Origin of the sequence: Rubrivirga sp. SAORIC476 (assembly GCF_002283555.1) — a bacterium.
Classification (GTDB): Bacteria; Bacteroidota; Rhodothermia; order Rhodothermales; family Rubricoccaceae; genus Rubrivirga.
Genome location: NZ_MVOI01000002.1, coordinates 55,517 through 110,399, shown reverse-complemented (window position 1 = coordinate 110,399; position 54,883 = coordinate 55,517). Strand labels below are relative to the sequence as shown.

General features: G+C 70.1%; 55 protein-coding genes. 25 read left to right on the top strand and 30 right to left on the bottom strand.

The features are described 5' to 3' along the window. Positions 1–101 precede the first annotated feature (101 nt). Complete coding sequence (locus B1759_RS00565) at positions 102–1,397, top strand: HAMP domain-containing sensor histidine kinase (RefSeq protein ID WP_095513085.1); 1,296 nt, start codon at positions 102–104, stop codon at positions 1,395–1,397. A gap of 84 nt (positions 1,398–1,481) precedes the next feature. Here B1759_RS00565 and B1759_RS00560 read toward each other — a convergent pair whose 3' ends face one another. Both B1759_RS00560 and B1759_RS00555 read right to left on the bottom strand, forming a co-directional pair. Then, positions 1,482–3,131 carry an ATP-binding protein gene (locus B1759_RS00560; RefSeq protein ID WP_095513084.1) on the bottom strand — a complete coding sequence of 550 codons (1,650 nt, stop codon included), beginning with the start codon at positions 3,129–3,131 and terminating at the stop codon, positions 1,482–1,484. A gap of 71 nt (positions 3,132–3,202) precedes the next feature. Then, positions 3,203–3,466, bottom strand: a complete 264-nt coding sequence (locus B1759_RS00555) for a hypothetical protein (RefSeq protein WP_095513083.1) — start codon at positions 3,464–3,466, stop codon at positions 3,203–3,205. A 114-nt stretch (positions 3,467–3,580) separates the two neighbouring features. On the opposite strand from B1759_RS00555, the gene B1759_RS00550 reads away from it, so the two are divergent. Further along, positions 3,581–4,234 (top strand): phasin family protein, encoded by a 654-nt coding sequence (locus B1759_RS00550; RefSeq protein WP_095513082.1) that lies wholly within the window; start codon positions 3,581–3,583, stop codon positions 4,232–4,234. 13 nt (positions 4,235–4,247) lie between these two features. Beyond that, a complete protein-coding gene (locus B1759_RS00545) occupies positions 4,248–4,739 on the top strand; it encodes a hypothetical protein (protein WP_095513081.1) in 492 nt (163 codons plus the stop codon). Between the two features lie 261 nt (positions 4,740–5,000). Here B1759_RS00545 and B1759_RS00540 read toward each other — a convergent pair whose 3' ends face one another. Together B1759_RS00540 and rlmN are read right to left on the bottom strand one after the other, a co-directional pair. After that, positions 5,001–6,335 (bottom strand): wax ester/triacylglycerol synthase family O-acyltransferase, encoded by a 1,335-nt coding sequence (locus B1759_RS00540; protein WP_158225040.1) that lies wholly within the window; start codon positions 6,333–6,335, stop codon positions 5,001–5,003. A 130-nt stretch (positions 6,336–6,465) separates the two neighbouring features. Then, positions 6,466–7,545: a 23S rRNA (adenine(2503)-C(2))-methyltransferase RlmN gene (gene rlmN / locus B1759_RS00535; RefSeq protein WP_095513079.1), complete on the bottom strand. Its 1,080-nt coding sequence runs from the start codon at positions 7,543–7,545 to the stop codon at positions 6,466–6,468. A gap of 114 nt (positions 7,546–7,659) precedes the next feature. Here rlmN and B1759_RS00530 point away from each other — a divergent pair, with 114 nt between their 5' ends. Beyond that, the gene (locus B1759_RS00530) at positions 7,660–8,229 is read left to right on the top strand and encodes a hypothetical protein (RefSeq protein ID WP_095513078.1); all 570 of its coding nucleotides are present in this window, start codon (positions 7,660–7,662) and stop codon (positions 8,227–8,229) included. Between the two features lie 2 nt (positions 8,230–8,231). Here B1759_RS00530 and B1759_RS00525 read toward each other — a convergent pair whose 3' ends face one another. From B1759_RS00525 to cyoE, 4 genes are read right to left on the bottom strand one after another with little or no spacing between them, the layout of a single operon-like run. Next, complete coding sequence (locus B1759_RS00525) at positions 8,232–8,669, bottom strand: YqaA family protein (protein WP_095513077.1); 438 nt, start codon at positions 8,667–8,669, stop codon at positions 8,232–8,234. 4 nt (positions 8,670–8,673) lie between these two features. Next, complete coding sequence (locus B1759_RS00520; RefSeq protein ID WP_095513076.1) at positions 8,674–9,438, bottom strand: ABC transporter permease; 765 nt, start codon at positions 9,436–9,438, stop codon at positions 8,674–8,676. Next, complete coding sequence (locus B1759_RS00515) at positions 9,435–10,352, bottom strand: ABC transporter ATP-binding protein (RefSeq protein ID WP_095513075.1); 918 nt, start codon at positions 10,350–10,352, stop codon at positions 9,435–9,437. The genes B1759_RS00520 and B1759_RS00515 overlap by 4 nt, the downstream gene beginning before the upstream one ends. Continuing rightward, positions 10,352–11,266 (bottom strand): heme o synthase, encoded by a 915-nt coding sequence (gene cyoE, locus B1759_RS00510; RefSeq protein ID WP_095513074.1) that lies wholly within the window; start codon positions 11,264–11,266, stop codon positions 10,352–10,354. Before cyoE ends, B1759_RS00515 begins: the two co-directional genes overlap by 1 nt. Positions 11,267–11,520: 254 nt before the next feature. On the opposite strand from cyoE, the gene glmM reads away from it, so the two are divergent. Beyond that, a complete protein-coding gene (gene glmM / locus B1759_RS00505; protein WP_095513073.1) occupies positions 11,521–12,885 on the top strand; it encodes a phosphoglucosamine mutase in 1,365 nt (454 codons plus the stop codon). On the opposite strand, the gene B1759_RS00500 is transcribed toward glmM, so the two are convergent. The 6 genes from B1759_RS00500 to groES form a co-directional block, all read right to left on the bottom strand. Then, positions 12,860–13,636, bottom strand: coding sequence for an NRDE family protein (locus B1759_RS00500; protein ID WP_095513072.1), 777 nt, complete (start codon positions 13,634–13,636; stop codon positions 12,860–12,862). The genes glmM and B1759_RS00500 overlap by 26 nt on opposite strands. Next, positions 13,636–14,559: a COX15/CtaA family protein gene (locus B1759_RS00495; RefSeq protein WP_198948704.1), complete on the bottom strand. Its 924-nt coding sequence runs from the start codon at positions 14,557–14,559 to the stop codon at positions 13,636–13,638. The genes B1759_RS00500 and B1759_RS00495 overlap by 1 nt, the downstream gene beginning before the upstream one ends. Continuing rightward, positions 14,553–15,143 (bottom strand): CAP domain-containing protein, encoded by a 591-nt coding sequence (locus tag B1759_RS00490; RefSeq protein WP_095513071.1) that lies wholly within the window; start codon positions 15,141–15,143, stop codon positions 14,553–14,555. Before B1759_RS00490 ends, B1759_RS00495 begins: the two co-directional genes overlap by 7 nt. Positions 15,144–15,207: 64 nt before the next feature. Beyond that, positions 15,208–15,648 carry a hypothetical protein gene (locus B1759_RS00485; RefSeq protein ID WP_095513070.1) on the bottom strand — a complete coding sequence of 147 codons (441 nt, stop codon included), beginning with the start codon at positions 15,646–15,648 and terminating at the stop codon, positions 15,208–15,210. A 336-nt stretch (positions 15,649–15,984) separates the two neighbouring features. Beyond that, positions 15,985–17,622 (bottom strand): chaperonin GroEL, encoded by a 1,638-nt coding sequence (groL, locus tag B1759_RS00480; protein ID WP_095513069.1) that lies wholly within the window; start codon positions 17,620–17,622, stop codon positions 15,985–15,987. A gap of 87 nt (positions 17,623–17,709) precedes the next feature. Next, positions 17,710–18,003: a co-chaperone GroES gene (groES, locus tag B1759_RS00475; protein ID WP_095513068.1), complete on the bottom strand. Its 294-nt coding sequence runs from the start codon at positions 18,001–18,003 to the stop codon at positions 17,710–17,712. Positions 18,004–18,186: 183 nt separating this feature from the next. Here groES and B1759_RS00470 point away from each other — a divergent pair, with 183 nt between their 5' ends. Continuing rightward, complete coding sequence (locus tag B1759_RS00470; protein ID WP_095513067.1) at positions 18,187–18,675, top strand: DUF2085 domain-containing protein; 489 nt, start codon at positions 18,187–18,189, stop codon at positions 18,673–18,675. Next, on the top strand, positions 18,675–19,187 hold the full coding sequence (locus B1759_RS00465; protein ID WP_095513066.1) for a hypothetical protein: 513 nt from the start codon (positions 18,675–18,677) through the stop codon (positions 19,185–19,187). Before B1759_RS00470 ends, B1759_RS00465 begins: the two co-directional genes overlap by 1 nt. On the opposite strand, the gene B1759_RS00460 is transcribed toward B1759_RS00465, so the two are convergent. Continuing rightward, positions 19,184–19,666: a DUF192 domain-containing protein gene (locus tag B1759_RS00460; protein ID WP_095513065.1), complete on the bottom strand. Its 483-nt coding sequence runs from the start codon at positions 19,664–19,666 to the stop codon at positions 19,184–19,186. The two genes, B1759_RS00465 and B1759_RS00460, sit on opposite strands and share 4 nt — an antisense overlap. 25 nt (positions 19,667–19,691) lie before the next feature. Continuing rightward, positions 19,692–20,849, bottom strand: coding sequence for a radical SAM family heme chaperone HemW (hemW, locus tag B1759_RS00455; RefSeq protein ID WP_158225039.1), 1,158 nt, complete (start codon positions 20,847–20,849; stop codon positions 19,692–19,694). Positions 20,850–20,892: 43 nt separating this feature from the next. On the opposite strand from hemW, the gene B1759_RS00450 reads away from it, so the two are divergent. Genes B1759_RS00450 through B1759_RS00440 form a run of 3 tightly spaced genes read left to right on the top strand, consistent with a single transcriptional unit; the run spans position 20,893 to position 23,283 of the window. Next, on the top strand, positions 20,893–21,405 hold the full coding sequence (locus tag B1759_RS00450; protein WP_143537215.1) for a hypothetical protein: 513 nt from the start codon (positions 20,893–20,895) through the stop codon (positions 21,403–21,405). Between the two features lie 39 nt (positions 21,406–21,444). Next, positions 21,445–22,602: a DNA double-strand break repair nuclease NurA gene (locus B1759_RS00445; RefSeq protein WP_095513062.1), complete on the top strand. Its 1,158-nt coding sequence runs from the start codon at positions 21,445–21,447 to the stop codon at positions 22,600–22,602. A 54-nt stretch (positions 22,603–22,656) separates the two neighbouring features. Further along, positions 22,657–23,283, top strand: a complete 627-nt coding sequence (locus B1759_RS00440; protein WP_198948703.1) for a hypothetical protein — start codon at positions 22,657–22,659, stop codon at positions 23,281–23,283. Between the two features lie 15 nt (positions 23,284–23,298). On the opposite strand, the gene B1759_RS00435 is transcribed toward B1759_RS00440, so the two are convergent. Then, on the bottom strand, positions 23,299–23,802 hold the full coding sequence (locus B1759_RS00435) for a hypothetical protein (RefSeq protein WP_095513060.1): 504 nt from the start codon (positions 23,800–23,802) through the stop codon (positions 23,299–23,301). Positions 23,803–23,880: 78 nt separating this feature from the next. Between B1759_RS00435 and B1759_RS00430 the strand changes: the two genes are divergently transcribed. The 5 genes from B1759_RS00430 (at position 23,881) to B1759_RS00410 (ending at position 28,935) form a co-directional block, all read left to right on the top strand. Further along, positions 23,881–25,212: an acyl-CoA dehydrogenase family protein gene (locus B1759_RS00430; RefSeq protein ID WP_095513059.1), complete on the top strand. Its 1,332-nt coding sequence runs from the start codon at positions 23,881–23,883 to the stop codon at positions 25,210–25,212. 65 nt (positions 25,213–25,277) lie between these two features. After that, positions 25,278–25,610, top strand: a complete 333-nt coding sequence (locus B1759_RS00425; protein WP_233134376.1) for a hypothetical protein — start codon at positions 25,278–25,280, stop codon at positions 25,608–25,610. A 131-nt stretch (positions 25,611–25,741) separates the two neighbouring features. Continuing rightward, positions 25,742–28,294, top strand: a complete 2,553-nt coding sequence (locus B1759_RS00420; protein WP_095513057.1) for a caspase family protein — start codon at positions 25,742–25,744, stop codon at positions 28,292–28,294. 48 nt (positions 28,295–28,342) lie between these two features. Further along, positions 28,343–28,657, top strand: a complete 315-nt coding sequence (locus tag B1759_RS00415) for a hypothetical protein (protein ID WP_095513056.1) — start codon at positions 28,343–28,345, stop codon at positions 28,655–28,657. 2 nt (positions 28,658–28,659) lie between these two features. Further along, the gene (locus B1759_RS00410) at positions 28,660–28,935 is read left to right on the top strand and encodes a hypothetical protein (RefSeq protein ID WP_095513055.1); all 276 of its coding nucleotides are present in this window, start codon (positions 28,660–28,662) and stop codon (positions 28,933–28,935) included. 7 nt (positions 28,936–28,942) lie between these two features. Here the strand turns inward: B1759_RS00410 and B1759_RS00405 are convergent, their stop codons facing one another. The 5 genes from B1759_RS00405 to B1759_RS00385 form a co-directional block, all read right to left on the bottom strand. After that, the gene (locus B1759_RS00405) at positions 28,943–29,971 is read right to left on the bottom strand and encodes a tartrate-resistant acid phosphatase type 5 family protein (protein WP_158225037.1); all 1,029 of its coding nucleotides are present in this window, start codon (positions 29,969–29,971) and stop codon (positions 28,943–28,945) included. Between the two features lie 47 nt (positions 29,972–30,018). Then, complete coding sequence (locus B1759_RS00400) at positions 30,019–32,370, bottom strand: TIM-barrel domain-containing protein (RefSeq protein WP_095513053.1); 2,352 nt, start codon at positions 32,368–32,370, stop codon at positions 30,019–30,021. A gap of 11 nt (positions 32,371–32,381) precedes the next feature. Next, complete coding sequence (locus B1759_RS00395) at positions 32,382–34,889, bottom strand: glycoside hydrolase family 31 protein (protein WP_095513052.1); 2,508 nt, start codon at positions 34,887–34,889, stop codon at positions 32,382–32,384. A 92-nt stretch (positions 34,890–34,981) separates the two neighbouring features. Beyond that, positions 34,982–35,659: a hypothetical protein gene (locus tag B1759_RS00390; protein ID WP_095513051.1), complete on the bottom strand. Its 678-nt coding sequence runs from the start codon at positions 35,657–35,659 to the stop codon at positions 34,982–34,984. Next, a complete protein-coding gene (locus B1759_RS00385) occupies positions 35,659–36,489 on the bottom strand; it encodes an S-adenosyl-l-methionine hydroxide adenosyltransferase family protein (protein WP_095513050.1) in 831 nt (276 codons plus the stop codon). Before B1759_RS00385 ends, B1759_RS00390 begins: the two co-directional genes overlap by 1 nt. Positions 36,490–36,573: 84 nt before the next feature. Here B1759_RS00385 and B1759_RS00380 point away from each other — a divergent pair, with 84 nt between their 5' ends. From B1759_RS00380 to B1759_RS00370, 3 genes are read left to right on the top strand one after another with little or no spacing between them, the layout of a single operon-like run. Next, positions 36,574–37,167, top strand: a complete 594-nt coding sequence (locus B1759_RS00380) for a GbsR/MarR family transcriptional regulator (protein WP_198948702.1) — start codon at positions 36,574–36,576, stop codon at positions 37,165–37,167. Continuing rightward, positions 37,167–37,550 carry a YraN family protein gene (locus B1759_RS00375; RefSeq protein ID WP_095513049.1) on the top strand — a complete coding sequence of 128 codons (384 nt, stop codon included), beginning with the start codon at positions 37,167–37,169 and terminating at the stop codon, positions 37,548–37,550. Before B1759_RS00380 ends, B1759_RS00375 begins: the two co-directional genes overlap by 1 nt. After that, positions 37,534–38,532, top strand: coding sequence for an isoaspartyl peptidase/L-asparaginase (locus B1759_RS00370; RefSeq protein ID WP_095513048.1), 999 nt, complete (start codon positions 37,534–37,536; stop codon positions 38,530–38,532). Before B1759_RS00375 ends, B1759_RS00370 begins: the two co-directional genes overlap by 17 nt. Here the strand turns inward: B1759_RS00370 and B1759_RS00365 are convergent. The 3 genes from B1759_RS00365 to B1759_RS00355 form a co-directional block, all read right to left on the bottom strand. Continuing rightward, positions 38,504–39,940 carry a SpoIID/LytB domain-containing protein gene (locus B1759_RS00365; RefSeq protein ID WP_095513047.1) on the bottom strand — a complete coding sequence of 479 codons (1,437 nt, stop codon included), beginning with the start codon at positions 39,938–39,940 and terminating at the stop codon, positions 38,504–38,506. The genes B1759_RS00370 and B1759_RS00365 overlap by 29 nt on opposite strands. Before the next feature lie 79 nt (positions 39,941–40,019). Further along, the gene (locus B1759_RS00360; protein ID WP_095513046.1) at positions 40,020–40,823 is read right to left on the bottom strand and encodes a LytTR family DNA-binding domain-containing protein; all 804 of its coding nucleotides are present in this window, start codon (positions 40,821–40,823) and stop codon (positions 40,020–40,022) included. Next, entirely contained in the window at positions 40,820–43,267 is a 2,448-nt protein-coding gene (locus tag B1759_RS00355; protein ID WP_158225036.1) for a histidine kinase, read from the bottom strand. Before B1759_RS00355 ends, B1759_RS00360 begins: the two co-directional genes overlap by 4 nt. Positions 43,268–43,304: 37 nt before the next feature. On the opposite strand from B1759_RS00355, the gene B1759_RS00350 reads away from it, so the two are divergent. Continuing rightward, a complete protein-coding gene (locus B1759_RS00350; protein WP_095513044.1) occupies positions 43,305–44,111 on the top strand; it encodes a TatD family hydrolase in 807 nt (268 codons plus the stop codon). Positions 44,112–44,329: 218 nt separating this feature from the next. On the opposite strand, the gene B1759_RS00345 is transcribed toward B1759_RS00350, so the two are convergent. Further along, entirely contained in the window at positions 44,330–44,794 is a 465-nt protein-coding gene (locus B1759_RS00345) for a hypothetical protein (protein ID WP_095513043.1), read from the bottom strand. Between the two features lie 33 nt (positions 44,795–44,827). Continuing rightward, positions 44,828–46,468: an L-glutamate gamma-semialdehyde dehydrogenase gene (gene pruA / locus B1759_RS00340; RefSeq protein WP_095513042.1), complete on the bottom strand. Its 1,641-nt coding sequence runs from the start codon at positions 46,466–46,468 to the stop codon at positions 44,828–44,830. Positions 46,469–46,568: 100 nt separating this feature from the next. Here pruA and B1759_RS00335 point away from each other — a divergent pair, with 100 nt between their 5' ends. The 5 genes from B1759_RS00335 (at position 46,569) to B1759_RS00315 (ending at position 50,610) form a co-directional block, all read left to right on the top strand. Then, positions 46,569–47,825 carry an ABC transporter permease gene (locus B1759_RS00335; protein ID WP_158225035.1) on the top strand — a complete coding sequence of 419 codons (1,257 nt, stop codon included), beginning with the start codon at positions 46,569–46,571 and terminating at the stop codon, positions 47,823–47,825. Between the two features lie 96 nt (positions 47,826–47,921). After that, the gene (locus B1759_RS00330) at positions 47,922–48,395 is read left to right on the top strand and encodes a redoxin domain-containing protein (RefSeq protein ID WP_095513040.1); all 474 of its coding nucleotides are present in this window, start codon (positions 47,922–47,924) and stop codon (positions 48,393–48,395) included. Further along, a complete protein-coding gene (locus B1759_RS00325; RefSeq protein ID WP_095513039.1) occupies positions 48,382–48,795 on the top strand; it encodes a molybdenum cofactor biosynthesis protein MoaE in 414 nt (137 codons plus the stop codon). The genes B1759_RS00330 and B1759_RS00325 overlap by 14 nt, the downstream gene beginning before the upstream one ends. A 1-nt stretch (position 48,796) precedes the next feature. Continuing rightward, positions 48,797–49,789: a phosphate acetyltransferase gene (pta, locus tag B1759_RS00320; protein ID WP_095513038.1), complete on the top strand. Its 993-nt coding sequence runs from the start codon at positions 48,797–48,799 to the stop codon at positions 49,787–49,789. 17 nt (positions 49,790–49,806) lie between these two features. Continuing rightward, positions 49,807–50,610, top strand: a complete 804-nt coding sequence (locus tag B1759_RS00315; RefSeq protein WP_095513037.1) for a nitrilase-related carbon-nitrogen hydrolase — start codon at positions 49,807–49,809, stop codon at positions 50,608–50,610. On the opposite strand, the gene B1759_RS00310 is transcribed toward B1759_RS00315, so the two are convergent. The 3 genes from B1759_RS00310 to B1759_RS00300 are packed head-to-tail and all read right to left on the bottom strand — an operon-like array spanning position 50,607 to position 53,458. Continuing rightward, entirely contained in the window at positions 50,607–51,542 is a 936-nt protein-coding gene (locus B1759_RS00310; RefSeq protein ID WP_198948701.1) for a phosphoribosylaminoimidazolesuccinocarboxamide synthase, read from the bottom strand. The two genes, B1759_RS00315 and B1759_RS00310, sit on opposite strands and share 4 nt — an antisense overlap. Beyond that, the gene (locus B1759_RS00305) at positions 51,539–52,576 is read right to left on the bottom strand and encodes a LacI family DNA-binding transcriptional regulator (RefSeq protein WP_095513035.1); all 1,038 of its coding nucleotides are present in this window, start codon (positions 52,574–52,576) and stop codon (positions 51,539–51,541) included. The genes B1759_RS00310 and B1759_RS00305 overlap by 4 nt, the downstream gene beginning before the upstream one ends. A gap of 51 nt (positions 52,577–52,627) precedes the next feature. Then, positions 52,628–53,458, bottom strand: a complete 831-nt coding sequence (locus B1759_RS00300) for a bifunctional hydroxymethylpyrimidine kinase/phosphomethylpyrimidine kinase (protein WP_158225034.1) — start codon at positions 53,456–53,458, stop codon at positions 52,628–52,630. Between the two features lie 327 nt (positions 53,459–53,785). On the opposite strand from B1759_RS00300, the gene B1759_RS00295 reads away from it, so the two are divergent. Continuing rightward, positions 53,786–54,874 carry an ABC transporter ATP-binding protein gene (locus tag B1759_RS00295; protein ID WP_095513033.1) on the top strand — a complete coding sequence of 363 codons (1,089 nt, stop codon included), beginning with the start codon at positions 53,786–53,788 and terminating at the stop codon, positions 54,872–54,874. The last annotated feature ends 9 nt before the right edge of the window (positions 54,875–54,883 follow it).

The following is a 54,883-nucleotide window of genomic DNA, read 5'->3' as shown; positions in this document are numbered from 1 at the left end:
AGGGGGCAGGGCTCGGCGTTCGGAGTGTGTGGCATCCCCGACCCTCCGGCTCTGAACCCTGAACGCTGAGCCGAAGGCCGGCGAAGCCAACCCCGCCCTCGTTGACCGCCTACACCACCAGCACCAAGATCAAGCTGGGGCTGATCCTCGCGGCCGTCGCCATCGGCCTCGGCTCGCTCGTGTTCACGCAACGGCTGGCAGATCGCCTGGAGTCGCAGGACGAACTGGCCGTCGAGCTCTGGGCGCGGGCCATCGAGTTTCAGTACCGCGTCTCGGCGCAGTCAGTCGGGCCGGATCCGGAGGTGTGGGACGACCTCGCCCGGGCGACCGGCGCCTCGGCGCTGGAGCCGGAGCGCCGGGCGGCGCTGTTGGCCGCCATCGACAGCCTGCGCGACGGGCCGCCGTCCGACGGGCTGGACTTCGTGTTCTCCCAGATCATCGAACCCAACCGGTTCAGCATCCCGGCCGTCATCACGGACACGGCCATGACGACGGCCATGCTGTCGCGCAACGTCGGGGAGGACGAGGACCTGCTGGCGCTCGCGGCCGAGATGGACGCGGTCCACGTCCCGATCCAGATCCAGGGGTTCGGACAGCTCGTCCACTACGGCGAGAGCCCGCTGGCGCGGATGATCCGCCTGTTTCCGTACGTCCAGCTGGCCGTCGTCGCGCTGTTCGTGCTGGTCGGCTACCTGGGCTTCTCGTACGTCCGGCGGAGCGAGCAGTCGAACCTGTGGGTCGGGATGGCGAAGGAGGCCGCGCACCAGCTCGGCACGCCGCTCTCGTCCATGATCGGTTGGGTCGAGCTGCTCCGCCTCGGCGACGCCGTGGACCCAGAGATGGTGGCCGACGAGTTGGAGCAGGACGTGGACCGCCTCCGCCGCGTGGCCGACCGCTTCGAGAAGATCGGCTCCATGCCGGCACTCACACCTACGCCCGTCCGCCCCGTCCTCGACGCCGTGGCCGACTACATCCGCCGCCGCGTGCCCACCAGCGGCCCGCCCGTCGCCATCACCGTGGACGTACCCGACTGGCTGACGGCGCGGCTCAACGTGGACCTGTACGAGTGGGTCATCGAGAACCTGCTCAAGAACGCCCTCGACGCGATGGAGGGGATGCCGGGGCCGCACGAGATCGCGATCACCGGGACGGAGATGGGGGGCGACGTGCTCGTCTTCGTGCGCGACACGGGCAAGGGCATGGACCGGGCGACCGCGCGCCACGTCTTCCGGCCGGGCTTCTCCACGAAGCGCCGCGGCTGGGGGCTGGGCCTCAGCCTCGCCCGCCGCATCATCGAGGTCTACCACGGCGGCCAGATCGTGGTGGAGGCGACGGCGCCAGGGGAGGGGACGACCTTCCGGATTACGCTGGACGCCGCGGACACTGCTTCCTCGTAGCCCTCGCCGCGTTCAATCGGGTGCGTGTGCCGTGCCGCGTGCTCCAGCGGGGCCTCGTGGGCGGACCGCGACGCACGCGTCCGGTTAGAACAACGACCCCATCTCCGCCTGCAGCGCCTCCGGCGTCGCGCCGACGGGGCCACCGAGGCGGGCCTTGACGTCGTCGAACAGGTCCTGCGCGTAGTCCCGCGTGCGGATCGTGATCGGCATCGGGACGGCGTGGCCGAGGAGAAGGGCCTGCTGCTTGGAGTCGAGCGACGCGAGGATCTGGCGGAGGCCCGTCGCGCCGGGCGTGCCGACCAGCGCGGCGGCGATGTCCTTCTCGTCGTTGAGCTGGGCGACCAGCTTGGTACCGATCTGGCTCAGCACCTCTTCGTCGATCCCGCTCGGCCGCTGGTCCACGATGAGGAGCGACACGAAGAACTTCCGCATCTCGCGGGCGATCTTGCCGAACGGCGTCTCACGGGCCGTCTCGGGGCCGAGGAAATTGTGTGCCTCCTCGATGGTCACCAGCAACTGGCGGGGCTTGTCGGCCTCATCCTTGGACGCCTCATAGCGCTCCATCTTCTTCTCATAGCGCTCCCGCAGCCTCCGCGTGATCACGTTGGCGACGAGCAGGTAGACGAGCAGCGACCGGTACCGGCCGAACTGGAGGACGACCGACTTGCCCTGGTCGAGCGATTCGAACAGCTCCTCGACGGCGTCCCGCTTGCCTGCCGACGCCTCGGTGTGGAAGAACGCGTAGCCGTCCAGCCGGTCGAGCTTGCGGCGCAGAGCGGACAGCGAGCCTGAGTGCGCCCCGGTGACCTCGGCCATCTCCTCCAGTTCGGAGGGTTGAGCCTGGAGCAGACGCGTCAGCCAGTTCTTGCCGTACTGCTTCTTGAGGCTGTACGTGCTCTCGGTCGCGGTCGCGTTCAGGTTGAGCGTCTCCCGCAGCGGCAGCACGTCCTCGGGCTCGATCTGGTCGGCGTAGACGTGCAGTTCCACGTCGGCCGACTGGTTGCGGCGTCTCGCGGACTCCGGGTCGAGCGTGAACAGCTGGACGCGGGTCGGGAAGAGATCTTTCAGGCCGGGCACGAACGAGCCCTCGCCGTCGGCGGCCTCCTGGCGGACGGCGTACCCGTACTCGCCGTGCATGTCGAACACGAGCGAGACGGCGCGATTCGTCGAGATCGTTCCCGCCAACAGGAGCCGAGTCAAAAAACTCTTGCCGGTGCCCGTCTTGCCGAACACCGCATTGGAGCGCTCCACGAACCGCGCGAGGTCGAGGCACACCGGCGAGTCCATCCCCAGCGGCGTGCCGACGAAGAAGAAGCGGTCACCGCCCTCGGCGGCCTCGCTCCCGAACACGCGCGCCACGTCGTCGTCGGTAGCCTCGCCGACGGCCGAGAAGTGGGCCGGGATCGTCTTGACGGGAGAGGGCGCAGCGTCGCCGATGCCCTGGGTCACCATCAACTGTGGCCGCAGGGACACGGTCGCGTAGGTCCCCGAGCCTTGCAGGACCTGCCGCAGCAACTCCTCGTCTTCGCCCGGCGGGTGGAGCAGGATGCCCTCGTTCGCGGCGTCGATCCGCAGGTCCGTGATGAGTGAGAAGAAGTCCACCGTCTCGCCTTCTACGACGACGAAGGTCCCGGCGCGGACCGTCTCGACCGAGCGCGACGGCGTCAGCTTCATCTCGACGCCCTGCGCCAGAGAGCCGTGGGTGAGGACGCCGACGCGGGTTCGCTTGGACATGCGGGGGGATCAGGGGGGCGGAGCACGAGTCGAGGAGGGCAACCAGGCGGACGTGCCTGCTGGCCGTCTGCCTACTCGACCGGCGGCTTCAACAGGCCGTCTCCCGTCTGGCCCTTCCGACCGAAGAGCTTGTCCAGCACGTCCTCGCGCGTGAGGAGCGCCGTCAGCCCCGCGATCACCACGTCGCCGATGATGCGCTTGGTCGTGCCCAGTCGGAAGATGCCGCGGACGAGCGACGAGGCCGTCTTAAAGAGGAGGGGGACGATCAGCAGCGCGCCCAGGAAGCCCAGGATGACTTCGAGGAGGGAGCGGGTGGTGGAGGTCGAGCGGGCCATCGGTGCGGGGAGAGAGGACGGGTCGTACTCGGCACTGGAGGGGTCCGTTTCCGCGACGCGGCGGAACGTTCGGGGGGGCGTAGGGGGTAGGAGCGGCACTCCACCTCCGATCCCATGGCGAAGTCCAAGAAGTCCACCAAGAAGGCGTCCGTCCCCAAGTCGCTGCGGAAGGGCTCGCTGCCGCGCCCCGTGGACGAGGTGTGGGCGGCGGGCATCGGCGCGCTCGTGCAGGCGCGCAAGACCGGCAGCGACTCCTTCGATTCGCTCGTGGCGCTCGGTTCGACGGTGGTCGACAAGGGCAGCGGGGCGGCGAAGAGCGCCGTCGACCAGGTCGGCGCCGCGGCCTCCTCGCTCGTGGGCACCGCCAAGGGCGTGGCCGGGGGCGCAGTCGAGACCGTGTCGGACGGTGTGGAAGGCGTGGTCGAGGGCATCCTCGGCCGCCTCGGCGTGCCCGGGCGCGACGAAGTGCTCGCGCTGCGTCGGCAGGTGGACGCCCTGCAGGCCCGTGTCACAACCCTGCTCGCGGACGCCGACAGCCCGGCCGATGACGCGCCCGAGGCGGAGGTCTCGGTCTACGAGGTGCGGACGCACGAGCGCGGCTGGGCCGTCCAGCGCGTCGGCGCGGAGCGGGCCTCGGCGGTCCACCCGACCAAGAAGGCGGCCCTCGTGGACGCCCGGCAGACGGCGCGGGCCCACGCGCCGAGCGTGCTCCGGGTGTTCAAGACGGACGGCGAGATGGGGGAGGAGACGACGTATGACGTAGCCTGACCCGGCGAGTCCTTTGGGCTTCGGCGTCTACGTCGCCTTCTCCACCGTTCGCAGTCGCTGCCCGTTGCGGCTGAGCCGCGATCTGTCAGACGGCCTACAACTGATCGCAGATCGCACCTCGCTCTTCGTTTTGTCGAATCCCCGCCACCGGTTCCTCAGGATGTTCGACGCGACCTCTGTCTACCCGGCTTGGATGAAACCCGCATGTGCCGCTGCGCTCCTCGGCGTTGTTCTCGGGTTTACGGTCTTTGCATTCTTCCTCCCCGGCTACGCAGGCCTTGCTGTGTCCATTGCTTCGATGGGAGGGCTGATGACGGCGGTCGCTGTCGCGGCGCTCCAGACGGGTCGCGTCAAAGTCGACTCGAGCGCGTCCGACTATGGTGGCGGCACCACCACGGTCGCCTATCGTGAACGTGATCCGTTCGGCTTCTGGTCGAGCGTCGTGCTCTATGGGGTGTTGGCGGCCCTATGCTATGGGGTCGCGGTCTTCGTCTTGCTGGCCTGAACGCAGTGCTTCAGGGCCGAGGTAGCCAGAGTTCCGTTCCACCCCCAGCGCCAGCACGTTCGGGGTCACCAGCCGTCGGCGTACCCTGAGCGGCACCCCTGCGTGACCTCTATTCGGGGCGGCTAGGTGGCTACACGTTCCCGCAGTGTCGTCTGCTGAATCGTCTGTCGCTGTACACCGAGCCCGCACCGCCTTGAGCCACGTGTCCCCACCTCGGGGACGCACTGCAGACACTCGACAGCCCTCCCGAGGCAGGCGACGTCACGCCGCCTCCGGAGCGAACGCCGCCGCCAGCGCGCTGAACTCGGCCTCGAACGCCCGCGCCAGCACCGCCGGGTCCTTCACCAGCGTCACGTCCGCCGCGATGCCCACGCGGATGCTCCCGTTCTGGCTCAGGATGCTGATGCCGAGCCCGATCTCGCCCGCCTGCGGGACCCAGAACATCAGCGTCGTGATGGGCGCGCCCTCGATGTGGAGCAGCTCCCGCGGCCCCGGCACGTTGGTCAGCACGCCCGAGGCCTTCTTTTCGAACAGGTTGACCACGAATCGGTGCGCCCACATCGGCGTCCGCCCGATGGTCTGCAAGATCGCGTAGACCACCGCGGGCTCCTCGGTCTGCTTGACCGCGTCCATCCGCTCCTTCGTCACTCGGAGGCGGTCCTCGGCGGTCGCCTCGCCGACCGGCAGCGCGACGAACACGAGCCCGAACGAGTTGCCCAGTTCGTGGGCCCGCTCCAGGGGGCGCACGTTGAACGGCGTCGCCATGCGGACCGTCACGCCGTCGACCGGCTCGCCCTGGTCGATCAGGTAGCGTCGGATCGCGCCTGCGGCCGACGACATCAGCACGTCGTTGATCTTGCCGCCCATCGCCACGCCCACCTGTCGGACGGTCTCTAGCGAAATCGGATCGGTCCAGGCGGCCTGCTTCTGAGGCGAGGCGCCCTGGCGGAAGACCGTCTGCGAGTCGGCCCGCATCGTCAGCAGGTGGCCGAGGCTAGCGACCCCGCCACCTGCGCGCCGGAGCAGGCTCTTCGACGGCCGCGGCGCCTTCGCCAGCGGCGAGTCGGAGGGCGCGGCATCCGCCTCGGATTTGCCGTCCAGGCGCTCGGCGTCGAAGTACTCGTCGACCGCGTGGATCAGGACGTGCATCAGCGCGATCCCGTCTCCGATGACGTGGTGGACGCGGACCACGATGGCGCTCCCGCTCGTCCCGTCGCCGTGGTCCACGTCGTGGACGAGGTGGAACGTCCACGGCGAGTGCGCGAACGAGAGCGGCGTGCTCATCAGGTCGCTCACCAGCGCCTCCAGCCCCACCTTGCCGCCCGGTGCCGGCAGGTCGACTTCGTAGACGTGGTGGTCGAGGTCGAACCGGTCGTCCGGGATCCACCGCGGCCGCGACGTGCCGACGCCCTCGATCCGCATCCGGAACCGGTCGAACCGCACCAGCCGCTCACCCACGAACCGTCGCAGCGCATTCAGCGACAGCGCCGACCCGAAGCCGACGACCCCCGTGATGGTCATCGGGTTGCTGGGGTTCTCCATCCGCAGCCACGCCGAGTCCGGCGGGGAGACGGGAAAGGGGCGCGGCGTGTCCATCGGCTCGGGGTTGGGGGCCTCAACGTAGCGCCGAGGGACACCGAGTGCCGTCCTCAGCCATCGGGGCGGCGTGTGCTCCAGGGGAGCGCGTTTCCGCACCGTCGCAGAGCGTCCCCGGTCCATTCGACCGCTATGCTCCTTCCGCCACTGCCAGTTGACCGCAGGCCGCGTCGATGTCCTGCCCGCGGCTCCGGCGGACCGTCACTCGCACCCGCCGACGCACCAACTCCCCGATGAACGCGTCCAGCGTCGGCTCGTCGGACGAGCGGAAGTCGGTGCCCTCCACCGGGTTGTACATGATCAGGTTGACCTTGCACGGCGCCCAGCTCGCGATCCGGGCGAGGTTGCGAGCGTCCTCGACGGTGTCGTTGACGCCCGAGAACAGGCAGTACTCGTAGGTGACCGGCTTTCCCGTCGTCGCGTAGTAGTGGCGGACGGCCTGTCCGAGCGCCTTCAGGTCCGTCTTCTCCGACCGGTTGACCGGCATGATCGCGCTCCGCTGCGGGTCCGTCGGCGCGTGGAGGCTGATCGCGAGCCCGGCTGGCCGCACGGTGCCCGCCGCCTGATCGTCCGCGAACTGGCGGATGCGGCGTGCGAGGCCGACCGTCGACACCGTGATCCGTTTGGGCGAGAGGCCCAGGCCGTCGCACAGCAGGTCGAGGCTGGCCGTGACCGCGGCGTAGTTCTGCATCGGCTCGCCCATGCCCATGTAGACCACGTTCGTCACCCCGCGCCCGAACGTCTCCTGCGCCATCCGGTCCATGACGTGGACCTGCTCCGCGATCTGTCCGGCCGTCAGGTTCTCTAGGAAGCCCATCAGCCCCGTCGCGCAGAACGAGCACCCCATCGCGCAGCCGACCTGCGACGACACGCACACCGTCAGCCGCTTCGCCTTGTCCTCGTCGTCGAAGTCCGGGATCAGCACCGCCTCGATGTGTCGGCCGGAGGGGAGGCGGAAGAGGCTCTTGATGGTCCGGTCGGTCGCCTGCTGGCGGCGCACCTCCGTAAGCGTGCCAAGCTGGGTCGACTCGGCGAGGCGCTCCCGGAAGCCCGCCGGGAGGTCCGTCATGGCCTCGAACGAGGTCGCGCCCTTCTCGTGGATCCACTTGAAGAGTTGCCGCCCACGGAAGCGCGGCTCACCCATCTCGACCGCGAGGGTCTCGAGGGCGTCCGTGTCGAGGGAGCGGAGGTCGGGGCGAAGTGTCTCCATGCTTCAAGAAACGGCGCCGATGGGCCGGATGTGCCTCCGGGCCGGGACCGTGCCGTGAAGACGGACCGGCGGATGCGTGAATCCCCCTACCTTGCGGCGACTCGCCCGACCGCCATGCGCTTCTCGCTGCTGCTCCTCGCCTTCGTCCCGGCGCTCGCCGTCGCCCAGACGCCGCTGCCCGTCACCTTCTTGCCGGGCGGTGCCGGCGCGGAAGGCTGCTACATGCAGTGGTCGACCCGCTCCGCCGTCAAGGCGTACAGCGCTCCGACGCCGGTGAGCTACGAACTCCGCACGGTGGATGCCGAGCGGCGCATCGACGCCAACGACTACTCCGAGTCGCTGACCGCCGTCCTGGAGCCGGGCCTCATCCGGCTCCGCCAGTCTGTGGAGGCAGAGGGCACGCGGCTGGACGGCGTGGGCGACTACGAGACGTTCCGCCTCGGCCCGGGCGACGAGGTCACCCTCCTGGCGTATGGACCCGAGGAGTCGGTCTACTTCGAGCGCAACGGGCTCGTCTACACCGGCTTCGTGCCGGGCAGCTACGGCGGCACCCGCGCCGAGGTGGTCCGCGAGCCCGTCACGGAGCTCTGGGTGCGCCTCATCGCCTACGCCGACGACCGGCCGGCCTCGTGGGTGAACACGGCGCAGGCCGGGATGGCGCCGCGCGAGCCGTTCTGCCAGTAGCGCTACACCAGCCAGAGCAACGCGGCGTAGCGCGCCACGCGGAGGCCTGCCACCAGCGGCACGAACCAGAGCAGCCGGATCCGCCCGACCCCGGCGGCGAGCGTCAGCGGGTCGCCGATGACGGGCAGCCAGGAGAGCAGCAGCGCGGGAAGCCCGTACCGCTCCGTCCACCGGAGCGCGGCCCGGCCCGATCGCGACCCCAGCAGCCGGTCGCCGACGCGCTCCCGCGCCGTCCACCCGATCCCATAGTTGACGAGGCACCCGACTGTGTTGCCGACGCTCGCCCAGAGCAGCGCCGTCGACGGGGCCAGCCCGGCCGCGACCGCCGCCAGGAACGCGGCCTCGGACGACACCGGCACCAGCGTCGCCCCGACGAACGCCGCTGCGCACAGGCCGATGGCACCGTACGCCTGCACCCAGTCGACCAGTTCGGGGCTCACCGGCTCAACCCGGCCGCTGCGCCGTCCGAATGGCCGCGAGCAGCGCGAGCCCGGCCACGGCGACGCTCACGCCCAGACACATGCCGAGGCCGAGGGGCGTGCCGGGGATCTGCTCCGGCAGCCCGCCCATCCCGTATCGCAGCAGGCCGACCCCGTACGTCGCCGGGTTGAGGCGCATCGCCAGCGCCACCGCGCCGGACGCGCCCGTCTCGGGAAAGAAGGCCCCGGAGAGGAGCCAGACCGGAATCAGGACCACGTTCATCACCGCGTGGTACGCGCGCCCGCTCTTCAGCCGCCACGCCATCACGAACCCGAACGCGCAGAACGTGACGGCCAAAAGGACCCCCGCCAGCAACGCGACGCCGGTGCCGATCAGCCCCGGCCACAGGCCGACCGTCGGCCCGAGGGCGCCGATCAGCGTGGCCTGCCCGACGGCGAGCGTCGTCCCACCCAGCACGACCCCCAGTACGAGCGCCGCGCGCGGCTGGGGCGAGACGAGCACAGCCTGCAACACACCCGACTGGCGATCCTCCACGACCGACAGGGTCGAGTAGATCGCCGTGAACAGCACCGTCAGCGCCACCATGCCGGGCAGCAGGTACTGGAGGTAGCCGGCCTCGGAGCCGGGGACCGACACGCTGTCGGCGAACCCGAACCCGAACACGACCCAGAACAGGATCGGCTGCGCGAGCACGCCGATGACGCGCGCGCGGTCGCGGAGGAACACCCGCAGTTCGCGCTGCCAGAGCGCCAGGATGGCGTCGGTCATCGGGCCTCGGGTCGTGCGCTCACGCGGGCTGCGAACACGTCGTCCAGCGTCGGCGGCTGGATGGACACGCCGCGCACGTCGGGACGCGCGTAGAGCGCAGCCACTCGCTCCCGGGCGTCGGGCGTGCGGACGAGCACGCGGCCGTCGATGGCCTGCGCCGGGACCCCCTCTGCCGTGAGCGTGGCGGCGAGCACGTCGGCGTCGTCGGTGTCGAGCCAGAGCGCATCGGCGCCGAGCGCCGCGGTGAGGGCGGTGGGGGTATCGTCGGCGACCACCCGGCCCGCGTCAAGAATCACGACGCGGTCGCACCGCGCGGCCTCGTCCATCAGGTGCGTCGCGACGATCTGCGCGCCGTCGGTCCGGCGGCGGTCGAGGACGGCCCAGAACGCGTCGCGGGCGATGGGGTCGAGGCCGGTCGTCGGCTCGTCGAGCAGTGCCAGCGCGGGCCGGTGCAGCAGGCCACGCGCGAGGTCGAGCCGTCGGGCCATGCCGCCCGAGAACGTGCCGAGGCGGTCGTCGGCGCGGTCGGTGAGCCCCGCGTCGGCGAGCGCGTCGGCGATGCGGGGGGACCGCTCCGAGCGGGGGAGGCGGACCAGCGCGGCCTGGAGGCGCAGCGCCTCCCGAGCCGTCAGTGCCGTGTCGAGCGCGGGGCTCTGAAAGACGACCCCGATCCGCTCGCGGACGCTCGCGGGCGACGAGGCGAGGTCGATGCCGCAGACCGTGACGCGCCCCTCGTCAGGCCGGATCTGCGTCGACGCGATCCGCAGCAGCGTCGTCTTTCCGCTCCCGTTGCGCCCCAGCAGCGCCACCCGCTCTGTCGGTCCGACCGTCAGCGTGATGCCATCCAGCGCGCGGACCTCCCCGAAGTCGTGTGCGACGCCGCGGGTGGTCAGGGCCGCCGCGTGGTCGACCACTAGCGGAGGAGGAAGTCGGCGACGACGAGGACGAAGAACGCCGGGACGTAGAGGATCGAGGCGTACAGCAGGCGCCGCGCCCGCTCGTCGGTCGGCTCGCTGAAGAACGAGAACGCCGGGATCGTGAACGCCGTCCCGAGGCCCGCCATGCCGATCAGGAACAGCATCCCCGCCTGGCCGATGGCCGCCGGGATCACGCCCGCGACCAGCAGCATCAGCGAGGCGACGAGCACCAGCGACGCCAGCGTCCGCTCGCCCTCGTCCGCCGTCGGGAGCATCCGGAAGCCGCCGCGCTGGTAGTCGTCCCGGAACATCCACGCCAGCGCGTAGAAGTGCGGGAGCTGCCAGAGGTACAGGATCGCGAACAGCGCCCAGCCGACGGGGTCCAGCGAGCCCGTCGCCGCTGCGGCCCCGCCGAGAGCCGGGAGCGCACCGGGGACGGCGCCCACGAGCGTGTTGTGGATCGTCCGCCGCTTGAGGGGGGTGTAGACGCCTACATACAGCGCGACCGTCAGCAGTGAGAGGCCGGTCGTGAGGATGTTGGTGGTCACTGCGAGCACCACAGCCCCCGCCACGACACAGGCAGTGGCATAGAGTGTCGCGTGGACGGGTCCCATGCGCCCACCGGGGAGGGGGCGCGACGCGGTCCGCGCCATGCGGGCGTCGTGCTTGCGTTCGATGACGTGATTGAGCGCCGCCGCACCGCCACCCGTCAGCCCGGTGCCCACCATCAGCCCCAGAAGCACCCGCCAGTCGACCGGCCCGGTCGCGCCCAGCAGGTAGCCCGCCGCTGCCATGACCACGACGAACGCGGTGATCCCGGGCTTCAGGAGTTCCTTGTAGTCCGAGAGCAGGGTGGACGCGGTCGGAGCCTCGACGGCGACGGCCACGGCGGACGAGGAGGGGGGCCTCATGCGAGCGTGGGAGGGGGGCGGTCAATCAACGCGCGAGCGGCGTACCGTTCCGTCAAAATATGGGCAGGACCGGGAGAGGGATCCGGGAACGAGGACGGGGGAACTGGGAACTGGGAACTGGGAACTGGGAACTGGGAACTGGGAACTGGGAACTGGGAACGCGCCGTCGTCAAAGTTCCTGCAGGCTCCGCCTGCCCCCGGTGGAACGCCGACGAGGCAGCAAGCATCTTGGCATCCCCCACACCCCGTACCCCATGCCTCTCATCGCATCCGTCTCCGGCATCCGCGGCGTCTTCGGCGACGGCCTCGACCCAGCCGCGCTCGTCCGCTACGCATCCGCCTTCGGCGCGTGGCTCCGTCAGCAGACCGAGGCGCGGCCGGTCGTCGTCGTCGGGCGCGACGGGCGCGTCACGGGCGACGTGTGCGCGCGACTCGTCACGGCGACCCTCCAGAGCGCGGGCTGCGACGTGATCGATGGCGGCATGGCGACGACCCCCAGCGTGGCGATGGGCGTCCTGAAGCACACCGCCGACGGGGCGGTCATCCTCTCGGCGTCCCACAACCCGGCCGAGTGGAACGCGCTCAAGCTGCTCGACCGCAACGGCGAGTTCCTTGGCCCGGACGAGGGCGCCGAGGTGCTGGCGCTCGCCGACGAGGGCGTGTCCGGCCAGACGGTCGGCTACGAGGATCTCGGGACCTACGCCTCCGACGACCTGCTGCCCTACCACATCGAGAAAATCCTCGACCTGCCGTTCATCGACCCCGCCGTCATCGCCGCGGCCGACTTCGAGGTGGTCGTGGACGGCATCAACTCGGTCGGCGCGTTCGCCATCCCAGCCATGCTGCGGGCGCTCGGGGTGGACGACGTCGAGGTCCTCAACGCGGACGTGACCGGCCTCTTCGCCCATAACCCGGAGCCACTGCCGGCCCACATCACGGGCATCACGTCACGCGTGGCGGAGTCGGGCGCCGACCTCGGCATCGTCGTGGACCCGGACGCCGACCGGCTCGCGTTCGTCGAGGACGGCGGGCGCTTCTTCGGGGAGGAACTGACGCAGGTCATCGCGGCCGACTTCGTCCTAGGCAAGACGCCCGGGGCGGTCGGGACCAACCTGTCGTCCAGTCGGGCCATCGAGGACGTCGCGGCGAAGCACGGGCAGACGGTCGTGCGCTCGGCCGTGGGCGAAATCCACGTCGTACGCGCCATGCAGAAGGCCGACGCCGTCATCGGCGGCGAGGGCAACGGAGGCGTCATCCTCCCCGCGCTCCACTACGGCCGCGACGCGCTGGTGGGCGTCGCCATCGTGCTCCAGCACCTCGCCGAGACGGGCCGCTCGCTGAGCGAGATCCGCGACTCGTACCCGGCCTACGCCATCGCCAAGCACAAGGTCACCCTCACCGAGGACCTCGACGCGGACGCGTTGCTCGCCACGCTCGCCGCTCGCTACGAGGGCCGCGTCTCGACGGTCGACGGCGTCAAGGTGGACCTCGACGAGGGCTGGGCGCACGTCCGCAAGTCCAACACCGAGCCCATCCTCCGCGTCTACACCGAGGCAGGGACGCCCGAGGCGGCCGACGCGCTGGCGGAGCGCTTCAAGCGCGAGTTGCTGGCGGGCTGAGTTCGGCCTCGACCATCGCCCCGGCCGTGCCGTCCGGATTCCACGTCCGCTCGGCGACGCGGATCAGGCCGCTCTGGTTGATCACCAGGGCGGTGGAGACGCGGGTCCCATACCCCTCCGTGACGATGCGGACAGGTGAGAGGACGCGCTCCAACTCGATCCCGACGCCCGTGTCGGGCAGTCGCTCGTCCGGGGCCACGTCCCGATTGTCGAGCAGGGCGAACAGGTCGTCGAACCGCACCGGGTCCGACAGGATCGCCTTCCGGAGCCCGGATCGTGCGCGACTGACCTTTGGCCACGGCGTGTCGAGGATGTCGTTGGAGAGCCCGTACACCCCCTGTTCGAGGCGCCAGATGCGGTCGGCGTGGGTCGAGACCACGCGCGCCGTCGCGCCCTGGCCGACGACGAGGTTGAAGCCGTCGTACTGCTCCCGCGAGGCATAGACCGCCTCGGCGAACCCCTGGGGTGAGTCGTCCGCCCGGAGAAAGTCGGTGACGAGGTGGCCGCGGGAGCGCGTCGCCGGGCGCGGGTGGCGCGGGTCGCGGACGTTGGTGAGCGCCGCCCAGCGGCCGTCGTCGCGGACGCCCAGCCACGTGCCCCCCGCGGCCAGGTCCCGTCCGGCCACCACACCCGGCACGTCGTCCCACGCCGCGAGCGGAGCGGCCGGCCGAGCGAACGCCTCGTCGCGGTTCGCCGCCAGCACCAGCGCGTGGCGGGGATGCGCGTCGAGGGCGAAGGCGATGAGACACATCAGGCCGAGACGGAAGCGACGGGCTCGCGAGCGGGCGTCGACAGCACTTCAGAGGCCCACACCACCATCCCGATCCAGATCAGGTCCGTCATCAAGAGGTGGACGATCTGCAACCAGATCGGCGCCAGCAGCGCCACGTTCAGCGCGCCGAGCGCCATCTGGACGAGGAACGCGCCGACGAGGCTCATACCGAGCGTCTTCGTCCGGCCGTCCGTCCGCGTGGCCGCCACGGCGACGCTCAGCACGCCGAGCGTGAGGAAGGCCATCGTCGGGTGGAAGACTCGGGCTCCCAGCAGAGCGGCCACGATGGGGTCGGTGGCCGGGTCAAGGCCTCCGCCGAGCACGAGGGTGTCGCCGAGCGCCGTCACCGCGCCCCCCGCGCCGAGCACCAGGGTCGCGAGGAGCGTCGCGCCGACCCAGCCCACCTCGGCGCGCAGGCCGAGGCGGGGCGGGGCGAAGCCCTCGGACCACCACGCGGTGAGGGTGAGCGCACCCATCAGCAGGAACGTGTTTGTGAGATGCGCCGCCATCCAGATCGCTCGCCCGATGGACGGGTTGTAGGCGACGTACTCAAACAGAACCAGCGCCGCGCCGATGGCGCCCTCCAGCACCATGAACACGAGGCTGGCGACGGCCGCCTTCCGCACGGGCGAGCCATTCGCCGTGCCTCGGAAGGCCACCACGACGAGGCCGATGACCGCGAAACCCGCCAGCGCGCTCGTGATCCGGTGCCCGAACTCGATGATCGTGTTGAGCGTCGGGGCCGTCGGCACCACCTCGCCGTTGCACAGCGGCCAGTGGTCGCCACAGCCTGCGCCGGAGCCGGACGCGCGGACGAAGGCGCCCCAGAGCACCACCAGCACGGTGTAGCCGAGCACGCCCCAGGCGACGCGCGACACGGTTCGGGGGGAGAAGGTCAGCACAGAACCTGGGTGACGTAGACGCGGTCGTCGGCGTCGGGGGCGACCCCGATGCCGTGTTGGGTCGAGAGGGGATCGAGCAGGTTTCGACGGTGGCCTGGGCTGTCCAGCCACCCCTGGACCGTCCGCGCCGCCAGGTCCTCGTCGCTGAACCAGTCGACCGTCCGGACGGCCGTCGGGCCCGCGCCGCGGGTCTGGATGCGGGCGTACCGGGTGGTCTGGTACAGGTTCTCCGACACACCGACGCGCTCGGTCCGGGCGTCAACCTCGATGCGGCAGTCGATGCCGGCCGCCCGTGCGCGGTCCTGAGGTGTGCGCCCTTCGGGCGTGTCGTGAGCGAAGTAGCCTCGTCTCGCCATGTCGGCGCTGTGAGAGCGGGCGACCGTGGCGAGTGCGTCCGACCACTGGAGCGGATCGGGGCCGCTCCGGCGTCGCGCCGCGTTGGTCTCCGTGTGGATCCGTCGTGGAAGATCCGCGAGGTCGGGCGCCTCGGCCGTCTCCTGGGTGGGCTCCGGGCCCGGTTCAGGCGCAGGGGACACGGGAGACGTGCAGCCCGCGAGAGTCAGCAGGAGTAGCCAGACGCGCATGGCCCGCAAACGCCGCGGCGGGAGCCACGGTTGGACCCTCCGACCAGAGTTCACACGACCGCGGTCACCCGCCCGGTGGCGCGTCGCGGGACGTCGGCAGGCACAGCAGGGCGTCGATTCGCTCGGCGGTCGCAGGCTCCATCGAGACGACGTAGGGCCCGTACGCGAGTCCGTCCTCGATGCCGCTCGACACGAACAGGTCCAGCGCCTCACCCTCGACGGGGTCCACGGTCACGCAGGCGGGGCGCTGGCCGGCCTCGCCCGTCGACTGGCCCAGTCGCTTGTCGCCCGAGGCGAGGACGATGAAGGGGTCGTAGGCCTCGGCGGTGACGGTCAGCAGGACGGCAGGGCCCGCGGGCAGACGGAGGCGGTGGTCGTCGACCACGTAGCCGTCCGCAGTCGTCTGGTCGCCCTCGGCGAGCGCGCCGCGGATCTCGTCGCCGGGGGCGAAGGTGGGCGCGCAACCGGTGGCCGCAATCAGGAGGAGCAGAGGGAGGTATCGCATGCCACAAGGAACGACACGCGCGACCGCCGCGGGTCTCTTTCGGTGGAACTCGCCGGTGTCCTACCTCTCCTTCCTCTCCCTGTCGCCTGTCTGCCCCCGCGCGGATGGGCCGGCTTTTGCGGAGAGCCGCCTGTCCTGCAGTGTCCGGCCGTCGCTGCTCGGGCGCCATACCGCCCAGGCGGTGCCCGAGATGGCCAGGGCCCCCGCTGATCGCGCCGGGCACGCAGTCCCTGATGCTGGGCGGAAGCAAAAAAAGGCGGCCCTCCGAAGAGAGCCGCCCCTGGCGGTGTCCGCCTCGGCGCCGGAGCGACCGAGGCGGGAGGAGCCGATGTGAGCTTAGAAGCCCATGCCACCGCCCATGCCGCCCATGTCGCCACCGGCCGGCATCGCCGGGGCGTCCTCCGGCTTGTCGACGATGACCGACTGGGTCGTGAGCAGGAGGCCGGCGACCGAGGCCGCGTTCTCCAGGGCCGTGCGCGTCACCTTGGTCGGGTCCACGACGCCCATCGCGAGCAGGTTGCCGTACTCCTCGGTGCGGGCGTTGAAGCCGTAGTCGGCCTCCCCATCCTTCACCTTCTGGACGACCACCGAGCCCTCGAGGCCAGCGTTGTTCACGATCTGGCGGAGCGGCTCCTCGAGCGCGCGGCGCACGATCCGGACACCGATCTGCTGGTCCTCGTTCTCGACCTCGAAGTTATCGAGTGCGGACAGGGCGCGAACGAGCGCGACGCCGCCACCGGGGACGATGCCCTCCTCGACCGCCGCGCGGGTGGCGTGGAGCGCGTCCTCGACGCGGGCCTTCTTCTCCTTCATCTCAGGCTCCGTGGCCGCGCCGATCTTGAGAACGGCGACGCCGCCGGACAGCTTGGCGAGGCGCTCCTGGAGCTTCTCACGGTCGTAGTCCGAGGTCGTGTTCTCGATCTGGCTGCGGATCTGGCCGATGCGGGCCTTGATGTCGTCCTCCGAACCGGCACCGTCCACGAGGGTCGTGTTGTCCTTCGTGATGACGACGCGGTTGACCTGGCCGAGCGAGTCCAGCGTCGCGTTCTCGAGCTTGTAGCCCATCTCCTCGGAGAGGAGCGTGCCGCCCGTGAGCGTGGCGATGTCGCCCAGCATGGCCTTGCGGCGGTCACCGAAGCCGGGCGCCTTGACGGCCGCGACGCGAAGCGTGCCGCGGAGCTTGTTGACGACCAGCGTGGCGAGCGCCTCGCCGTCGATGTCCTCCGCGACGATCAGGAGCGGCTTGCCCGACTGGGCGACCTTCTCCAGGACCGGCATGAGGTCCTTCATCGCCGAGATCTTCTTGTCGTGGATCAGGACGATCGCGTCCTCCAGCACCACCTCCATCGCGTCCGGGTCGGTCACGAAGTAGGGGGAGAGGTAGCCGCGGTCGAACTGCATGCCCTCGACCGTGTCGAGCGACGTGTCGGTGCCCTTGGCCTCGTCCACCGTGATGACGCCGTCCTTGCCGACCTTCTCCATCGCCTCGGCGATGAGGTCGCCGATCTCGGAGTCGTTGTTGGCCGAGATGGAGCCGACGGAGGCGATCTCCTCCTTGCCGCCGACCTCGCGCGAGAGGGTCTTCAGCTCCGCGACGACCTGGATGACGGCCTTGTCGATGCCGCGCTTGAGGTCCATCGGGTTGGCGCCCGAGTTGACCGAGCGCAGGCCCTGCGTCATGATCGCCTGGGCGAGCACGGTGGCCGTCGTGGTGCCGTCACCGGCGACGTCGGACGTCTTGGAGGCGACCTCCTTGACCATCTGCGCGCCGACGTTGGCGATCCGGTCCTCGAGCTCGATCTCCTTGGCGACAGTGACGCCGTCCTTGGTGACGGTCGGGGCGCCGAACTTCTTCTCGATGATGACGTTGCGGCCCTTCGGGCCGAGGGTCACCTTGACGGCGTTGGCGAGCGCGTCGACGCCCTCCTTGAGCTGGTTGCGGGCGTCCGCGTCGAACGTGATTTGCTTGGACATGTTTTTAGAGTAGGTACTGGGTTCGTGGTGACTGGGGACGGGGAGAGACGAGGCCGGGCGTACCCGATACCTCGTACCCCGTGCCGATTAGCTGTTGACGATCCCGAGGATGTCGGACTCGCGCATGATGAGGACATCCTCACCATCGAGCTGGATCTCGGTGCCGGCGTACTTGCCGTAGAGCACCGTGTCCTCCTCGGAGACGGTCATGTCGACCTTGGTCCCGTTCTCGACCTTGCCGGGGCCGACGGCGAGCACGGTGCCGCGCTGCGGCTTCTCCTTGGCGGTATCGGGGATGTAGAGGCCGCTGGCGGTCTGGGTCTCGGCGGCCTGGGGCTTGACGACGACGCGGTCGCCGAGCGGCTTGATGGATGCTGCCATGGGTGCAGTAGGTTGAAGGAAAGGGGAGGCGGCGGGGCCGCGGAACAGGTGCGTTTGGCACTCTCCCCGCGAGAGTGCTAGCGGTCTAACAGCGCCTGTCCTCCCCGGGTCCCTGCCGGATGATTAAGACGAGGTCAAGGCGGGGGCGCACCTCGGGGGAACCGCGGGCCGTAGGTTTCCGCCATGATTCGCCCTGGCACGCTCACCGTTGGCTGGGCCGTCGCGCTCAGCGCGGTCGGCGCACTCGCGGTACTCGCCGTGATCCCGCCCGCCCTCGGCGGAGACGCGGGCGCGATGCTTCACCATGCCTTCGCGGCCGTCTGCCACCAGATGCCGGAGCGGTCGCTCCACCTCCACGGCGGCCCCATCGCCCTCTGTCACCGGTGCTCGGGCATCCTCGTCGGACTGCTCGTGGGTCTGGCGGCCCTGCCCGGCCTCGGTGTGTCGGCGGCCCGAGGCATCGCCCGAGGCGCGCAGATCCAGTGGCTCGTGCTCGCGGCGCTCCCGACGGCTGCCGACTGGGCCGTCGGCGCCCTCGGGATCTGGGCCAACACCCCTGCCTCGCGACTTCTCACGGGCGCCCTGTTCGGCCTCGTCGCCGGCGCCATTCTGGGCGCCAACCTGCTCGCCCCCACCCGAGCGGTCCCGGTCTCACACCCCACCCCATCCTGATGCCCAGCAAGAGTTCCTCCATCCTCCTCGGCGTCGCCGTTTACGCGGTGTTCAGCCTCATCATCGGCTTCATCGCGGTCAACGGAGGTCAGGCGGCCCAGTACCTCGTGTCCGCGCTCTGCTGCCTCGCGGCTCTCCTCGGCCCTGCGCTGACGGTCTGGCATTACACCTCGACGAACGCGATCACGGTGCCCGCGGGGACGGGCGCTGGGCTCGGCGCCATCACGATCCTCGGCGGCGGGCTCGTGAACTACGTGATCAGTCGGGTGCTGCAGATGCTCGACGTGTACCCGACCGACGCCGAGATGGCCGAGCGGTCGCGCGACCAACTCATCGCCCAGGGCCTGGAGCCCGAGGCCATCGAGTCGGCCATGACGATGACCGAGATGATGCAGGGGCCGATCGGGGTGGCGGCGACCCTGGTGGTGCTGGCCGTCGTCGGCGCCCTCGCGGGAGCCGTCGCGGCGTCGGTCTTCAAGAAGGGGCCGGTGAGCGACTTCGGCTCGGCCTAGTCGGTCGTCCAGGTGATGCGGTCCCCCGGGACGAGCCCGATGCGCCGGGTGACACCCGCGGGGACCTCCACCACGAACTGGGCGGCGCCCTCGGACAGGACGTTGTCCAGCGAGTACGGGACGGTGTTCTCGACCGTGTTCAGCAGCGTCGAGTCGGCGGCGTAGAACTGGATGTCGAGCGGGCGGGGCGTGTTGGCCATGTAGAAGGCCTGCGGCTCGGCGCGCGGGAAGACGAACAGCATCCCGGTGTCGCCGGGGATGACGCTGCGCTGCATCAGGCCGCGAGCGCGCGACGAGTCGTCGTCCGCGATCTCGATGTCGATGGTCCGCAGCGTGTCGGCGCCGCGGACGAAGCTGAGCGAGCCGTCGATGCGGAACGGAATGGACGCCTCCGCCGACGGAGACGAGGCCGGGGCGGGAGCGGACTCTTTGCAGCCGACAGCGAGGACGGCGAGGGCGAGGACGAAAGCGGCGCGCATGGTCGAAGCGGGGGGATGCGGAAAGCTACCCTACGAGCTTCAGCGCGACGGCGTCGGCCACGGCGGCACCGTCGAGCGTCAGCCGAACCCGCCGCGGGGAGACCTCGACCAGGCCGGCGCCTTCGAGCGCCGCCAGTTCGGCGCGCTTGTCGGTCAGCAGGTCGATGCCGTAGTCCATCGCCAGCCGGTCCACGTCCAGGCCGTCGACGAGGCGCCGAAGGCCGAGCAGGATCGCCTCGTCCGCCAACTCGTCCGGGCCGATCTGCTCGCGCCAGTCGACGGGCGTCTCGCCCGCGAGCAGCAGCCCCTGCCAGCGCCCGAGGTGGGCCACGTCGGCCCAGCGCCAGCCGCGGCTGCGCGTCTCCCGCCAGAACGAGTGCGCGCTCGGCCCGAGCCCGATCATCGTCTCGTGCGTCCAGTAGCCCTCGTTGTGGCGGCTCCGGTGCCCCGGTCGCGCGAAGGACGACACCTCGTAGTGTTCGAAGCCCGCCTCGGCGAGGTAGCGGTGCGTGAACTCGTAGCGCTCACGCAGCAGCTCGTCGCCCTCGGGCACCACACGGCCGAGCGCGACCAGCTTGTGGAGCGGCGTTCTCTCCTCGACCGTCAGGCTGTACGTCGAGATGTGGGTGGCGCCCAGGCGGATCGCCTTCTGGAGGTTGGCCCCCCAGTGCTCGAACGGCTGGTCGGGGATGCCGAAGATGAGGTCGATCGACACGTCCCCGATGGTGGCGACGGCGGCCTCGGCACCCGCCTCGGCCTGGGCGGCGTCGTGGGCCCGGTTCATGAACGCGAGGTCGTCGTCGAAGAACGACTGGACGCCGAGCGAGAGGCGCGTCACGCCGAGGTCGCGGGCGGCACGGAGCCACGCGGCGCCGTCGGGTCCGGAGAGGTCCTCCGGGTTGGCCTCGACCGTCACCTCCTCCAGTGCCGCTGTGTCGAAGTGGTCGTGGGCGGCCTGGATCACGTCCGCCAGGGCGTCGGGCGAGAGGAGAGAAGGAGTCCCCCCGCCCAGGTACAGGGTGCGCAAAGGGGCCGTGGCACGGTATTCCTGGCCCATTCGCTCCGCCTCGGCGCGCAGCGCGCGGACGTAGCTGCCCTCGTCGCGGCGGGTCGTGGTGAAGTAGAAGTCGCAGTAGACGCAGCGCTGCGTGCAGAACGGGACGTGGACGTAGAGGCCAGCCAAGGGGAGAGGGTATTCTGAGCGTCCCCAACCCCCGACGGCCGACATGGGTGCCCTCTCCGACCGCATCATCGCCAAAGCCGAACGCCAGACCGGCTGCGAGATGCCCTACCTCCACACCCTGGCCGACACGTCCGGCGCGGCGTTCGCCCGCTGGATGCTGGCCATGCCGGCGACCACATACCGCGACAAGGCGTCGCTCGACGCGTGGCACCTCGCCCGCCTCGGCGCGACGCTCGCCCAGGACTGTGGGACCTGCGTTCAGGTGGTCGTCAGCATGGCGCGGAAGGAGGGACTCGCAGCGAGCACCTTGCAACTCGCGCTCGACGACCCCGCTCAGCTCCACGACGACGCCCAGGCCGCCTTCGCGTTTGGCCAGGCTGTCGCCTCCCAGGCCCCGGACGTGGCGGACCACGTGGCGCGGATGGAGGCGCTCTTCGGCCACGACGTCCACGTCGAGCTGGCGATGGCGGTCGCGACGTGTCTGATGTTTCCGGTCATCAAGCGGGGGCTGGGGCAGTCGCTGTCGTGCTCCATGGTGACCGTCCACATGGACTGAGGACGGGAGGTCGGGCGCGGCGCCCCGTTAGTTTGCGGTATGCTCGACTTCGCCCGCCTCGCTGCCCAGATCGCCGACTTCGCGACGTACCGCGTCGAGGAAGACCGTGCACAGGCGGGCCGACGGGAGCGAGCCCTCGGAGCGCTGGCCGACTGCGCCCCTACCTGGGAGGCCCTCGCCGAACGTGCGGAGGGAGAGACCGGCGGACCGCTCCGCGCCATTCCTCGCTCGCAGCCCGACGGGTGCCACGGCTGCGGCCCTCGGCCTGCGACCGTCACCGTGGTCGCCACGGACGGGTCGCAGATCTTCCCGGACCGCCACGTCGACCCGGCGTGCTACCTCCTCAACATCGGCCGGGTCGCGTTTCACTACGGGACGCTGGACCCGCCGCTCATCCAGGCCGAGCCCACGCTCCGATACCGCCAGCAGGACCTCGCCGAACTCGCCGAGGACGACTCGGATGCGTCGCCGCTCGACGTCACCTCGGAGGTCGTGTCCGCCCTGCGAGACGAGCTGGAACTCCGGTGGCTGTTCGAGACCGCCGCCGAGGAGCAACGCAGCGGACGCGACATCGTCGCGATGGCCGACGGGACGCTCATCCGCTGGATGCTGCGCGGGATGAAGAACCGCCGTCTCGAAGCGACCCTCCTCTCGCGCTACGTCGCCGAATTGGATCGCTTCAAGGAGGCCGGGATTCCAGTCTGCTCGTACGTCTCCCGGCCCGGCAATGCCGAGGTCGTCAACCTGCTTCGCCTGCACCTCGGCGAGCCCGACTGGGAGCCAGGCCCAAACTCGATCCGCGGGGTCCACGACCGCCACCTGTTCGAGGCGCATCTGGAGCCGGGCGAGCGGTCGGCCGTCTTCCTATCCCGGAGTGAGGTCCTGAAGGCCTATGGCGACCACCGCATCGTGGCCTTCTACGTCCACGGTGGCACCGAGGTGGGGCGGGTCGAGATGCCCGAGTGGGTGGCCGACCTGCCGGGCGGGCTGGACCTCGTCCAGTCTGTGGTGCTCGACCAGTGTGAGAAGGGGGGAGGATACCCGATCATCCTGCAAGAGGCGCACGAGCGGGCGGTCGTCCGGGCGCGCGAGACGGAGGTGTTTTATCGGATCCTCGCCCGGCAGGCCCGCGGGGCGGGAGCGGCCGCGCCGACGTACTCGGGGAAGGCGGCGTCGAAGCGGTCGCCGAGGGTGTAGAGGGATCAGGAGTCGGGAATGAGGAGTCAGGTAAGCGCCCTCCCCCGATATCTGTTGTCTGAGTCCTCGCACCCTGTCGCCGAAGTCATCGCCTCCAGCACCCGCGAGATCCTCGCGGAGGTCTACGTCGAGGCGCAGGTCCCTGCATTCGGCTCGTGGGTCGAGATCGAAACCGAGGACGGCATGGTGCTCTACGGGCTGGTGAGCCATGCCGAGACCGGCAGCGTCGAGCCCGGTCGGCAGGCGGTCGCGCTCGGGGCGCACTACGACCGCGACCGCATCCGGCGCGAGATGCCCCAGATCCTGGAGCTGGTCCGCACGACCGTCCGCGCGCAGGTGTTGGCGTACTGGGATGGGCAGAAGAAGGTCGAGGGACGCCCGCTCGTCCGCCAGACGCTGCCGCCCCGTCCGGCTGCGCTGCACGACCGCGTCCGCGTGTGTGGTCCCGATGCCGTCGCCGCGCTCGCGCAGCCATTCGACGTGTTGCGGACGTTGGCCCGGCACCCCGACCCGGCCGTCCCCGCAGACGACCTGCTGGCCGCCGCGCTCCGCAACCTCTACGAGGCGCACGGTGGAGGGGCCGACGGCGAGGCCGTGCTGGTCGACGCCGGACGCGCACTGGCCCGGCTCCTGGATGACGACCACGAACGGCTCCAGTCGATCCTCCGCAGGGTCCGTTGAGCCCGTTATTGCAGTCTAAAAAATGACGCCCGTGCGGACCGCCAGCACCGGGACCACCTCCGTGTCGCCGATGACCAGCGACGGATCCACCTCCGCATACAGCGACGTGTCGGTCAGCGGGATCGCGATGCCGTAGCCGAGGTGGAGGGAGGGGCCGCCGCCGCCGCCGCTGAAGGGCAGGAAGCCTCCGAAGCCGCCCAGCACGTAGCGCGCCGAGCCGTCGGAGGGCAGCATCACGATGACCGACACCTGCGGATTGAGGACGTAGCGCGTGTCGTCCGAGCCCCCGAACAGGTGCGCCCCCAGCCCGAGGCTGCCCGCCACCGACAGGTCTGCGTTGACGGGGATCGCGACGCGCCCGCGGATGCCGATCGAGGGGCCGTCCGGAATGACGTCCTGTCCGAGGACCGCGGTCGCGACGTCGAAGCCCGCCCCGTAGCGTGGGGCGACCGAGCCGCGCTGCGCGTCGGCCGCGGCGGCGGAGAGAACGACGGAGAGGGCGAGGATCAGGAAGCGCATGGGAAGACCGGCGAGGGCTGGGACGTACGTTGGCGGACGCGCGTTCTGCGCTCCCCCCACGCCTCGAAAGTACGGTCCATGTCCGACGCCTCCACCCCCATCCGCACCCCCTCGCTCGTGACCTCCGGAGACGGCGGCCCCAACCTGGATCTTCAGGACGAAGGCCAGTCCGGCGATCCGTCGGCCTTCCGCGGCCTCGGCTACGAGCCGGACGGCGTCGACAACGGCGCCTACGACCCGTCGGCCTTCCAGGGGCTCGACTTCTACCGGATCGACGACCTGCTGACCGACGACGAGAAAGCGCACCGCGACCGGGTCCGCGCCTACGTCACCGAGGCGGTCCTCCCGGTCATCGAGCAGCACGCCCAGGCGCTGACCTTCCCGATGGCCACCGCTCGCGACCTGGCGTCGATGGGCGTGATCGGCCCGACCATCCCGACCGAGTACGGCGGCCTCGGCGCCTCCTCTGTGACCTACGGGCTGATGATGCAGGAGGTCGAGCGTGCCGACAGCGGCCTGCGGTCGTTCTGCTCCGTGATGGGTTCGCTCGTCATGTACCCGATCTACACCTATGGGTCGGAGGAGCAGAAGCGCCACTGGCTGCCCCGGCTGGCGACGGCCGAGGCCATCGGCTGTTTCGCGCTGACGGAGCCCAACGTCGGCTCGAACCCCGGAGCGATGCAGACGCGCGCGGTCCGGGACGGCGACGACTACATCCTGACGGGCCACAAGCGCTGGAGCACGAACGCGTCCATCGCCGACGTGGCGGTCGTCTGGGCGAAGGACGACGAGGGTGAGGTCCGCGGCTTCCTGGTCGAGACCGATCTGCGCGGCGTGTCGACGCCGCGCATCATGGACAAGTGGTCGCTGCGGGCCGCCGTGACCAGCGAGGTTGTCCTCGACGAGGTGCGGGTGCCCGCCTCGGCGATGCTGCCGAACGTGAAGGGGCTCAAGGGGCCGCTCTCGTGCCTCACCCAGGCCCGCTACGGCATCGCCTGGGGCGTGATCGGCGCAGCGCTCTCGTGCTACGACGCGGCGCTCCAGCACACGACCTCGCGCGTCCAGTTCGGCAAGCCCATCGCCGGCTTCCAACTGGTCCAGAACCACATCGCCGACATGCTGGCCGAGATCACGAAGGCCCAGCTCGTCGGCTGGCGTCTCGGCCGGATGAAGGACGAGGGCACGATGCGCCCGGCCCACGTCTCGCTCGCCAAGCGCGACAACGTCCGCACGGCGCTCGCCGTCGCGCGGCAGAGCCGCCAGTTGCTCGGCGGCAACGGCGTCCTCGGCATCTACCCGGTGATGCGCCACATGGCCAACCTCGAGTCCGTCGTCACCTACGAGGGCACCGACGAGGTGCACACGCTGGTGCTCGGCATGGAGGCCACCGGCATCAACGCCTTCTCCTGAGGCGTGGTCGGGCGCAACGTCGGCTTCCGGGCCCCGTAGGGCGGAGGATCACACCCTCCGCCATCATGCCAGCTGCAGAAGTCGTCGCCTTGCTCTCGATCTTTATCGGCCTGCCGTGGGTCGTGTTCTCCGGCATCGCCAAGGTCAAGACCGCGGGGTCCCGTTCGGCCGGAAAGGGGGGCTCCGGAATCCGGAAAAGCGAACTGGAAGCGCTGGTCGCGGTCTCCGTCGAGGAGGCGACCGCGCCGCTGCTCCGCCGCGTCGAAGTGCTGGAGGCCATCCTGACGGACGAAAACGAGGCGCTCGACCGTATCGATCCGGCCGTGCTTGCGGGGGTGATCGACCCGAGCGCCGAGGCAGACGACTGGGCGGACGCGCCGCGACGGGCCCGCGCCTGACGACGGCCGGTCCGCGTGACGCGAGGACAACAAGCGGCGGCAAACAGACCCACGGCCGCCGGTCCTCGCCTCCACAGGGGAGGAGCATGTCGAGCGAGCCCTGTACTTTTGGCTCAGCCACCGCTCCTGCCATGCTCCGTTCGCTCCTCACGCTTACGCTCCTGTTCCTCGCAGCCGGCGCGACTGCCCAGACGTACACCGGATCGCTCGACAGCGGGGACGAGACCCTCGAATCGGGCGAGTACCGGGACGCCTACACCATCGATGTGACGGCGGGCGAGGAGGTCTCGGCGGTCGTCACCTCCTCGGACTTCGACTCCTACGTCATTCTGGTCTCCCCGTCTGGCGAGCAGGAGGACAACGACGACTGCACGGAAGGGGACACCAGTCGGTCCTGCGCGACGCTCGTGGCCGACGTTTCGGGCACCGTGCGCGTGCTCGTTACCAGCTACGCGCCGGGCGAGACCGGCGCCTACACGCTCGTGCTGTCTACGGGCGGCGGACCGGTCTCCATGCCGACCACGGGCGACGTGTCGGAGGGGACGCTGGGGGACGGCGACGAGACCCTCACCTCAGGCGAGTACGTCGACCGGCACGACCTGCAACTCGCTGCCGGGGAGCGGGTGCGCGTCGAGTTGTTCTCCGCCGACCTGGACCCCTACCTGATCGTCAAGGCGCCCGACGGCACACAGGAGGACAACGACGACTGCGACGGCGATTTATCACGCTCCTGCCTCGACGTGGTCGCGGCCGAGGCGGGCACGTGGCAGGTGCTCGTGACGAGCTACCTCCCCGACGAGATGGGCGACTACGTACTGTCCGTCATCCGGGGGAGGGAGGACGCTGTCAGGGATGGTTCGCGACAGGAGGTCGGGGCGCTCGCGGACGGCGACGGGACGCTCACCTCGGGCGAGTACGTCGACCGGTACACCGTCCGCGGGACCGGTGGGCCGTTGGTGGCGGACCTGACCTCGGACGCCTTCGATCCCTACCTGATCGTTCGGCTGCCGAACGGCGAGCAGGTCGACAACGACGACCACGAGGGCTCGCTGACGCGGTCCCTGCTGGTCGTGGACACCGAGCCGGGTGCCGAGTACCTCATCGACGTGACGAGCTACGCCGTCGGCGAAGTCGGCCCGTACCGGCTCACGCTCCAGACCGACGGCCCGGCCGACGGGCTGACGGCCGATGGCATTCGTCGGGAGAGCGGCGCGCTCGCCGCGGGCGACGACCGCCTGGAGGCGGGCGAGTACGTCGACAAGTACACGTTCACCGGCGTGCCTGGCCAGCGGCTCCGCCTGGACCTGACGAGCGATGACTTCGACACCTACCTCGTCCTCGACCCGCCGCGCGGCGAGGGCCTCCAGGACGACGACGGCGGAGGCCGCGTCGGCCACTCGCGCATCGAGGCGGACCTGACCGAGCCGGGGACCTACACCGTCTACGTCACGTCGTACGCGGCCGACGAGACCGGGGCGTACGACCTCGCCATCGACCTCAGCGAGCGCTTCGGCACCCCGCTGCCATCCGAGGACGACGGCCCGGACCCGGTCGTGCGACCCGTCTACAGCCAGCGCAATAGCGCCCTCACGCTCGACGAGACGCTCACCGGCGCGCTTGACCCGTCCGACCAGCGGTTCGACTCCGGCAAGTACCTGGAGGTCCACACGTTCGACGGTGACGCCGGGGAGCCCGTTCGCGTCGAGATGTCGAGCACGGCCTTCGACACGTTCCTGATCGTCGAGACGCCGTCGGGCGAGCGGCTCACCAACGACGACTTCGAGGGCGACCAGTCGCGCTCGGTGGTCGAGTTCGCGATGCCCGAGTCCGGGCGCTACCGAGTGCTCGCGACGAGCTACCGAGGCGGGGAGACGGGGCCGTACACGATCCACGTCTCCCAGCTGGATGCCCTCCTGCCGGATCCGCCGGCGTACGACCGGATGGTGGGCCTCTTCGTCGGCGTCAGCGACTACGACCGGCCCGGCCTGTCGGACCTGCGGTGGACCGCCGAGGACGCCGTCAACGCCCGCGAGGCCATGATCCAGGCGGGTATGAGCCCCGAGGACGGCATCCTGCTGACCGATCGCGACGCGACCGTGGGCAACGTCCGCGAGGCCGTCGACCGGCTCGCAGCGACCAGCGACGACCGGACGCTGTTCGTGTTCTTCTACTCGGGCCACGGCGGCCAGTACACCCGGACCGCATACCAGCGCTCCGACCCCGACAACCTCGACGAGTCGATCGAGTTGTTCGACGCGGAGCTGCTGGACGACGAGGCGGATGTCCTCTTCGCGCGCATCCCCTCGTCCCGCCAGCTGATCGTGATCGACGCCTGCTACTCGGGCGGGTTCTCGAAGGATGTCATCAGCCGGCCGGGGCGGATGGGGCTGTTCTCGTCCGAGGAGGACGTGATCTCGGCCATCGCGGTCAAGTTCGAAGCGGGCGGCTACCTGTCGCGCTTCTTCTCTGACGCCATCGCGGAGCGCCGGGCCGACGAGGATGCCAACGGCGGTGTCACGGCGCTGGAGTTGAGCCACTACCTCTACACGCGGTTCGTGGGGGACATCGGCGACGACGGGCGCACCATCCTCACCGGGCGAGACACTCGGCCGGAGCATCAGAAGCTGGTGGTCGACCGCGGCAGCGTCGGGCTGTACGACACGCTGTTCCTCTTCCAGCCGTAACCGTACGCGGGGTGGGGCGTACCCGCGTTCCCACCCGCCCTTGTACCCGTGGCAGAGATCGTCGCCATCGTTTCCATCTTCGTCATCCTGCCTGCCATCATCGTGCAGGCGGTGACCACTGTGAAGAAGGCCAAGTATGCCGCGATGGACTCGAAGGGAGGGGACGGGCTCCGAGCGAGCGACCTGCAACGCCTGATCCAGGAGGCCGTCGAGGACGCCGTGGCCCCACTCCACGACCGCCTCGACGAACTGACCGAGGCGCGGGCCGAGCCACGGCTGGATCCCGGCGTGCTCGCCGACGCGCTCGAGGACCCGGAGGACGACGACGAGGTCGCCGCGGTGCGCCGGCGGACGCGGTCCTGACCGTGCCGTCGGTCCGCCCCGGCCACGACGAGGCCTACTGGGACGCCCTCGCCGACCGAGCGTGGCGTCGCGTTCGCTGGCGCCGACGCCGGTTGCCGGACGCGCCACCGGAGGGGGCGGTGTGCGTCGCCTACGGGACCCCCATCCACCGTGCCGGGACCTACTACGTCCGCCCGGCCTACACCGACGGCAGCGACTGGCTCTGCCAGCAGGCCTACGACGAGATGATCCGCCGGACCGCCGGGCGTCGCGCCTCCCGCCGCTCCGGGAGCCGCTGAGGCGTGCCTACTCCGACCCGAGGCCGAAGGGGAGGTCCAGGCGGGAGCCTCGCCGGAGTGGAACGTCGGCGGCGTAGACGAGCGCCTCGTCCTCGTCGAAGGCCTGGACTTTCATGGTCGTCGGCGACATCGACACGGCCATGAAGCCGGGCGTCCGCAGGGCGAACAGGGTGTTCGGGGTCTCGACCACCTCGCGCGTGAGGGACCCTGCGCCCGACACGAAGTAGTCCACCGAGGAGCCGTCGGGGCGGTGGTGCTGGAGGTTGTGGTCGTGCCCGGCGAAGTAGGCCTGTACACCATGCCGCTCCATGAGCGGCACGAGGCGTTCGACGAGTCGCTCGTTGTCGGAGTAGCGCACCGAGCCGACGTAGATCGGGTGGTGGCCGACGACGATTTTCCACTGCGCCTCCGAGTTGGCCAGCGTGCGGTCCAGCCAGACCAGTTGGTCGTCGGCGTCCCAATCGCCCGAGTCGGAGAAGCGCGCCTGGTAAGTCTCCGGGTACGCCAGCGGGGAGGTGTCGAGGAAGACGAACAACACCTGGGTGCCGTCGTCCAGCGCCAGCGTCTCGGCGAAGTACTGCGCGGGCATGTACCACCGATCGCTGAGCTCGGTGTACGCGATCTGGGCGGGCACGTCGCCCTGCCAGTCGTGGTTGCCGAGGACCGAGTACCAGCGGCTCTGCAGCGACGCCGCCGTGTAGATCGACTCGAAGGACCGGTCCCACTTCACGTCGTCTACGCCGGTCACGCCCGCGAGGTAGAAGTTGTCGCCGGTCGAGATCGTGAACCGGCTCTCGATGGAGGCGCCCACGCGCCCCATCGCGTCGGCCACCTCCGCCTGATTGAAGAAGCCGTTCCGGCCCCAGTCGCCGACGATCAAGAAGTTGAACGCCTCGGGGTCGAAGGCGCCCGGCGCAGTCCCCTCCGCCTCGGTGAAGTCGGGCACGCGCTGGCCGACCGGGGACGGCGTGCCGCAGCCCCACAGGGCCAGCCCGAGGGCCAGTGCGAGGAGCGAGAAGAGCGGGGATCGGGTCATGACGGAGCCAGAACGCATCTGCGGGGGCCGCGCGTTCCCGACCGCCGTCATCCTCTCTGGATCTCGAAGGACGCGCCCACCGGGACGGTGAACCGGGCCGCGCCGTCCCACGTCGCCTCGACCTCGGCTCCGTCAACGCTCACGAGCGCAGGGGCGCCAGCGAGTCCGTGGATGACGACCTCCCAGGCGACCCATTCGGGCTCGTGACGACCGGTCGCTGCGCAGGTGACGCCGAGGGTCTCGCCGTCATCCGACAGGTCCAGCCGGCCGACCCAGGTGTCGCCGTAGCCGTCGCCCTCGTCCTCGAAGAGCCACGAGGTCGTGCGGCCGACGGCCGGGAACACGTGCAGCGTCAGCCGCTCGACGGGTACGCCGGTGTGAGGGCGGACCGGGGCCAGCGGAAGCACCGCCCCCGCGCGGACGTACAGAGGGATCCGGTCCAGCGGCGTGTCGGTCCAGAGCGTCTGGCGTCCCGCGTGCCATTCCGACGTGTGGAGGTCGAACCAGCCTCCGTCAGCCTCCGGCAGGTAGACCTCCCGCTCGGTCTGGCCTTCCACGAGCACCGGGTGCGCCAGCAGGTGGTCGCCGACGTAGAACCCGAGCGGGCTCGTGCCGCGGATCGTCGCGTCGTCGGGGTGGACGAGCGGGAGCGGCCGCAGCATGGGCGTACCGTGGGCGGCGGCCTGCCAGAGCGCCGTGTACAGCACGGGCAGGAGGCGGTATCGCAGCTCGATGGCCTCCTTGCAGACCCGCTCGACCTCCTCGCCGAAGAGCCACGGCTCCTGCCGCGGCGTGTCGACCGCGGAGTGGTTGCGGAACAGGGGCGTCAGCGCGCCCACCTGGGTCCAGCGCGCGAGCAACTCGCCCGACGGCGTCCCCACGAAGCCGCCCACGTCGGTTCCGGTGAACGTCATGCCGGAGACGCCCAGCGACAGACAGGTCTGGACGGCGAGCGTGAGGTGGTCCCACGTGGCTGTGTTGTCACCGGTCCAACTGGTCCCGAACCGCTGCGCGCCGGCGTACGAGGCGCGCGTGATCGTGAACGGGCGGCGCGTCGGCGCGAGCTCGCGGAGCCCGTCGTAGGTCGCGCGCTGCATCTGCATGCCATAGACGTTGTGCGCCTCGGCGTGCGTCCCGCCGGCGCCCTCCATCGCGTGCCGCGCGTCCAACGGGATCGTGCCCACGCCCTCCTCGGCGTTCATCGAGCCCTCGACGTGGGCGACGCTAAAGAGCGCGGGCTCGTTCATGTCGTTCCAGAAGCCCGCCACGCCGTCACGGACCAGCCCACCGTGCAACGCACCCCACCAGTCGCGGACGTGCGGGGCGGTGAAGTCGGGGAAGGCGCAGCGGCCGGGCCACACTTCGCCGTGCACTTCGCCACCGTCCGGGTAGGTCACGTACGCGTCGATGTCCTGCCCTCGCTGGTAGACGTCGTAGTCCGGATCATCCGCCTTGACGCCGGGGTCGACGATCACGACCGAGCGGAAGCCGTCGGAGGCGAGGTCGCCGATCAGGGCCGGGGGATCCGGGAAGCGCTCACGGTCCCACGTGAACACCCGGTAGCCGTCCATGTAGTGGATGTCGAAGTAGAGCGCGTCGCACGGGATGTCGCGCGACCGGAAGCCCTCCGCGACGCCCCGGATGTCGGCCTCGTCCATGTACGAGTACCGGCACTGGTGGTATCCGAGCGCCCACTTCGGCAGCATCGGGGTCCGGCCGGTCAGGCGGGCGTAGCTCTCCACGACGCCGAGGGCGGTCGGGGCGTGGAGGATGTACAGATCGAGGTCGCCCCCGGCCGACTCGTAGTGGAGCCAGTCGTCCATCCACGCGCCGAGGTCGAAGCGGCTGCGGAACGTGTTGTCGTAGAACAGCCCGACGTTGGTCTCGGCGCCCTGCTTGAGGACGAACGGCACCGACTTGTAGAGCGGGTCCGTGCCCCGCTGGTACTTGAAGGCGTCCGTGTTCCAGAGCGTGACCGCGTGGCCGCGGCGGTCCAGGCGGAAGGCCTTGTCTCCCAGCCCGAAGAGCCGGTCCGCGCTGTGCAGGCGTACCGAGTGGCCGACGCCCTCGGCCACCAGCCGACCGGTCTCGACGAGCACGTGGCCGCTGTGCCGGTCGGTCACCACGAACGCGCCCGACTCCGCCTCGACGCGGATCTGGAGCGCCGCCGTTTCGGCCTCGGTCCAGTCGCCCTCGCGGACGACCCACTCGCTCGGCCCGTCCCACCGAGCCTCGGGGTCGATGGCGTACGAGAGCCGGTCGGAGAGCGTCCCGCCGTCGCGGACGAGCCGGACCCGGAGCACCGTGTCCGAGAGAGCATCGACGTGGAGCGTCCCGACGGGGGTAGAGACAGCGAGCACGCCGACCGCTTCGGTCGGCGCGGGGAGGGGGGACGACATGGGGAGATCGGCTAGCGGACCTCGACGCGGGTCACGTCGGTGCGGGTGCGGACGACCCGCCAGGGGCCGTCCTCGAAGGTGGTGGTGTCGGCGTCCGGGTCGGTCTCGCTGCTGTCGATGGTCACGCCGTCGACGGTGACGTGGTGCGCGTCGCCGAGGCCGGAGAGCGGGATCCGCCACTCGATCCGGTGGTGGGGCAGCCCGTAGGATCCCTCGCGCGTCAGCGTGGCCCCGAAGCCGTCGGCCTCGTCCACTTCGACGCCGAGGCGGAAGAAGTCGCCGCCCTCGTGAGCGTAGCTCAGGCCGTCGTCGAAATAGAACGACGAGGTGCCCGTGCCGGGGAACGCCCAGAGCGTGAGGGTGCCGGGCGCCGAGAGCGCGGTCGACAGCGTCGGCGGGTCGAGGGCGACGACGCCGCCCGCGCGGCCGTAGAGCGGCAACGTGTCCAGGGGGGCGTCCACGGTGCGGCGCTGACCGCCCGGGACGGCCTCTCCGGTCCAGACGTCCGTCCAGCCGCCGGGCACGTCCGGGAAGTAGACCTCGCGCTGGCGGGCGCCATCCTCGACGATGGGGCAGGCCATGAGGTGCTGGCCGAGGTACATCTGGTCGTCGCAGCCGCGGTGCGTGTTCGGGTCCTCGGGGTGCTCCAGGGCGAGCGCCTTCAGGGGCGGCTCGCCGGTCCGCGTGCAGCGCTCGAAGGCCGAGTAGATCGTCGGCAGGAGCTGGTAGCGGAGCGTCAGGTAGCGGCGCGAGATGCCCTCGACCTCCTCGCCGAAGCTCCAGGGCTCCTGCTGGTCGATCTCCTCATGGGAGTAGTGCGTCCGCATGAAGGGGTACAGCACGCCTGCCTGCATCCAGCGGGCAAAGAGCTCCGGCGACGGGGCCCCCGCGAACCCGCCGATGTCGGGGCCGCAGAAGCCGAGGCCGGAGAGCGAGAGGCTCTGGCAGATCTGGAGCGAGAGCAGCAGGTGCTCCCAGGACGATACGTTGTCGCCCGTCCAGGCCGCCGCGTACCGCTGGCTGCCCGCGAAGCAGGCGCGGGTGAGGAGGAACGGCCGCTCGTCCGGGCGTATGGTCCGCAGGCCCTCGTGGGTCGCCTTGGCCATCAGGAGCCCATACACGTTGTGGGCCTCCCGGTGGTCGGTGGGGCCCGTCCCGCGGTCCTCGAAGGCGAAGCGGACCTCGTCGGGGAAGTCGCGCCCGCCGAGGATGGCCGGCTCGTTCATGTCGTTCCAGAACCCGGTCACGCCCGCGTCGAGGTAGCGCTTGTGGGTCTCGCCCCACCACATGCGGGCCTCGATCTTCGAAAAGTCCGGCCAGTGGACGTCGCCGGGCCAGACGGTGTCAGTGAAGTCCGTGCCGTCCGGGTTCTCACAGAAGAAGCGGCGCGTGGTCCCTTCCTGGTATGCGAAGTAGTCCGGGTCCACCTTCACGCCGGGGTCCACGATGACGACCGTCCTCACGCCTAGCTCCTTGAGGTCGTCCGTGAGCGCCTTCGGATCGGGGAACGCCTCCGGGTCCCAGGTGAACACCCGGTAGCCGTCCATGTAGGCGATGTCGAGGTGGATGCACTCCAGCGGGAGATCGCGGCGACGGAACTCGTGTGCGATCCAGCGAGCGTACCCGTCGTCCTGATAGTTCCAGCGGCTCTGGTGGAAGCCCAGCGACCACCTGGCCGGCATCGGCTTGTGGCCGGTCAGGTCGCAGTAGCGACGGAGGGGGTGCTTGAGCCCGGCCGCCTCGCCCGCCTCGGGCGCGAACACGTAGTACCGGAGCTCGCCGTCCTCCGCCCCGAACCACCAGTCGCTCTCCGACGCCACCCCGAGATCCATCTCGGACCGGAACGAGTTGTCGAAGAACAGGCCCGCGCCGGTCCATCCATCGTCGCCGGGGGCGAGCACCAGGGAAAACGGGATCGACTTGTAGATCGGGTCCTGCTCTGGCGCATAGGCGTATGTGTCCGCGTTCCAGAACGTGAGCTGTCGGCCCGCCCGGTCCAGCTCGAACGTCTTGTCGCCCTGGCCGAAGAACCGGGTTTCTGGGATGAGCGTTTTCCAACAGCGCGTCACCATGCGACCGTCGACCTCCGCGAAGCCCGCACCCGCGGAGTCCTGAAGGAACGGGCGCCCCGCCGGCGTCTCGAACGACAGGCGGCAGGGCGACTTGCGGACGCGCAGTGTCATCGCGTCCGTGGTGACAGTCCACTCCGAGCCGTTGTCGATCAGGACGGGCGTGAGTCCCGGCCACGCGGTCTGGTCATCGAGCGCGTAGGAGAACGGGGTCTCGTCGGCGTCGGCGCCGTGGCCGGCCACGGTGAAGTCGCCGGTCGGCGCCAGGCGCACCCGTGCCACGTCCGAGGCGAGCAGGGAGACCGCCAGGCGGGGGCCGCCACAGTCGAGGACGACCGTGGAGCCGACGACCTCGGCCGACACGACATCCCCGAGGAGCGTGAACCGGTCGTCCGGGACGGCTGCGAAGGGGTGCGGGAGGTCGGCGGGGCCGACGGTGGAGTAGCTCATAGATCAGGCGTAAGCGCTTACTCTGAAAGATACCGACGGCACCTGGACTCGGCCCACAGGGCCACCGATGCCGCCACGCGGAGGGAGGCCCCTCAGCTCGACACGGTCTGACGGATGCGTTCCGCCACGCGTTCATCCGGGGTGACGGCCGTGAAGATCATGGCACGCAGCCGCCACGTGATCACGAACTGGCCCTCCACCACGCGCGAGTCGACGGGGGTGGGCTCGCTGAGTGCGGCGTACGTCCCCTCGGGCAGGTCGAACGCCTCACCGACCCGGTCGAGCAGGATGTAATCGTAGGCGTAGACGGTCGCGCGCTCACCGGTGGCGCCCTCGTATCGAAAGGCCGGGACCTGAACCGAGGTCGGAGAGGACGCGGGGGAAACCTGGACGGCACCGATCGAGGGAACGCCCACGCCCACGATCGCCAGCGACGGCAGGTCGGGCGGGGCGACGTCCCACCCCAGTTCTTCGAGCACCACCTCCCGCGCCACGTCCGGCTCGGTGGTCATGCGCTCGGGCATAAACGAGTCTGAGGTCTCGACGAGGTGCAGCAACACGTCGTCGGCAGTCGAAGGGGAGGGCCAGAGCCACCAGGCCAGCCCGCCCACCAGGGACAGACCGACTGCGATCAGGATGAGCGTCCGCGGGCGCCACATCGGGCGGAGGGGCACGCCGGGGGTGCTAGGCGCGGGCCCCGGGCGCGACTGGACGCGGTCGAAGGCGGGCAGCGACTCGACATCGGTCGAGGACACGGTCGGGTCGGCCATCAGGCGTTGGTGGCGAGCTCGGACGCGAGTGGCTCCGGTCGCGGCGGCGCGTCGAACACGAGGTGGACCGTGTCGCCGCGCTCCACCGACAGGAGGCGGGAGGCGTGGCCGCGGTTGACGGCGATCTCGAGCAGGTCCGTGCTGCCGAACAGGGTCAGCGGGTCGCCTGCGCCCACCTCGCCGTACGTGTCCCGATGGGTCCGGAAGACCGCCGAGCCAGCGTAGCACTTGAAGGGGCGGCCGTCGCTGTGCCGCTCGACCTGTTCGCGAGTGATGTTGGTGACGCAGTTGCCGAACTGGTCGACGTGGAGGATCATCCCGAAGACGCCCTGCTCATCGGTGCGGGGCTGAGGCCAGTGGAGAGGGGTGACGCCGTCGATGGGGGACCCGACGTCGCTGAGCATCGCGCCGGCGGCCAACCGGGCGGCTGCGGGACCGAACACATCCCGACCGTGGAAGGTCGCGCTCGCCTCCGCCGCGACGGGCAGCTCGACGGCCTCGGTCACGCGCTCCGTGCCCGCGATCAGCGCCAGGACCCCGTTGTCCGGGCCCACGAACACGTGCGTGTCGCCGGCGACCTCGAACCGGGCCGCGATGGCGCGCCGCGCCGTCCCCACGCCGGGGTCCACCACGACGAGGTGGACGGTGCCCTCCGGAAAGTGCGGGACGACCTGCCGCAGCGTGAACCCGGCCGACATCACATCTTGGGCCGGGACCTCGTGCGTCACATCCACCATGTGGAGCGACGGCGCCAGTCGGAGCATCGCCCCCTTCATGGCGGCGACGTACCCGTCACGGAGGCCGAAGTCGGTGGTGAGCGTGACGATCACGGCGGTGGGAGGCGAGCCGACAAGGTACCGCTCCCCTTCGCCGCTGTCCTCCCCGCTATCTTGCACGAGTCAGACCCCCCTCCCGTGGACGCTTCCGAATCTGCTCTCCGTTCCTTCGACGCGCTCAGCGACGGAGGCCGCCATGCCCTCGACGAGTTCGTGCGGCTCTGGGGGGAGATGGCCTCGCACTGGGGCATCAACCGGACGATGGCGCAGATCCACGCGCTGCTCTACGCGACCGCCCAGCCGCTCGACACGGACGAGATCATGGAGCGGCTCCAGATCAGCCGCGGCAACGCCAACATGAACCTCCGCGGCCTCGTGGACTGGAACCTCGTCCGCAAGACGCACCAGTCGGGCTCGCGGAAGGACTACTTCGTGGCCGAGCAGGACGTCTGGACCATCACGACGACCATCATCGAGGAGCGGCAGCGTCGCGAGATCAAGCCCGTACAGGAGGCGCTGGACGGGGTGGCCCACGATCTCCGCGCCCACGCCGAGGCGGTGGACGCAGATGCCGCGCTCGCGGATCGCGTCGAGGCCCTCGTCGAGATCATGGAGGTCTTCGACGGCTTCACGCAGGCACTCCTGCCGCTCGTGCGCGGGCGCAACACCGAGAAGGTGCGTCGGGTGACGCGCTTCGCGTCCAAGCTGCGCCGTCCGCGCGAGGAAGGCTGATGGCCAGCACCGCAGAGATCGGTCGCCGCGGAGAGGACGTCGCCGTCGCGTTTCTGGAGGCGAAGGGATTCCGCATCCTCGACCGCAACGTCCGCTGGGGCCGTGAAGAGGTCGACATCGTCGCCTTCGAGCCGACGCCGCGAAACGACGGCGGCATGATCGTGTTCATCGAGGTCAAGGCGCGCAGCGGCACCGGCTACGGACGTCCCGAGGCGGCGGTCGATAAGCCGAAGCAGGAGGCCATCATGCGTGTCGCCGAGGCCTTCCTCCACGAGCGCCGCCTCATCCCGTCCCCGACCCGGTTCGACGTGGTGGCGGTTCAGTTCGGCCCCGGGGAGCCCGAGGTGGAGCACTTCGAGAACGCGTTTGGCTACTTCGTCTGACCCGGTCGCGGGCATCGTGCCCGGCGACGGCCCGCTCGTGCTCGTCCACGGCGGCGCCTGGGACATCCCGCTCGACGAAACGGACGCCCACCTGGAAGGGATGGAGCGTGCGCTCCGCGTCGGCCGCCGAGCCGTTGAGCACGGCCTGGATGCCGTGCACACCGTCGTGGAGGTGGTGGCAGCCCTGGAGGACCATCCGGCCTTCGACGCCGGACGGGGGGCGGTCCTCGACCGGGATGGTCTCCCCCAACTCGATGCCGGGATCATGGATGGGCCGTCGCTTCGATGGGGCGCCGTCGCCAACGTGCGTCGGCTGAAGAACCCCGTCCGAACGGCCCACGCGCTGCTCGGAGCCGACGGGCTGGCCAGGCTGATGGTGGCCGAGGGCGCAGAGCGGTTCGCCGCTGAACGTGGCCACGCGTCCGTCCCGCCGTCCGCGCTGATCGTGCCGCGCGAGACCGACCGCTACGCGCGCCTGGCGGAACATGCCACCTTCCACACCAGCGCCGCCTTCGCGGGGGCGATGGACGTCCCCAGGGGCACCGTCGGCTGCGTCGTGCGCGACGCGGAGGGGAGGCTGGCGGCGGCGACCTCGACCGGGGGCGCCCCGTTCACCCGTCCGGGCCGCGTCGGCGACTCGCCGATCCCCGGTGCGGGCTTCTTCGCCGACGGCTTCGGGGCCGCCTCGGCGACCGGCTGGGGGGAGGCGATCCTCACGACCCAGCTCTGCGCACGGGCGGTCGGGTCGGTAGAGCGAGGGGCAATCGAGGCCGCGCGCGAGGCGCTGGTGGACCTCGACCGGCGCGTCCGCTGGCCGGGTACGGCGCGGGCTACCGGTGGGCTTCTCCTCGCCGCCGCCGACGGCACGGCCGCGTGGGCGTTCTCGACGCCGCGGATGGCCCGCGGCTGGTGGCGACCCGGTGAGGCCCTGGGGATGGGACTCGACGCGCCCGCTACCAGGCGGCGCGACGCTGGGGCGTGACCGATTCCTCGGTCTCCGTCACAGGAGACGACGCTGCGCTCGGCACGGCCGAGGCGGCCGGGGTGGAGGGCCGCCCGTCGATCGCCGGACGCTCTCGCTCCCCAGACCCGTGGGCGATGTGTCGCGGAGTCGGCCAGCGGCGAGCGGTGGCGGGGACGTAGCGCGTGCGCAGCGCCGAGGGCTGCCGCGGGATGGCCGCTCCCGGGGACGCATCGGCCAGCACCTCAGGAGAGGAGGGGGAGGGCCGGGCGGCGACGGGAAGGGGAGAGGCTCCCGATCCCGACCGCACCTCCGTCCCCACGAAGTAGTGAGCCAGGATGTCGCGGTACGTCCGACCCGCGCGGGCCTGCCCGAGGGCACCGTACTGGCTCATTCCAACCCCGTGCCCGAAGCCGCTACCCTCAAAGACGTAGTTCCCGCCCTCGACCGAGAGGTCGAACCGGGTGCTCCGCACCACCCGTGCCCCGGCGACGCTGTTGACGGTCCGCCGGAATTGAGCCCCGGTAATGGTCTCCGTCCGCCCGCCGATGAGGCGCATGGTCAGGATGCGGTTCGAGCGGGACCGGCGGAGCACCTCCACGCCCTGGATGTCGCCGCCGTACTGACGCTGAAGGGCCGACAGGACGGTCTGCCGGCTCGCCGTCGTCCGCCAGCGGAAGTCGGGGGCGACTTCGTCGTAGGGGTCTGGGACGGCTCGTAGGTACGGAATCGGTGCGCCGTTCCAGACGGCGTCGTTGTCGGCCGTGTGACCGCCCGAGGAGGAGTAGTAGTAGGCGTCCGCCAACTCGCCGTGGTAGGTGAGCACTTCGCCGCGGGTCTCCATGGCCGCCCGGGTGCTCGTCGCACTCGTGGCACCGACGCCACGGTACACCTGCGAGCCGTTGTGGTCGTCGAGGTCGTACGTGGCGTGAGCGCCTGCGCGCCGAGCCGCGTACGTGCGGGCGAGGATGGCCTGGGCTTTGGCGCCCTCGAGCACGTCGAACCCGAACTCGCTCTGGACCACGCTTGCCACGTAGGGCTCCATCGGGGCATGGTTCACGATCTCCAGATGGCTACCGGAGGCGCCAAACGCCAGCATGCCGGGGTAGTGACGGTCCGTCGATGCGGAGCGGAATCGCAGGGTCTCCCCCTCGACCCGCACGGTCCGGCCGGTCTGGTCGGCCCCTCCGAAGCGGACCCGGAGGCCCGATCCCGTTCGCGTCACCGTCGCGGTCTCGCCGACGGACAGCCAGCCGGCGTCCGACCCATCCACCCGAACCCGTGCTGATCCGGAGACCGGCTCGACCCGCGCTTCGGTGAGCGACTGACGGCTCAGTAGCCGGACGCGAACAGTGGCGTCGGCTGAGGTCTGTGCGAGCGCTGCGGACGAAAGGAGAAGGCCTAAACAGGCGTAACGAACGGAGCGCATCGCAGGGACGTGGTGGTCCCCAAGGAATCGGGAAACGCGCGCCCCGCCGCAATCGACCGGGAGAAAGGGAACGGTCGGATTACAGAGTGAGCCGTCCGCGCAGATCCCGGGATCGGGCTCGGCTCGCCGTCACCTCGTGCCCGCCGGTCAGGACCAGCTTGTAGCGCCCCGAGAACCACGGAATCATCTCCTGAATGGCCCCGAGACGGACGAGTGCGTTGCGGTGGACGCGCATGAACTGATCCGGGTCGAGGCGGCTCTCCAGCGCATCTAGCGTGAAGGCGACGATGTGCCGTTGGAGCGTCGGCCCGTCGTTGCGAACGTAGAGGCTCGTGATCCCGTCGTGCACCTCTGCTGCGACCACCTCCGCCGCCTCGACGATCAGGAGCCGGTCGCGCCCCTGGACCGTGAACCGCTCGATGGGAGGCCCACCGGGAGCAGGCGACGGCACGACCTCGTCGAGGGTGTCGAGCAGGTCCGCCAGCCGCGCGTCGGTGTCGTCGCCGTCGCGACGGCGGGACTCCACGCGCTCGATGGCGACATCCAGCCGCTCGGCGCTGAGGGGCTTGAGGAGGTAGTCGGTCGCGTTGGCGTCGAACGCCTGGAGGGCATACTCGTCGTAGGCCGTCGTGAACACCACGTCGGGCCGTTGGCCGGGCGGCAGGCGCTCGATGACGCCGAAGCCGTCCACCTCCGGCATCCGCACATCAAGGAAGGCGAGGTCGTAGGCCTCGGCCGTCAAGATCTCGACCGCCTCCACGCCATCGGCGGCCTCGTCGACGGGGCCGAGGCGGCCCGCCTCGACGTAGGGCTCGAGCAGGCGGCGCATCCGCGAGCGGGCAGGGGCTTCATCGTCGACGATCAGGACGCGGAGGGCGCTCATGGGGAGAGGGGCAGATGGAGAGTGGCGAGGACGCCGTCGTCCTGGGGGTCGACGGTCAGGGTGGCGGCGTCGCCGTAGAGCAGGTCGAGGCGGTCGCGGACGTTGCTCAGCCCGACGCCGAACGTGGCGCCTGCGGGCCCGAGCCCGACGCCCGTATCACGGACCGTCACTGTCAGGTGATCCGCCGCTCGCCGAGCGTGCACCGTCACGGAGCCGCCGCCGCGCTTGCGTTCGATGCCGTGCTTGACGGCGTTCTCCACCAGCGTTTGGACGGCGAAGGCGGGCACCGGCACGTCGTCGGCCTCGGGCGCGGTCTCGACGGTCACCGTGAGGGCGTCACCGAATCGTGCTTCTTCGACGAACAGATAGCGGCGGACGAGGCGAAGCTCGTCGCGGAGCGGCACGAGCGCCTGACCGCTGGCCGTCAGCACGTCGCGGAAGAGGCCCGCGAGGTGCTCCACGGTCGCCTCGGCGTGGTCGGGGCGGTCGCGGATGAGCGCGGCGACCGTGTTGAGGGCGTTGAACAGGAAGTGGGGGTTGATCTGCGCCCGGAGGGCCGCCATTTCGGCCTCAGAGGTCTGGCGGATCAAGGCGAGTTCGCGGTCGACCAGGCGAAGGCGTTCGATAGCGAGGGCGAGTTGCGCCGCCAGCGACCGAAGCTGTGCGACGTCCTCGGTGTTGTAGACGGCCAGCCGCCGCGCCTTCCGGCCCAGCACGAGGAGGCCCACGGGCGTTCCTCGACCGGTGATCACGGGGACCGCGAGCGCAGCCCCGAGGCGGGCGAGGTGGGTCGAGATCCCCGCCGGGAGGTCCGCCTCGTTCAACTCCTCGTTGCGGGACCACACGCGGCCTTCCTCGCGGAGCCGTGCCCAGACCCGGCCCAACTCGGCCTGGGTGAACGAAGGCGGCTCAGGCTGGAACCGGGCCTCCACCCAGCGCTCGTCGGGGGTGCCCCGCGCGGCCAACAAGAACACGACGGCGGACCGAACGCTCAAGGCGTCGCCCAACGCCTCGGCGGCACCGTGCGCGAGCGCGTCCACGTCGAGGAACGCGCCGATCTGGTCCCCAAAGCGGTCGAGCCGACGCCGTGCCCGTTGTCGCTGCGTCTGGAGGGTCCGCTCGATGGCTGTCCGCAACGCGGGCGTGGCGCGCTCGGCGAGCAGGATCAGGATCACCACCAGCATGCCCAGGGCGAGGGGGTGCGATCCGCCCGGCAGGACGAGGTCCAGGAATGCCGAGCCGAGCACGATCACTCCGAAGGAGAGGGTGAGCAGCGAGATCGTCGCGACGCTCTTCATCAGCAGCGCGTCGAACGGGCCGTACCGAAGCGTGGAGAACGAGACCAGGGCGACGGGCAGCAGCGAGAACAGCTGGAAGGCGAGCACGAACCACGCCGTCACGATCTCGGCCTCCCGCGGCCCCGGCCCGAGCCGCGTCAGCACGATCACGGCGCCGACCACCGCGGCCAGGCACACGAGCGCGCTCCCGACCCGGCTCCAGCGCTGGCCGGGTTCGTCGGACCCACGTCGTGCGTCCAGGACCACGAAGCCGGTCGCTGCGGCGACATAGACGCAGACGTAGAACAGGATCGGGACCGCGAATGCATCGGGGGGGAGAGGGCCCGCGTGTCCCGCCAGGGTCGCCGTGAGGACGCCCGCCCCGAGCACGATCGCAGGGATGGCGAGCAGGCCCCGTGCGCGCCCCAGCCCGATCATGCCGCTGCGGGTCCGGAGGCTCTGATCGAGCAGCAGCGCCGGGTAGGCCAGCCACCCCGCGATGGCGACCAGCGTCATGGCGTCGAACACGGCGCGGCCGGGGGTTGGCACGGCGGGGGGCGGGCCGAACACGGTCACCCAGAGCCACCGCATCGCTTGCACCCCGACCCATAGCAGGGCTGCGCCGATGAGATGCTTCGAGCGCAACGCCCGTCGGCTCCGGGGAGCGAGGGGGGCGACCGTGAGGTACGCGAGCAGGTGGAGTAGCAGCACGACACCGAACGCCCATCCCGTCGTCACCCAGAGGGCCGTGCTGAGCGGGTAGAGGAACGTGGGATATCGCTCCACGCGGATGTCGGCCGTGCGCATCGCGCCGCCCCGCTCCAGGCCGTAGGTCAGCACGGTGCCCGTCGCGCGCTCCGACTGGCGACGGGCCTCGTCCGCCGTGCGGACCTCCAGGAAATCGATCGCCGTCAGCACGTCGCCTTCGAAAACGCCCGCCCGGTCGCCTGCGGCGTTTGGGAGCACATACTGCGCCACGACGCGGCCGTTCGCATCCTCCCAGCGCACCCCGTCGAACCCGAGTGCTGTCGTCTCGGTCAGCGGCAGCCCCACGTCGCGCAGGTACTCGGCCCAGCTGACGGCCAGCGAGACGAGCGGCAGCAGCGCCAGCCCGGCGAGGGCCAGGGCCAGCCCGCGGGCGAGCCATGGACGGGGGGCGCGAAGCATGCCGGAATCTAGGCCGCCGATCACGCGTCGCAGAGGCATGCCCGAATCCCTCGTCGACACCCACGTCCACCTCTACGCCACGGCCTACGACGCCGATCGCGACGCCGTCGTCGCCCGTGCTGCGGAGGCCGGCGTCACCCAACTCATCCTTCCTGCCGTCGACATCGCGTCGATCCATGCCTCGCTGGCGCTGGCCGAGCGCCATCTCGGCGTGTTCGTGATGGCGGGACTGCACCCGACCTACCTCGCCGAGGAGGCAGCAGATGCCTTCGATCAGATTGAGCCGTTATTGCATAAGCCGTCCATCGTCGCCATCGGCGAAACGGGTCTGGACTACTACTGGAGCACGGACCACGTCGACCTCCAGCAGGACTCGCTTCGTGCCCACGCCCGCCTCGCTGCGATCTACGACCTCCCGCTGGTGCTGCACAACCGAGACAAGCAGGGGAGGGAGGACTGCTCTCGCGACCTCGTTCGCATCCTCCGCGACGTGAAATCGGAAGGGCTGGGCCCGCTGACCGGCGTTTTTCATTGCTTCGGGGGGCCAGAGTGGCTGGCCGCCGACGTCCTCGATCTCGGCTTCCACGTCGGCCTGGGCGGCACGCTCACGTTCAAGAACGCGGGCGTGGCCGACGCCATCGACGGCATCCCCCTGGACCGGATCGTCCTCGAAACCGATGGCCCGTATCTCGCTCCGACCCCGCATCGGGGCACCCGCAACGAACCGGCCTACGTGCCGCTGGTCGCCCAGCGCCTCGCCGAGGTGCGCGGCCTCACGGTGGACGAAGTGGCGCGCGTCACGACCGCCACCGCCCGTCGGCTCTTCAAGCTGCCCGAGGGCTGAGGCTCAGTCGAAGTCACTACACGAGAGGTAGTAGTGACAGCGCGTGCAGATCCGCTTGCAGCGGTGGTCGACCAGACGGCTCGAACAGTTCGGGCAGTAGTTCCAGTAGTCGCCCGAACTCGATATTCCGTTATTGCATTGTGGCCCAGCTTTTCTCGCCCGTGACTCCTCCGGGAAGGGAAGGTCAGGCTCGCGAAGACTCGGTCGACTCGATGGATTCATCCCCCCGCGTAGAGGGCCTCGCTCTGCCGGGCCGCGCCCCGGAACGCCTGGACCAGCTCGTCGAACGCAGGCCAGTCCTCGGGGCGAAAGGACACGACGGAGTCGCCCAGACCGACGGTCAGTTCTCCGTTCTGGAGCCGGGCCGAGAACACGGGGAGCAGGTCCTCCTCGGTCGCCTCGGACGCCGCCTGCCAGATCGACTGGACCGCCGCGTGCGTCCCGCGGATGTCCACCTGCGCGGGCGTCGTGACGAGCCGGTTCTGTCCGATCCCCGCGGCGATGACGTATGCGGTCGCTGTCCCTCCGACGAAGGGCCACAGGATGCTCTCGCCCTGGAGGGCCGCCGCCAGGCCGACGGTCATCACGGCGAGCAGGGCCAGCGCGACCGGCCGCGCCTGCGCCTGTAGCGCGAGGAGCGGCCGGGACACGACGCCGGGGTAGTGGATGCTTCGGAAGGTCATGGTGGCTGTACGTCCTCCGAGCGACGCAGGTGCCTACGACTCCGACGCGTCCGTATCGAGGAACGGGTACGTGAAGTGCGTGGCCGGCACGAACGTCTCCTTCAGCGAGCGCAGGCTCGCCCAGCGGAGCAGGTTCAGCTTCGAGCCGGCCTTGTCGTTGGTGCCGGAGCCTCGCGCCCCCCCGAAGGGCTGCTGCCCGACGACCGCGCCGGTCGGCTTGTCGTTGAGGTAGAAGTTGCCCGCCGCGTCCGCGAGACGGTCCGTGGCGTGGGCGAGCACCGCGCGGTCCTGCGCGAAAACGGCCCCCGTAAGCGCGTACGGGCTCGTCGCGTCGACAAGGTCGAGGAGGTCGTCGAACGACCGGTCCGACACGAACACCGAGGCGACGGGGCCAAACAACTCCTGCTCCATCGTCTCGTAGGCCGGGTCGTCGGCGACCAGCACCGTCGGATCGATGAAGAAGCCGTCGTCCTTGCGGTGCTCGCCGCCGTGGAGCACCTGGACGTCGTCGGCCGCCTTGGCGCGTTCGATGTAGCCCGTGATCTTGTCGTACGCCCGCTCGTCGATGACGGCGTTGACGAAGTGGGAGAAGTCCTCCACCGGGCCTACGGTGATGTCGGCCATCTGCGCCGCCAGCGACTCCTGCACAGCCGGCCAGATGGAGGGGTCGACGTAGATCCGGCTGGCCGCGGAGCACTTCTGCCCCTGGTACTCGAACGACCCGCGGACGATGGCCGTCGCCACCGCGTCCGGGTCGGCGCTCTCGTGGGCGACGATGAAGTCCTTGCCGCCCGTCTCGCCGACGATACGGGGGTAGGCGCGGTAGTGGTCGAGGTTGTTGCCGATCTCGCGCCAGAGGTGGTTGAACGTGGCCGTCGAGCCGGTGAAGTGGAGCCCCGCGAGGTGCTCGCTGGCCAGGACCGGGTCGCCCACGTCCGCACCGTCGCCGGGGAGGAACTGGATGACGCCCGGCGGGATCCCGGCCTCTTCCAGCAGGTCGACGATGACCTGCGCCGAGTACGTCTGCGTCGGCGACGGCTTCCAGAGGACCGTGTTGCCGAGCAGCGCCGGGGCCGTCGGCAGGTTGGCGGCGATGGAGGTGAAGTTGAACGGCGTGACGGCGAACACGAAGCCCTCCAGGGGGCGGTACTCGGTCCGGTTCCAGATGCCGGGCGCGGAGATCGGCTGCTCGGCCATCATCTCGCGGTAGAACTGGACGTTGAACCGGAAGAAGTCCACCATCTCGCAGGCGGCGTCGATCTCGGCCTGGTACGGGTTCTTGGACTGCCCGAGCATCGTGGCGGCGTTCATCCGGTCGCGGTACGGGCCCGCCAGCAGGTCGGCGGCTTTGAGGAAGACCGCCGCGCGGTCGGACCAGTCGAGTCGGGCCCAGTCGTGCCTCGCCGCCAGGGCACCCCGGATGGCGGCTTCGACGTCCTCCGTGCGGGCCTTCTGGAAGGTCCCCAGCGAGCGCGAGCGTTCGTGCGGCGGGTGGATGCTTTCCACGCGCCCCGTCTCGACGCGCACGCCGTCGATCACGGGCAGGATCTCGACTTCATCCCCACGCATCGTCATCAGCGTGGAACGGAGCGAGGCGCGCTCGGGACTGCCCGGCGCATAGCTGCGGACGGGCTCGTTGACGGCGGCGGGGGGGGAAGCGATCGCGTTGTGCATAGGGGTCGGGCAGCGAGGGAAGGGCAAGATAGGAGGCCGGATGGGGAGCCCCGACGAAGGCGCGCCGCGGAGCGATCTTGTGGGGTCCCCCCGTCGCCCCATGATCGGCCCCTTCGAACGCACGCTCGCTCTCCGCTACCTCCGCGGGGCCCAGGGGCGCGACGAGCGCCGCGGCTTCCTCCGGTTTGTCGTCGTGGCCGCAATCGGTGGCGTGGCCGTCGGGACGGGCGCGCTTCTGCTGGCGCTCATGATCGTGCGGGGCTTCAGCCGCGAGATCGAGGCCAAGATCGTGGGCTTCGGACAGCACGTGCAGGTGGAGTCCTTCCTGGGCGACCCGCTCGTCCATGGCGACAGCCTCGCCGAGGCCGTCGCGGCGCTGGACCACGTCGAGCACGTCGCCCCGGCGCTCGTCGACTTCGCGCTCCTGAGCAGTCGCGGGTCGGGCAACGAAACGGTGCAGGGCATCCTGCTGTGGGGCACCCGGCCGGACGACCTCCCGTTCGTCGCCGAGCGCACCGAGGTGGGAGCCTTCGACCTCTCGCCCGATGCCGACGGGCGCCCCGGCGTGGTGCTCGGTGCCCGTCTCGCCGAGAGTCTCGGCCTCGGGCCCGGCGACCGCATCACGGCGTACTCGACCCGAGGGCTCGGCTCCGGGCAGATCCAGTCCCGGCCCCGCGTGCGCCAGTACCACGTCGCGGGGGTCTTCGAAACGGGCCTGGGCGACTTCGACGAGCGGTTCGCCTTCGTCGACCTCGACGTGGCGAGGGGCCTGTTCGCCTACGGCCCCGATGAAGTCACCCGCCTCGACCTGACCCTGGACGACCGGGCGTACGCACAGGAGGTGGCCGAGACCGTCACCAACACCATGGGGCCGCCGCTCTACGCTCGCCCCATCGAGGAGGTCTACCGTGGCCTGTTCGCGTGGGTCGAACTCCAGCAGAGCATCGTGCCCCTGGTCATCTCCATCCTGGTGATCGTGGCCGCGTTCAACATCGTCGGCGCCTTGCTGATGGTGGTTCTAGAGAAGGCGCGCGAGATCGGGACGGTGCTCGCCATGGGCGCCAGTCAGTCCTCCGTGCGGCGCCTGTTTCTGGTGTTCGGGCTGATGGTGGGCGTGATCGGCGCCACCATCGGGACGGGAGTGGCTGTCGCACTGGGGGCGATCCAGGCCCGGTTCGCCCCCATCCGGTTGCCGCAGGACTCATACTTCCTCGACCGGGCTCCCATCGAGATGAGTGGATTGGATATCGGCGTGACCGTTATTGCAACCATACTAATCTGCGTTCTCGCCGCTTACCTCCCGGCACGCGTCGCGGCTAACGTGGAGCCGGTGCGGACCATCCGGTTCGGCGGGTAGGGCCATCGGCCGGGCCGGGGAGCGGGGATAAGGTGCGCGACTCCGAACCGCGCACGGAGACGAACGTAGCCGGACTCCCTCTCTCTACCTCCTCGCATGGCTCTCTCCCAGGGCGACTCCGCCCCCGACTTCACCCTCTACGACGACGCGACCCAGCCCTTCACGCTCTCCGAGGCCGACGGGCCTGTCGTGCTGCTGTTCTTTCCGGGCGCCTTCACCAGCGTTTGCACCACCGAGCTGAACACCGTCGGCAACGACTATGAGCGCTACACGAACACCGGCGCTCAGGTGGTGGGCATCTCGACCGACTCGCCGTTCGCCCTCGCCGAGTTCAAGAAGGTGAATGGCTTCCCGTTCCGGCTGCTGTCGGACCACGACGGGAGCGTCTCGGCCGCCTACGGTGCGAAGTACGACAACGACTTCACGCCGATGGGCCTGGACCGCATCTCGAAGCGCGCCGCGTTCGTGGTCGACGCCGACGGAACGCTGGCCTACGCCGAGGTACTCGACAATGCGGGTCTCCAGCCCGACTTCGACGCCATCCTGTCCGCGCTCGATGGCGACGCCTGATCTCCCGGATGACTCTATCTGGACGGCGCTGAGCGAGCACCCGCTCGATCTCGGCGCCGTCCACGCCTTTTTGAGTGACGAGCGCACGGGCGGAACCTGCGTGTTCGTCGGCACGAGCCGCCGCTGGACCGACGGCGTCGAGACGGCGCTGCTGACATACGAGGCCTATGCTGAGATGGCCGAGGCCGATCTCCAGCGGCTCGCCGTCGAGGCGGCGGACCGATGGGACGTCGTACGGGTGGCCGTCTTGCACCGTCTCGGTGCTGTCCCGCCCCCCGAGGCGAGCGTGGCGGTCGGCGTCGCCAGCCCGCATCGCGCCGACGCGTTCGAGGCCGCGCGCTGGCTGATCGACACCCTCAAGGCCTCGACACCGATCTGGAAAACCGAGCACGCCCCCTGACATGTCTGACCGCTTTTCGTTCACCGACCTCCACGACCGTGCCCGGGCTCTCCGGAAACGGATCGCGCTCCCTGAAGGCGAGGATCCGCGGACCATCCAGGCCGCTGCGTGGCTCGCCGAACGGGAGATCGTCCGCCCGATCCTGATCGGCCGGGAGGCCGCGATCCGGTCTGGCGCCGCCGACCTCGGCGTCGCGCTGCCCCACACCGTCCCCATCGTCGACCCGTCCACGAGCGAGCGACGCCAGGGGTACGCGCAGGCGCTCTATCAGAAGCGCAAGCACAAGGGACTGACCTACGAGCAAGCAGGCGAGATCGCCGGCGACGTCCTTTACTTCGGCGATCTGATGGTGGACGCGGGTGACGCGGATGGGTGTGTGGCGGGCGCGGCGCACCCGTCGCCAGACGTGGTGCGGGCGGCGATCCACGTGCTGGGTGTCGCAGAGGGATCAGCGCTGGTCTCGTCGTTTTTCCTGATGGTGCTGCCCGACGGACGGCCACTCACGTACGCCGACTGCGGGGTCAATCCCGACCCGTCGCCGCAACAGCTCGCCTCCATCGGCATTGATGCGGCGGCCAACCACCGCTTCCTTACGGGCGAAGAGCCTCGCGTCGCGTTCCTGTCGTTCTCGACCAAGGGCTCGGCCGAGCATCCAGCCGTGGACGCGGTCCGAGAGGCGGTCGAGATCGCTCACACGCAGCGCCCGGACCTCATCCTGGACGGGGAGATGCAGTTCGACGCCGCCATCGACCCGGACGTGGGGAAGCGGAAAGCGCCTGACAGCCCTGTCGCGGGGCGTGCCAACGTGTTCGTCTTCCCCGACCTCGGCGCGGGCAACATCGGCTACAAGATCACGCAGCGGCTCGGCGGCGCGGAGGCTTATGGGCCGGTCCTCCAGGGCCTGCGCCTGCCTGCCAACGACCTCTCGCGTGGGGCCGACTGGGAGGACATCGCCAACGTGGCCACCATCACGGCCATTCAGGCGGGCGCCTGACGGCCGATTCTCCTGTCATGATCGTCTCCTGCATCCAGACCGCGCCCCGCCTCGGTGCCCCCGAGGTCAACCTCGACAGGGTCGAGGCGGCCGTCCTCGGGGCCGACGCGGACCTGGTCGTCCTCCCGGAGCTGTTCGCGTCGGGCTACTTCTTCGAGTCGACCGACCAGGCCCGTGCTCTCGCCGAGGCGGTGCCCGACGGCCCGACGACGCGGCGCCTCCACGACTGGGCACGCCAGTCCGGCGCGACGCTCGTGGCTGGCCTCCCCGAGCGGGACGGCGACCGGCTCTACAACAGCGCCGTCGTGGTCACGCCGAACGGGTGGCTCGGGACGTACCGTAAGACTCACCTCTACTACGAGGAGACGACGCACTTCACGCCCGGCGCCGACGGCTTCCACGTCTGGACGGTCACCGACCGGCAGCGCCGGAGCTACCGCCTCGGAGTGATGATTTGCTTCGACTGGTTCTTCCCGGAGTCGGCCCGCACGCTGGCGCTCGACGGAGCGGATGTGATCGCTCACCCGTCGAATCTCGTGCTGCCGCATTGCCCGTCCGCTATGCCCATCCGGGCCCTGGAGAACGGCGTGTTCACAGCGACCGCGAACCGTGTCGGCGACGAGTCGAATGGGCGCGAGACCCTCACGTTCGTCGGCCAGAGCCGCATCTGCTCGCCCAGGGCGGAAGTGTTGGCGACCGCCCCGATCGAGGGCGAGGCCGTGGTCCGGGCTGAGATCGATCCGAGGCAGGCACGGGTGACCGCGCTCAACACATACAACGACCGGGTCACGGACCGACGGCCGAGCCTCTACGCGAGCTAGATCGCGCGAAGCGCTTCTCGGACACGGGCTTCCGGCTCTGGGTTGAGGTCCGGTACGAAGTCCCGGCCGGTCACGGTCTCGTACAGCTCGACGTACCGGGCGCTGACGTCGGCCACGAACTCTGGTGTCATGTCGGGCAAGGTCTGCCCGTCGAGACCCTGAAAACCATTCGCCATCAGCCACTCACGGACGAACTCTTTGGAGAGCTGCCGCTGGGGTTCCCCTGCAGCCAGCCGGTCCTCGTAGCCATCGGCGTAGTAATAGCGCGAGGAGTCGGGCGTGTGGACCTCGTCGATGACCAGCAGCCGGCCATCGGGCGCCCGGCCGAACTCGTACTTGGTGTCGACCAGCAGCAGCCCGCGCTCGGCGGCGATCTCGGTGCCACGCGCGAAGAGCGCCAGCGCGAGGTCGGCCGCCTCGGCAAGCGTGTCGGCGTCAAGGATGCCCCGCTCGAGGATCTCCGCACGGGAGGCGTCCTCGTCGTGGCCTTCGACGGCCTTGGTCGCAGGCGTCAGGATGGGCGCGGGCAGACGCTCGGCTTCGCGGAGCCCGTCGGGCAGGCGTTCGCCGCACAGCTCCCGGCCGCCATCTCGGTAGACCCTCCAGGCGTGGCCCGCGAGGTAGCCCCGGACGACGAACTCGATCGGCAGGGCGTCGCACCGGACCCCGACCGTCACGTTCGGGTCCGGCACCGACAGCACGTGGTTCGGCGCCACGTCAGCGGTTCGCTCGAAGAAGAACGCGGCGACGCCATTCAGTACCTGCCCCTTGAGCGGGATGGCCTGGTTTAGCACGTGATCGAACGCCGAAATCCGGTCCGTCGTGACGAGCACGATGCGACCGTCTCCGAGGTCGTACGTATCGCGGACCTTTCCCTGGTAGCGTGTTCCGAGGCCCAGGTGCGTGGCAGCGAGCGCAGGAGGCAGCGTCACGATGCCGAGGCGAGCAGGGTCGACCCGCGGACGGCGAGCGACAGGGGCAACTGGACATCCACTCGCTCCTCCTCGGCCCGTCCGGCCAGCCGGGCGAGCAGGCGCTGCGTGGCCTGGAAGCCTGCTTCCTGCATGCCCTGCGTCACTGTCGTGAGGTCAAGGAAGCGGCTCAGCTTCAGGTCGTCGTATCCGACGATGGAGAGGTCCCTGGGGATCAGCAGCCCGGTATCCCGAGCATGCGACCACGCTCCGTAGGCTTGCACGTCCGACGCCGCGAACACGGCCGTGGGTGGCTCCTCGAGCGCGAGAAGCATCTCCATGGCCTCGGCACCCGCCTCCTCGGAATAGCCTGCGTGCTTGGAGGTCTCGCCGGCGACGACCAGTTCCGGGTCGTACGCGATGCCCGCGTCCGAGAGGGCCTTGCGGTACCCATCCAGCCGAGGCCGTGCGCTGGTGCTCCAGGCCTGGGCCGTGATGAGCCCGATGCGACGGTGCCCCTGCTCGATGAGATAGGACGTCGCCATCTGCGCGCCCTCGCTGTCGTCCCACCAGTAGGTGTCCAGCCCTTCGTAGCGGCTGCCCAGCAGCACGACAGGCGCCTGGAACGACAGCAACTGCTCGGCGACGGCCCCCTCGATCGGGAGGGACATCAGCAACAGGCCGTCGACGGCTCCCCGGTTCAGGAATCGCTGAAGCGTCTTGTAGGGCTGCGAGGAGCCCAGATTGCACAGCAGGAGGTCGATGTCCTCGTCGCGAAGCGCGTCCTTGACCCCCTTCAGCATCTCCACGAAGAACATCGAGGTCGCCGACGGGAGCGCCACCGCGATCGAGGTCGTCGACTGCTGGGCGAGGTTGCGGGCGATCCGCTGGGGCTGAAACTGGAGCTTCCGGATCGCCTCCTGGACGCGGCCGCGCGTCGCATCGGAGACTTCGTGGGAGCCGTTCAGGACCCGGGAGACGGTGGAGATCGCGACGCCGGCCTCGTCTGCGACGTCGTAGATCGTCGGGCGAGAGCCTGTGGAGCGGTCGGGCATGGGGGTAGTGTCCAGGAATCCTGAAGCTACGGGCGGTCCTGGGACGCGGGTTTATGAATCGGTAACGCCGTGCAGGCCAAGGCGAGGGGCGTGGCCGTCCACCTCGGCGGCCTGGCGCACCCCGTCGGTCGCGAAGCGTTTCGCGGCTTGCAGCGCTTCCTCCGGCGAGGCCTGCGCGATAAGCCCCTTCAGTGTCGCGAGGGCGAACGCGCTCGAGGCACCGTCCGGATGGGCCGACATCAGCGGTGCTTCGAAGAGCGCGAAGTCCTCGCCGTCGTAGTACAGGTCCGCGAAGAACGCGTCCCCGCCCTCTGCTCCGGGGTCGTCGGCGGCGTCGTAGAACCGGTAGGGGAGGCTCCCACACCGAATCACGACCCCTGCACCCCCTCGATTGTGGAGCCGCTGGGCTGCCACCTGGGCATCGTCCAGCGACTCGATCTGCGTGTTGGTGACGAGCTCAGCGTCAGACTTGGAGAGGGTGACGAGCGACACCCCGCCCAGCCGCGCCGCGGCGGCGTCGATGGCGCGAGCCTCCATGACGGTCTCCCCACTGGGCCCCGAGGCAGTCAGAGAGAACACAGACGGGACGTCGTGGGCGGCCACCCAGTCGAGCACGGCCGCGGCGGTCTTGTCCGACCCCAGGATGCCGACCTTGATGCCCGCCAGTGGACCGCTGGCGGCGAGGTGCTCCAGTTGCGCGATTACCGTGTCCACGGGCACATCCGTGACATCGGTCACGCGTCCACCGCTGGCGACGACGATGGAGGTGCACAGGGGAAGCGGGGCGAGTCCGAGCGCGCGAGCGGCGAGCACGTCGGCCGAGAGGCCGCGCTCGCTGGCGGTATAGATGGCGCCGATGACGGCGACGGGGGAGAGGGCCATGTAGATCCGGGAGGAGAGGCGCCCTACGCTTCCCCGTCGGCGTCCTGTTCCTCTCGTCTTCCGTGAACGGCCGCGTTGCGGAGGAGCTTCTGCATCGGGTCGAGCGGCACGGGTGAGGCTGCCAGGCGGATCCTCGTCCCACAGTCCGGGCATTCCGCGCCGCCCTGTGCGAGCAACTCAGACGGGGAGAATGGAATGTCCCCTGTGCAGGCTGGGCACGGGATGTGGGGGAGGGTCATCGGGAAACAAGGGATGGAAGCGTCGAGGTCGCCGATCCACCCTGTCCTGCGAGCATCCGGCTATCTTCGGATCCCCTTTCGCATCCCCATGGCACGCGTCGAACTCGAACAGCTCCGCAAGGTCTATGACGACGGCTACGAGGCGGTCCACGACGTCTCCCTGACGATCGAGGATGGCGAGTTCGTCGTCCTCGTCGGTCCGTCGGGTTGTGGCAAGAGCACCACGCTTCGCATGATCGCGGGACTGGAGTCGATCACCTCGGGCACGCTCCGCATCGGCGACCGCGTGGTCAATGACATGGCGCCGAAGGACCGGGACATCGCGATGGTGTTTCAGAACTATGCCCTCTACCCGCACATGTCGGTGTTCGACAACATGGCGTTCGGGCTCAAGCTCCGCAAGCGCCCGACGGCGGAGATCCGCCAGCGCGTCGAGGCGGCGGCGAACACGCTCGGGCTCCGCGAGGTGCTGGACCGGAAGCCGAAAGCGCTCTCGGGTGGTCAGCGGCAGCGGGTGGCGCTGGGTCGGGCCATCGTCCGGGACCCCGCCGTGTTTTTGTTCGACGAGCCGCTGTCCAACCTCGACGCCAAGCTCCGCGTCCAGACCCGCACGGAGATCTCGAAACTGCACCGAGACCTCGGCGCCACCATGGTGTACGTCACGCACGACCAGGTCGAGGCGATGACGATGGGCGACCGGATCGTGGTGCTCCATGACGGGCACGTCCAGCAGGTGGCGCCGCCGCTGGAGTTGTACGACCGTCCGGCCAATACTTTCGTGGCAGGCTTCATCGGCAGCCCGGCGATGAACTTCGTCGAGGGCACGGTGACGGGCAGCCTGTTCGCGGCCACCTCGGGCGGGCTGCAGCTCGACCTGGGATCGACGCCCGCTACGCAGGGGGCGGTGACGCTCGGAATTCGGCCGGAGAGCCTGTTCACGGTCGCCAAGACCCCGCCCGGCAAACGGATGTCCGATCCGATGGACGGGGTGATCGAGGTTCAGGAGCCGATGGGCAACGAGATCGTCGTCTACGTCCGGATGCATTCGGAGACCCGGCTCACAGCCCGGGTCGAACCGCAACCGCTCGCCGACGACGGCGGAGCGACCCAGCTCCGGGTCGACCTGGACAAGGTCCACCTGTTCGACGCCGAGACCGGCGTCGCCATTCGGAGCTAGACGCTGGAT

Excerpts from the sequence above, each read along its gene's own strand:
- B1759_RS00560 (WP_095513084.1), bottom strand. The coding sequence starts at position 3,131 with ATGTCCAAGCGAACCCGCGTCGGCGTCCTCACCCACGGCTCTCTGGCG.
- B1759_RS00555 (WP_095513083.1), bottom strand. The coding sequence starts at position 3,466 with ATGGCCCGCTCGACCTCCACCACCCGCTCCCTCCTCGAAGTCATCCTG.
- B1759_RS00550 (WP_095513082.1), top strand. The coding sequence starts at position 3,581 with ATGGCGAAGTCCAAGAAGTCCACCAAGAAGGCGTCCGTCCCCAAGTCG.
- B1759_RS00540 (WP_158225040.1), bottom strand. The coding sequence starts at position 6,335 with ATGGACACGCCGCGCCCCTTTCCCGTCTCCCCGCCGGACTCGGCGTGG.
- rlmN (WP_095513079.1), bottom strand. The coding sequence starts at position 7,545 with ATGGAGACACTTCGCCCCGACCTCCGCTCCCTCGACACGGACGCCCTC.
- B1759_RS00530 (WP_095513078.1), top strand. The coding sequence starts at position 7,660 with ATGCGCTTCTCGCTGCTGCTCCTCGCCTTCGTCCCGGCGCTCGCCGTC.
- B1759_RS00520 (WP_095513076.1), bottom strand. The coding sequence starts at position 9,438 with ATGACCGACGCCATCCTGGCGCTCTGGCAGCGCGAACTGCGGGTGTTC.
- cyoE (WP_095513074.1), bottom strand. The coding sequence starts at position 11,266 with ATGAGGCCCCCCTCCTCGTCCGCCGTGGCCGTCGCCGTCGAGGCTCCG.
- glmM (WP_095513073.1), top strand. The coding sequence starts at position 11,521 with ATGCCTCTCATCGCATCCGTCTCCGGCATCCGCGGCGTCTTCGGCGAC.
- B1759_RS00500 (WP_095513072.1), bottom strand. The coding sequence starts at position 13,636 with ATGTGTCTCATCGCCTTCGCCCTCGACGCGCATCCCCGCCACGCGCTG.
- B1759_RS00490 (WP_095513071.1), bottom strand. The coding sequence starts at position 15,143 with ATGCGCGTCTGGCTACTCCTGCTGACTCTCGCGGGCTGCACGTCTCCC.
- B1759_RS00485 (WP_095513070.1), bottom strand. The coding sequence starts at position 15,648 with ATGCGATACCTCCCTCTGCTCCTCCTGATTGCGGCCACCGGTTGCGCG.
- groL (WP_095513069.1), bottom strand. The coding sequence starts at position 17,622 with ATGTCCAAGCAAATCACGTTCGACGCGGACGCCCGCAACCAGCTCAAG.
- groES (WP_095513068.1), bottom strand. The coding sequence starts at position 18,003 with ATGGCAGCATCCATCAAGCCGCTCGGCGACCGCGTCGTCGTCAAGCCC.
- B1759_RS00470 (WP_095513067.1), top strand. The coding sequence starts at position 18,187 with ATGATTCGCCCTGGCACGCTCACCGTTGGCTGGGCCGTCGCGCTCAGC.
- B1759_RS00465 (WP_095513066.1), top strand. The coding sequence starts at position 18,675 with ATGCCCAGCAAGAGTTCCTCCATCCTCCTCGGCGTCGCCGTTTACGCG.
- B1759_RS00460 (WP_095513065.1), bottom strand. The coding sequence starts at position 19,666 with ATGCGCGCCGCTTTCGTCCTCGCCCTCGCCGTCCTCGCTGTCGGCTGC.
- B1759_RS00450 (WP_143537215.1), top strand. The coding sequence starts at position 20,893 with ATGGGTGCCCTCTCCGACCGCATCATCGCCAAAGCCGAACGCCAGACC.
- B1759_RS00445 (WP_095513062.1), top strand. The coding sequence starts at position 21,445 with ATGCTCGACTTCGCCCGCCTCGCTGCCCAGATCGCCGACTTCGCGACG.
- B1759_RS00435 (WP_095513060.1), bottom strand. The coding sequence starts at position 23,802 with ATGCGCTTCCTGATCCTCGCCCTCTCCGTCGTTCTCTCCGCCGCCGCG.
- B1759_RS00430 (WP_095513059.1), top strand. The coding sequence starts at position 23,881 with ATGTCCGACGCCTCCACCCCCATCCGCACCCCCTCGCTCGTGACCTCC.
- B1759_RS00425 (WP_233134376.1), top strand. The coding sequence starts at position 25,278 with ATGCCAGCTGCAGAAGTCGTCGCCTTGCTCTCGATCTTTATCGGCCTG.
- B1759_RS00420 (WP_095513057.1), top strand. The coding sequence starts at position 25,742 with ATGCTCCGTTCGCTCCTCACGCTTACGCTCCTGTTCCTCGCAGCCGGC.
- B1759_RS00405 (WP_158225037.1), bottom strand. The coding sequence starts at position 29,971 with ATGACCCGATCCCCGCTCTTCTCGCTCCTCGCACTGGCCCTCGGGCTG.
- B1759_RS00400 (WP_095513053.1), bottom strand. The coding sequence starts at position 32,370 with ATGTCGTCCCCCCTCCCCGCGCCGACCGAAGCGGTCGGCGTGCTCGCT.
- B1759_RS00395 (WP_095513052.1), bottom strand. The coding sequence starts at position 34,889 with ATGAGCTACTCCACCGTCGGCCCCGCCGACCTCCCGCACCCCTTCGCA.
- B1759_RS00390 (WP_095513051.1), bottom strand. The coding sequence starts at position 35,659 with ATGGCCGACCCGACCGTGTCCTCGACCGATGTCGAGTCGCTGCCCGCC.
- B1759_RS00375 (WP_095513049.1), top strand. The coding sequence starts at position 37,167 with ATGGCCAGCACCGCAGAGATCGGTCGCCGCGGAGAGGACGTCGCCGTC.
- B1759_RS00365 (WP_095513047.1), bottom strand. The coding sequence starts at position 39,940 with ATGCGCTCCGTTCGTTACGCCTGTTTAGGCCTTCTCCTTTCGTCCGCA.
- B1759_RS00360 (WP_095513046.1), bottom strand. The coding sequence starts at position 40,823 with ATGAGCGCCCTCCGCGTCCTGATCGTCGACGATGAAGCCCCTGCCCGC.
- B1759_RS00355 (WP_158225036.1), bottom strand. The coding sequence starts at position 43,267 with ATGCTTCGCGCCCCCCGTCCATGGCTCGCCCGCGGGCTGGCCCTGGCC.
- B1759_RS00350 (WP_095513044.1), top strand. The coding sequence starts at position 43,305 with ATGCCCGAATCCCTCGTCGACACCCACGTCCACCTCTACGCCACGGCC.
- B1759_RS00345 (WP_095513043.1), bottom strand. The coding sequence starts at position 44,794 with ATGACCTTCCGAAGCATCCACTACCCCGGCGTCGTGTCCCGGCCGCTC.
- pruA (WP_095513042.1), bottom strand. The coding sequence starts at position 46,468 with ATGCACAACGCGATCGCTTCCCCCCCCGCCGCCGTCAACGAGCCCGTC.
- B1759_RS00335 (WP_158225035.1), top strand. The coding sequence starts at position 46,569 with ATGATCGGCCCCTTCGAACGCACGCTCGCTCTCCGCTACCTCCGCGGG.
- B1759_RS00330 (WP_095513040.1), top strand. The coding sequence starts at position 47,922 with ATGGCTCTCTCCCAGGGCGACTCCGCCCCCGACTTCACCCTCTACGAC.
- B1759_RS00325 (WP_095513039.1), top strand. The coding sequence starts at position 48,382 with ATGGCGACGCCTGATCTCCCGGATGACTCTATCTGGACGGCGCTGAGC.
- pta (WP_095513038.1), top strand. The coding sequence starts at position 48,797 with ATGTCTGACCGCTTTTCGTTCACCGACCTCCACGACCGTGCCCGGGCT.
- B1759_RS00315 (WP_095513037.1), top strand. The coding sequence starts at position 49,807 with ATGATCGTCTCCTGCATCCAGACCGCGCCCCGCCTCGGTGCCCCCGAG.
- B1759_RS00305 (WP_095513035.1), bottom strand. The coding sequence starts at position 52,576 with ATGCCCGACCGCTCCACAGGCTCTCGCCCGACGATCTACGACGTCGCA.
- B1759_RS00300 (WP_158225034.1), bottom strand. The coding sequence starts at position 53,458 with ATGGCCCTCTCCCCCGTCGCCGTCATCGGCGCCATCTATACCGCCAGC.
- B1759_RS00295 (WP_095513033.1), top strand. The coding sequence starts at position 53,786 with ATGGCACGCGTCGAACTCGAACAGCTCCGCAAGGTCTATGACGACGGC.